This window comes from Variovorax atrisoli, from assembly GCF_014195185.1.
In the GTDB taxonomy this organism is placed as follows: Bacteria; Pseudomonadota; Gammaproteobacteria; order Burkholderiales; family Burkholderiaceae_C; genus Variovorax; species Variovorax atrisoli.
The window spans coordinates 721,791-774,811 of sequence record NZ_JACIBG010000003.1 but is presented as its reverse complement, the minus strand read 5'-3'; the positions used below and the strand labels follow the sequence as shown (position 1 = coordinate 774,811).

Below are 53,021 nucleotides of genomic sequence, written 5' to 3'. Positions count from 1 at the left end.
GCCCGCATAGAACCAGACCTGCGTCGACACCCAGCCCAGCAGCGCGAAGCCGGCCAGGCTCAGAGCGAACATCGCGACCAGCCGCTTCACGATGTGGCGATGCTTGAAGTGGCCGAGTTCGTGCGCGAGCACCGCCTCGACCTCGCCGGCATTGAGTTGGCGCAGCAGCGTGTCGTAGAACACCACGCGCTTGCTGGCGCCGAAGCCGGTGAAGTAGGCGTTGGCATGGGCGCTGCGCGTGCTGCCGTCCATCACGAAGAGGCCCTTGGCCGCGAAGCCGCAGCGCTTCATGAGGGCCGTCACGCGCTCCTTGAGCGTGGGGTCGTCCAGCGGCTGGAACTTGTTGAACAGCGGTGCGATGAAGGTCGGGTAGATCAGCATCAGCAGCAGGTTGAAGCCCATCCACGCGCCCCAGGCCCAGAGCCACCAGAACCGGCCGGCCGCGCCCATGAGCCAGAGGATCAGCGCGGCGATGGGCAGTCCGATCACCGCGCCCAGGAGCGAGGACTTGAGCGTGTCGGCCAGCCAGAGCTTCCAGGTCATCTTGTTGAAGCCGAAACGCTCCTCGAGCCTGAAGGTCTGCCAGAGCGTGAAGGGCAGCTCGAGCAGTCCGCCGATGGCCGCGAAGGCTGCCAGCAGCACCAGCTGCTGCACCATGCCGCCGCCGATCCAGCCCAGCAGCAGCTTGTTGAGCAGGTCGAGGCCGCCCAGCAGGGTCCACCCGAGCAGCAGCGCCGCGCTCCACGCCATTTCGACGAGGCCGAAACGCGCCTTGGCGATGGTGTAGTCGGCCGCCTTCTGGTGGGCGGCGAGGGTGATGGTCTGGGCGAAAGCGGGAGGGACGGTGCCGCGGTGCTGCGCCACGTGGCGAATCTGCCGCGTGGCCAGCCAGAACTTCACGAGCAGGCCAGCGACGATCGCAGCCGCGAAGGCGATGGTGAAGATGAGCGAATAGGACATGGATCGGCGAGTTTAGCCCTCGCTATCCGGTGCCGCAGCCCTTCGACGACAATCCTGCGATGCCCGAATCCCTTGACCCGACGCCCTCCGAGGCCACGCCCACCCTGAAGAAAAGCGACCAGAACCTTGTCTGGCTGGACTGCGAAATGAGCGGTCTGGACCCCGAGAAAGAGCGCCTGCTCGAAATCGCCGTGGTCGTGACCGGCCCCGACCTCACGCCCCGCATCGACGGCCCCGTGCTCGTCATCCACCAGAGCGACGCCGTGCTCGACGGCATGGACGCCTGGAACAAGGGCACCCACGGCCGCAGCGGGCTGATCGACAAGGTCAAGGCCTCCACCCTCGACGAGGCCGCCGCCGAGCAGCAACTGCTGGAATTCATCGCCAGGTACGTTCCCCGCAGCGGCTCGCCGATGTGCGGCAACACCATCGGGCAGGACCGGCGGTTCCTCGTCAAGTACATGCCCAAGCTCGAGGCGTACTTCCACTACCGCAACCTCGACGTGAGCACGCTGAAGGAACTGGCCAAGCGCTGGAAGCCGGCGGCCTACAACGCCTTCAAGAAGCAGCAGGCGCACACCGCGCTGGCGGACGTGCACGAATCCATCGAGGAACTGGCGCACTACCGAGAGACCTTCCTGCGCCCGGCAGATTGAACGGGGCACGGAATTAGGTAAAAACCCGGATCCGTGCCATAATCGCAGGCTTCGCTGGCCGGGCAGGCAAATTTGAGCCCGGTGAGCGTTTCTCGCATCTCCCTATCTTGCACACCGCGCCCGATCGCAGCTTTTGCTGATCAAAAAGGGCCGCAGCCTCGGGTACCCGCCCGGAGTTGAATGTCGTTGGATGGTTGATGTTTTTAACCACCCAACGGGGCGCCGTCCACGGCGGCGCTCGCGTTTGAGATTGAAATTCATGACCGACGCTTTTGAAGCGCAGGGCGAGTTCGCGCCTGTGCAATCCGCTACCCACAACGAATTCACCGCCGCCGCGGACACCGTGTCCGAGGCGCCCATCCTCGAGGCGCTGGACGCCGCTGCCCCCGAGGCTGCCGCCGCCGAGGAGCCCGCTGCTCCCAACGGCTTCATCAAGCTGGGCCTCGCGCCCGAACTGATCGCCGCCGTGGCCGACATGGGCTTTACCCAGCCCACCGCCGTGCAGGAAAAGGTCGTTCCCATCGCCATGGGCGACCAGGACGGCGCAGCCAAGTCGACGCGATTCGTCGACCTGATGGTCTCCAGCCAGACCGGCTCGGGCAAGACCGCGGCCTTCCTGCTGCCCGTGCTGCACACCCTCATCAAGCGCCAGGCAGAAGCCGAGGCTGCTGCCAGGGCCGAGTTCCAGCGCCTGGCCGAGGAAGCCGCCGCCCGCGGCGAAGCTCCTCCCAAGAAGCCGAAGCGCAAGGATCCGACCAACGCCCGCCATTTCAAGGCGGCCACGCCCGGCGCCCTGGTGCTGTGCCCCACGCGCGAACTCGCGCAACAGGTCGCGCACGACGCCATCGAGCTGGTTCGTCACTGCCGCGGCCTGCGCATTGCGAACGTGGTGGGCGGCATGCCCTACCAGCTCCAGATCGCCCGCCTGCAGAACGCCGACCTGGTGGTCGCCACGCCGGGCCGCCTGCTCGACCTGCAGCGCTCGATGCAGATCAAGCTCGACCAGGTCAAGTTCCTGGTGGTCGACGAAGCCGACCGCATGCTCGACCTGGGCTTTGCCGACGACCTCGCCGAGATCAACCAGCTGACCATCGAGCGCCAGCAGACCATGATGTTCAGCGCCACCTTCGCGCCGCGCATCCAGCAGCTGGCTGCCCGCGTGATGCGCGAGCCGCAGCGCGTGACCATCGACAGCCCGCAGGAAAAGCACGCCAACATCAAGCAGGTTCTGTTCTGGGCCGACAACGCCCAGCACAAGCGCAAGCTGCTCGACCACTGGCTGCGCGATACCAGCATCAACCAGGCCATCGTGTTCGCCAGCACGCAGGTCGAGTGCGATGGCCTCGCCAACGACCTGCAGCAGGACGGCTTCAGCGCCGTCGCGCTGCACGGCGCCCTGAGCCAGGGCCTGCGCAACCGCCGCCTGATGGCGCTGCGCAACGGCCAGGTGCAGATCCTGGTTGCGACCGACGTGGCCGCGCGCGGCATCGACGTGCCGACCATCACCCACGTCTTCAACTTCGGCCTGCCGATGAAGGCGGAGGACTACACCCACCGTATCGGCCGCACCGGCCGTGCGGGCCGCGACGGCATCGCCGTCACCTTCGCGGAGTTCCGCGATCGCCGCCGGATCATGGACATCGAGCACTACAGCCGCCAGCAGTTCAAGGCCGAGGTGATTCCGGGCATGGAGCCGCAGCAGCGCATGCCCCAATCGCGCCCCGACTTCGGCGGCCGCGGCCGTGAAGGCCAATCGCGCGATCGCAAGTTCGGTGGTGGCGGTAGCGGCGGCTACCGTGGCGGCAATGGCGGCGGCTACGCCGGCGCCAGCGGCTTCAACGACCGCAACTCGCGCGGCCCGGGCGCATCGGGTCCGCGCGGCGGCTATCAGGGCCAGAACGCCGGCTTCGGCGGCGGCCGTGACGAAGGTGGCAACGGTGGCGGCTACGGCCGCAAGCCGGGCTGGGGCGACAGCGCTCCGCGCGGCGGCCATGGTCACAGCGGCGGCGGCCGCGGCGACGGCGGCTTCGCGCCCCGCGGCAATGGCGCCGGCCATGGCGGCCCGGGCAAGGTGTTCGTGCCCCGCGACGCCCAGAAGCGCGCGTTCAAGCCCAGCCGCTGATCCCTTGGGGAACGCAGCCTGAGGGCCGCATCCCCCTTCATTACGAAAGCCCGCGTTCTCACGAGCGCGGGCTTTTTTCATTTCGGACGCGTTCCGGGTTTCCGAGCACGCCGATGCCGTCGAGTTTGATTGACATCTGAATCGATGAAAAGTAATGTAATGGCGCATCGCTTCCCCGGCGTCGTCTCTCGACTGCCGGTTCATCGACACCTGCTTTTCGACTTTCGACATGAAAATTGCGATTCTTGGGGGTGGTCATGGCGCCTACGCGGCTGCTGCGGACCTGTCTGAAACCGGCCATGAAGTGCGCCTGTGGCGCCGCGATGCCGCAGCGCTCCAGCCGCTGCTGCGTGCCGGCGCGATCACGCTGAAGGACGCCGACGGCTCGCGCGATGTGCCCATCGCGCTCGCCACCGCCGACATCGGCGCCGCCATGCAAGGCGTCGAGCTGATCGTCATCCCGACCCCCGCCATCGCCCAGCACGACATCGCTCTTGCCATGGCGCCGCACCTGGTCGATGGCCAGGTCGTCTTCCTGCCGCCGGGCACCTTCGGCAGCTACGTGATGGCGCGCACCGTGAAGGACGCCGGCAGCCGTGCCGACGTCGCCTGGGCCGAAACCGGCACCTTGCCCTATCTGGCGCGCAAGCACGGCGACCGCGAGGTCAACGTCACCATCCGCGCGATCCGCCTGCCGACCGGCGTCTATCCGGCCCGCAAGGAGGCGCAGGCCATCGAGGTGATCCGCAGGGCCTATCCGGCGGTGCATGGCTGCGGCGACGCGCTCTCGGGCGCGCTGATGAACGCAGGCCCCGTCATCCACCCGCCGCTGATGGTGATGAACGCCGCGCCGCTGCAGCACTTCGAGCGCTGGGACATCCACAACGAGGGCACGCAGCGCGCCGTGCGCGACGTGACCGACCGTCTCGACCAGGAGCGCATCGCAGTGCGCGAGGCCTTCGGGCAGGGCTCGCCGCACTATCCGCTGGCCGACCACTACAACAACGACCGCTGGATGTACGGCGATGCGCACAAGAAGCTCGTCAAGTCGGGAGACTGGCGCGAGAACATCGACCTGCACACGCACCGCTACATCACCGAGGACACCGAGCTCGGCCTCGCCTTCCTCGCCTCCGCCGCGCGCCATGCGGGCGTGGATGCACCCATCGCGCACGGCCTGCTGGCCATCGTCGGCGGTTTCCTCGGGCGCGACCTGCGGCGCGGCCCCCGTACCTTCGAGAGCCTGGGCTTCGCCGGCCTGAGCACCGCGCAGCTCAAGCAGAGGCTCCACGATGGCGAATGAAACCGGCTCGCTGCCTCGCTTCGCAGCCGTCGGCGCGGGGCGCATGGGTCGCGGCATCGCCATCGCGTTCGCCTATGCCGGCCACCGAATCTCGCTGATCGATCTGCGCCAACGCACCGATGAAGCGTGGCAACGGCTGCGCGGCGAAGCGAAGGCGGAGATCGACGCCAGCCTCTCCGGGCTCGCGCAGCTCGGCGTGATCGACGAGTCGCAGATCGCCGACATCGCTGCGCGCGTCGATTTCGTCGATGCCGCCGCCGCTCCGCACGCACTGGCTGCGGCAGAGCTCGTGTTCGAGGGCGTGCCTGAAACCATGGAGGCCAAGCGCGATGCCTTCGAGCAGCTCAACCGCCATTGCCGCGACGACGCGATCCTCACCTCGACCACCAGCAGCATCCTGGTGACGCAGCTGGCGTCGCTGGTGCGGCTGCCGGGGCGCTTCCTCAACATGCACTGGCTCAACCCGGCGTACGTGATTCCGTTGGTCGAGCTCAGCTGCCATCCCGCTACCGATGCCGCAGTGCTCGCACGCACCAAGGCGCTTATGGAAGAAATCGGCAAGCTGCCCGTGGTCTGCGGTGCATCGCCCGGCTACATCGTCCCCCGCCTGCAGGCGCTGGTGATGAACGAGGCCGCACGAATGATCGAGGAGGGCGCCGCCACCGCCGAGGAAATCGACAAGGCCACGCGCTACGGCCTGGGCCTGCGCTTCGCGGCACTGGGCGTGGTGGAGTTCATCGACTTCGGCGGCTGCGACATCCTGCATCACGCGAGCCGCGAGATGTCGGCGTCGCTCGACGCCGGCCGCTATACCGCGCCGGCCATCGTCGGGAAGATGGTCGAAGAGGGGCGGCTCGGCCTCAAGAGCGGCAGCGGCTTCTACGAATACGAGGGCCGCGATGTCGCGGCCTACCGGCGCGACGTGCTCTCTCGCACGCTAGGCGAGCTGCGGCATGCGGGCCTGTGGCGCGCGCCCGCCGACCGGACATTGTCATGAGCACCATCCGCCGTGCATTTGCCGACCTGTCGGTGGGGCAGGTGCATTACGCGGCATGCGGTGACCGTACGGCACCGGCCGTGCTGCTGCTGCATCAGTCGCCGCGCAGCTGGAACGAATACCGCGCGGTGCTGCCGCTGATCGGTGCGCGCCGCAGGGCCATCGCGATGGACACGGCCGGCTTCGGCGACTCCGCCGATGGTGGCGTGCCGGCAAGCATCGAGCAATGGGCGCGCGTGGCCCGCGAACTGCTCGATGCGCTGGGCATCGAGAAGGCCGACGTGGTGGGCCATCACACCGGCGGCGTCATCGCGCTCGAGCTTGCAGCGGCGTTTCCGCAGCGCGTGCGCAGCATGGTGTTGTCGTCCACGCCGTACACCGACGAGGCCTTTCGCAAGGCGCGAGCGCAGCGTCCGCCCATCGACGAAGTCGCGCCGAGCGAAGACGGCACGCATCTCGCCGCGCTCTGGCAGAAGCGCCAGGGCTTCTATCCGGCCGGCCGCCCCGAACTGCTCGAAGCCTTCGTGCTCGATGCATTGAAGGTCGCGCATGTCGAAGAAGGGCACCGTGCAGTGGCGTCGTACCGCATGGAAGAGCGCCTGGGCCGCATCGCGCAGCCCGTGCTGATCGTGCGCGCGACCGACGATCCTTTCGCTGCTCCCCATGCCGCTGAACTGCAGCACCATCTTCCGCAGGCGCGCATCGTCGACATCGAAGGCGGCATGGTGCCGCTGCCCGATCAGATGCCCGAGGCCTTTGCCCGCACGGTGCTCGACTTCCTGGAGAACCTGCCTTGAAAGCTGTGCGCATCCACGGATTCGATGCCGTGCCCGTGCTGGAGGAGATCGCCGAGCCCATCGCGCAGCCCGGGCGCACCATCGTGCGCATGGAGGCTGCGACGGTCGGGCACATCGACCGCACCGTGTGGCGCGGCAGCTTCCTGCGGCATCCGCCATTGCCCTACACGCCGGGCGTGGAGGCCGCAGGGGTCGTCGTCGCGAGCGGGCGTTTTCAGGTGGGCCAGCGCGTCTGGCTGCGCGGAAGCGGCCTGGGCACGCTCTTCGACGGCACATGGTGCGAGCTGATCGATGCGCCCGACGAAGCGCTGGGCCTGTTGCCCGACGACGTGCCGATGACCTTGGGCGCTGCCTTCTTCTCTCCGACGACATCCGCGTGGGTGGCGCTGCATGAAGTCGCGAAGCTGCAGGCAGGCGAACAGGTGCTGGTGACTGGGGCGAGCGGCGCCGTCGGCTCGCTCGTGATGCAGCTTGCGCGCGATGCCGGCTGCGTCGCGATTGCGGTCGCTGCCGATGCGCAGCCGCCGGAAGCCGGCAGCGCCGATCTGCTCGTGGATACCGTGGGTGGAGATGTGCTCGCTCGTACGCTGCCTGCGGTGCGCCCGGGTGGCCGGGCAGTGCTGGTCGGCTACACGGCGGGCCCGACGCTGTCGCTCGACATCGCGCATTTCCTGCAGCGCGACGTGTCGCTGCTGCCTCTCAACATGTTCCGGCGCGAAGCGGAAGGCCGTGCAGCGGTTCCCGAGCTGCTGGCACGGCTTGCCGATGGGCGCCTGCATCTTGAAGTGCGGCCCTTCGCGCTGGCGGATGCCGCCGTCGCACTCGACTGGATCACCCAGCGCGGCCACCGCGGCCGCGCCGTCCTCGTGCCCCGCCTCTGAGCGGCGGGGCAGGCGCGCTCAGTCTTCTTCCGGCTCGTCGGCCGGCAGGCGCATGTGCAGGTCGATCATCTGCCGCAGCGTCTGCTTGAGCTCTTCCGCGCGGCGTAGCCCGAAGGGCTCCAGCACGCGTCGCTCGTGCTCGCGTGCAAGTTCCATCAGGTGCTCGACGGCCTTGAGCCCCTTGCGCGTGATGCGCACCAGCGTGATGCGGCGATCACTCTCGTGGGGCAGGCGCTCGACCTGTCCGCGTGCTTCCATGCGGTCCAGCAGCCGCGTCACCGTGGGCTGCTTCGTCACGGTGACCTGCGCGAGCTGGCCGATGCTGACCGGCTCGCTGCCCGCGAGCGAGGCCATCACGCGCCACTCCGACACGGAGAAGCCCTGCTGGCGCGCCACTTCGTGGAACTCCGAGGAGATCAGCTGGCTGGCCTGCGCGAGCAGCGCAGGCAGGTAGTCATCGACGAAGCGATGCGATTCGGCGGGTTGATCAGCCATGAAGGCACCTCACAGTCGCCACGGGCACGCTGCTTGCATGTCTAGGGTAATTCATGATTGTGGATACATTCATTTGTCAACATTATAGAAAGCACGATGCAACCTCCTGGTCGCATCGTCCCACGACAGACAACAAGGACCCCGATGGCAGAGCGTTCATTCGTTGAAGAAGTCAAGAAACTGCGGCTTTCTGGTGGGGAAGTCTTCAGGGGTGAAGGCATTCTGGCCGTCACCAAGGCCCTTCTGGAGTCGGGAGTTTCCTATGTGGCCGGCTACCAGGGCGCACCCATCTCGCACCTGATGGACGTGCTTGCCGATGCGCAGGACATCCTCGCAGAGCAGGGCATCCGCTTCGAGAACAGCGCGAGCGAAGCCACCGCGGCCGCCACGCTCGCAGCCTCCGTCAACTACCCGCTGCGCGGTGCCGTCACCTTCAAGGCCACCGTGGGTACCAATGTGGCTTCCGACGCGCTGGCCAACCTGGCCTCGGGCGGCGTGACCGGTGGTGCGCTCATCATCGTGGGCGAGGACTATGGCGAAGGCTCGTCGATCATGCAGGAGCGCAGCCACGCCTTCGCGATGAAGTCGCAGATCTGGCTCCTCGATCCGCGGCCCAACCTGCCCAGCATCGTCGATGCGGTGAAGCAGGGCTTCGATCTCTCCGAAGCCAGCAACACGCCGGTGATGCTGCAGCTGCGCATCCGCGCCTGCCACGTGCACGGCCACTTCGTCGCGGGCGACAACAAGCGCGCGAAGTTCACGCTGAAGGACGCACTCGAGAACCCGCAGCGCGATGTCGGCCGCATTGTGCTGCCGCCCGCGAGCTTCGTGCACGAGCAGGAGAAGGTGAAGGACCGCTGGCCCGCTGCCGTGCGCTTCATCGAGGAGCGCAAGCTCAACGAGTTCTTCTCGGAAGACGCCGACGACATCGGCATCATCGTGCAGGGCGGCAGCTACAACACGCTGGTGCGCGCCCTCGAACGCCTCGGCCTCGCGGACGTCTACGGCAACACCCAGGTGCCGCTGTACGTGATGAACGTCGCCTATCCCGTCATCGAGAGCGAGGTGATCCGCTTCTGCGAAGGCAAGCGCGCGGTGCTCGTGGTGGAAGAGGGACAGCCCAACTTCGTCGAGCAGAACCTCGCGACCATCCTGCGCCAGGCCGGGTCCTCCACGGTGCTGCACGGCAAGGACATGCTGCCGGTGGCCGGTGAATACACCGCCTCCGAGCTGCTCAAGGGCGCGCGCAGCTTCTGCGAGCGCTATGAACGCCTCGCGCCATTGCCGGTGCCCGCGCCCGTGCGCAAGGTGATCCCGCTGACCGAGGTCGCGGCCGAGCCTGCGCAGCCCGTCGCGCCGCTCGGCGAAGTGGTCCACGCCCGTCCGCCGGGCTTCTGCACCGGCTGCCCGGAGCGCCCCATCTTCAGTGCGATGAAGCTGGTCGAGCGCGAGCTCGGCCCGCACCACGTAAGTGCCGACATCGGCTGCCACCTGTTCTCCATCCTGCCGCCCTTCAACATCGGCAACACCACCATGGGCTACGGCCTCGGTGGGGCGGGTGCCGCTGCGCTCAATGCGCCTGCAGGCAAGCGCGCGATCTCGATGATGGGAGACGGCGGCTTCTGGCACAACGGCCTGACCAGCGGCGTCGCCAACGCGGTCTTCAACAAGAGCGACAACCTCACCATCGTCGTCGACAACAACTACACCTCGGCCACCGGCGGGCAGGACATCCTCTCGTCGAACGCCGTCAACAAGACGCGCAGCACCGGCCACGAGATCGAGAGCGCCGTGCGCGGCGTTGGGGTGAAGTGGGTGAAGACCATGCGCCGCACCTACGACATCGCCGGCATGCGCGACGCGCTCAAGGAGGCGCTCACCACCAGGGAGAAGGGCCCGAAGGTGCTGATCGCGCAGTCGGAGTGCATGCTCAACAAGCAGCGCCGCGAGAAGCCGCTGGTGCGCAAGGCCATCGCCGACGGCAAGCGCATGGTGCGCGAGAAGTTCGGCGTCGACTCCGACACCTGCACCGGCGACCACTCCTGCATCCGCCTCTCGGGCTGCCCGTCGCTGTCGATCAAGCCCAACCCCGATCCGCTTCGCACCGACCCGGTCGCGGCCGTGCTCGACAGCTGCGTGGGCTGCGGCGTGTGCGGCGAGGTCTCGCACGCTGCCGTGCTGTGCCCCTCCTTCTACAAGGCGCAGATCGTGAGCAACCCCAGCCGCTGGGACCAGCTGCGCGAGCGCGTGCGCGCGGCCGTCATCGGCTGGATGCAGCGCGGCGAGGCTCGCCGCCGTAAAGCCTATGCCTTCTGAATGAGTCCCTCCATGCAAAGCAAAAACATGGTGTCGAAGTTCCAGGGATGCCACGGAACCGGCTTTGCCGGGCCGCAGGTATCGCCCCCGGTAGGGGGTTGGCGGCTACACGAAGTGAGCAAGCCTGGGGGGGAGCAATGAGCCCGATCAAGATCGCGATCCTCGCCATGGGCGGTGAGGGCGGCGGCGTGCTCGCCGACTGGATCGTCGACATGGGCGAGGCCAACGGCTACGTCGCCCAGACCACCTCCGTGCCGGGCGTGGCCCAGCGCACCGGCGCGACCATCTACTACGTCGAGCTCTACCCCGCGGCGCAGGCCAAGGCCGACAGCGGTACCCCGGTGCTCGCGCTGATGCCGCTGCCGGGCGACGTCGACGTGGTGCTCGCATCCGAGCTGATGGAAGCCGGCCGCGCCGTGCAGCGTGGCCTGGTCACGCGCGAGCGCACCACGCTGATCGCCTCCACGCACCGCGTGTTCTCCATCGCCGAGAAGAGCGCGATGGGCGATGGCCGCGTCGACAGCGGCCAGCTCCTGGCCCACACCGCGAACGCAGCCAAGCGCTTCATCCGCTTCGACATGGCCCAGGCCGCCGAGGCTTCGGGCAGCGTGATCAGCGCGGTGCTCTTCGGTGCGCTGGCGGGCTCGGGCGTGCTGCCGTTCAGCCGTGCGCAGTTCGAGGCGACCATCGAGCGCGGCGGCGTAGGCGTGAAGCCCAGCCTCAAGGCCTTCGGTGCGGCATTCGAACGAGCTCAGGGCGGCGACGATGGCGAGCCGGCGAAGGAGGCACCGGTCGCCGCCCCCGCGCCACAGCCGCGACACCCTGCGGTACGCGCACTGGTCGAGCGTGTGCACAACAGCTTCCCGACGGCAGCACAAGACCTGCTGCTCGAAGGCGTGCGCCGGCTCATCGACTATCAGGACCCGGCCTACGCCGGCCTCTATCTCGACCGCATGGCCGCTATCGCGGCCTTGCCCGCGGGCGATCACCGCCTGCTTCGCGAAACCGCGCGCCACCTCGCGCTCTGGATGTCCTACGAAGACACCGCGCGCGTCGCGGCGCTGAAGACCCGCGCCACTAGGTTCGAGCGCGTGCGTGGCGAGGCGCGCGTGCAGCCCGGCCAGGTGCTCGCCATCAACGAATACATGCATCCGCGCCTGCAGGAGATCTGCGAGACGCTGCCTGGCGGCATCGGCCGCTGGCTCATGAACTCCACGCTGCCGAAGAAGATCGTCGAGCGCTTCACACAGCACGGCCGCGTGATCCAGACCAGCTCGCTGCGCGGCTACCTCATGCTGCGCATGGTGGCGGCATGCAGGCGCTGGCGCCTGTCGACCATGCGCTACGCGGAGGAGAACCGCCGCATCGAGGAATGGCTGCAGCGCATCGCCGCCACGGCGCAGCGCAATCCGGACCTTGCCGTCGAGCTCGCCCAGTGCCAGCGCCTCGTCAAGGGCTACAGCGACACGCACGAGCGCGGCATCCGCAACTACGACACCGTGATGCGCGCCTTCGAGCGCGCGGGCGACAGGCTCGCACCGGCCACGCTGCGCGAACTGCGCGACGCCGCGCTGGCCGACGAACACGGCCACAAGCTGCAGGCCGCGCTGGCGCAGCACGCGCTGGCCTGAAGAGACGAGAACGACGATGAGCACAAATCCAGCCACCCTATCGCTGCGCGTTGCCGAGGCGCGCGAACTGAACCCGCTGATCCGCATGCTGCGCCTGCGCGCCGACGACGGCCGCGCGCTGCCCGGCTTCGCGGCGGGTGCCCATATCCGCGTGCAGGTGTCGCTGCCCGGCGGCAAGACCGACTGGCGCCACTACTCGCTCATCAACTTCGACACGGCGCGCAACGCCACCAACGCACCGACCGAGTACGTGATCGCGGTGCGCAAGGAGGCCGAAGGCCGCGGCGGCTCGCGCTTCATGCACGACGGTCTGAAGGAGGGCGACACCATCGCCATTGAGCCGCCGAAGAACGACTTTCCGCTGCACACCGGCCCGGGCGGCACCGTGCTCGTGGCGGGCGGCATCGGCGTCACGCCCATGGCCACCATGGCCGCGCGCCGCCGCGCCGAGGGTGCTGCCGTGCGCATGCACTACGCCGGTCGCAGCCGCGAGCTGATGGCCTTCCTGCCCGAACTGCAGGCGCTGCTGGGCGACGACCTGCACGTGCACGCCGATGCAGAGGCTGGCGCGCCGCTGGCCATCGACGCTTTGCTCGATGGCGTTCCTGCAGGCGACCGCCTGTATGTGTGCGGCCCCAAGGTCATGCTCGACGCGGTGCTCGAACGCACCCAGGCACGCGGCTGGGAGCACGACCGCGTGCACTTCGAGCTCTTCAACGAGCCCGTCGCGGAAGAGGGCGACCAGCCCTTCGAAGTGGAGCTTGCCCAGTCGGGCCAGCGCTTCACGGTGCCGGCGGACCAGAGCATCCTCGACTGCCTCATCGAGCACGGCTGCGACCCGATGTTCGACTGCAAGCGCGGCGAATGCGGCGTGTGCGCAGTGCCTGTGCTCGAGGGCGAGATCGACCATCGCGACTACGTGCTCACAGCCCGGGAGAAGGCGGAAGGCAACGTCATGCAGATCTGCATCTCGCGCGCCAAGGGGGCGCGCCTCGTGCTGGACATCTGAAGCAAGGAGCCACCAGAGCCATGACCTCCTACAGAGACAACCCCGATGCCATCCGTGCGCTGGTGCAGAACGACCGGGTGCACCGCGACCTGTACACCAGCCAGGAGGTCTTCGAGCTGGAGCAGGAGCACTTCTTCGCCAACACCTGGAACTACGTCGGCCACGAGAGCCAGCTGCCCAGGCCCGGCGACTGGATCAGCAACGAGATCGCCGGCCGCCCGCTGATCGTGGTGCGCCACTCCGACGGCAGCGTGCGCGTGATGATGAACCGCTGTGCCCACAAGGGCTCTCGCCTCGTCAACGGGCCCTGCGGCAACACCGGCAAGTTCTTCCGCTGCCCCTATCACGCCTGGACCTTCAAGACCGACGGCGCGCCGCTGGCGATTCCGCTGAAGACGGGCTACGAGAACACCCAGCTGCACGAGTGCGAGTCGGGCAAGGGCCTGACCACCGTGAAGCACGTGCGCAGCCACCGCGGCTTCATCTTCGTGAAGATCAACGATGCCGGCCCCGATTTCGACGAGTACTTCGGCGACTCGCTGAGCTCCATCGACAACATGGCCGACCGCTCGCCCGAAGGCGAACTGGAGATCGCCGGCGGCTGCCTGCGCTTCGTGCACCAGTGCAACTGGAAGATGTTCGTGGAGAACCTCAACGACACCATGCACCCGATGGTGGCGCACGAGTCGTCGGCCGGCACCGCCAAGCGCATGTGGGCCGACAAGCCCGAGAGCGAGCCCAAGCCCATGGCGGTGGAGCAGTTCGTGCCCTTCATGTCCGACTACAAGTTCTTCGAGGACATGGGCATCCGCACCTACGACAACGGCCACAGCTTCACGGGCGTGCACTTCAGCATCCACAGCAAGTACAAGGCGATCCCCGAGTACGACAACGCGATGAAGGCCCGCTACGGCGAGGAGAAGACTGCGCAGATCCTCGGCATGGCGCGGCACAACACCGTCTACTACCCGAACCTCACGATCAAGGGCGCGATCCAGGCGATCCGCGTGGTCAAGCCGATCTCCGCCGACAAGACCCTCATCGAGAGCTGGACCTTCCGCCTCAAGGGCGCGCCGCCCGAGCTGCTGCAGCGCACCGCCATGTACAACCGCCTCATCAACTCGCCTTTCTCGGTGGTGGGCCATGACGACCTGCAGGCCTATCGCGGCATGCAGGCCGGCCTGCACGCGAGCGGCAACGAGTGGGTCAGCCTGCACCGCGACTACGACCCGGCCGAACTGAAGGGCGGCGAGATCACCACCGGCGGCACCAACGAGCTGCCGATGCGCAACCAGTACCGCAGCTGGGTCCAGCGCATGACGGAGACAATGTAATGGCCAACCCCCAGGCTTCGCGCACTTCGTGTCGCTTCTCCAACCCCCTTGCAGGGGGCAACACCAGCGGCCCGGCAAAGCCGGTTCCGCGGTGTTCTTCGAATGAGGGGGTGCTCGAATGACATCGGTGACGCATCAGGACCTCATCGACTTCGTCGTGAACGAGGCGTACCTGCTCGACACCCGCCGCTACGAGGAGTGGAACGCGCTCTTCACCGACGACGCCTTCTACTGGATACCGTTGATTCCCGACCAGGAAGACGGCCTCAACCACACCTCGCACCTCTACGAGGACAAGCTGCTGCGCGACCTTCGCATCGAGCGCCTGAAGAGCCCGCGCGCCTTCTCGCAGCAGCCGCCGAGCCGCTGCCACCACCTGCTGCAGGTGCCGGTGGTCGAGCAGTTCGACGCGGATGCCAACTGCTACGTGGTGCGCACCTCGTTCCACTACACCGAGTCGCAGGGCGACGAGATCCAGTTCTACGTGGGCACTTTCTTCCACCACCTCACGGTGCAGGACGGCGCGCTGCGCATGACGCTCAAGCGCGTCAACCTGCTCAACTGCGACGCGGCCCTGCCGGCCGTGCAGCTCTTCATCTGACAGGGACGCGATGCCACACGCCACCGTCCATCAAGTCTTCGCGGCCACGGCCGCGCGTACGCCGCAGGCCGAATTCCTCTTCACCGAATCGGTGACCGCCGCCGCCTACGGCATCGAAGCGGGCGCCATCCACTGGGGCGATGCGGCGGAGCGCATCGAGCGCCTGCGCACAGCCTATGCACGGGCCGGCTACGGCCACGGCCATCGCGTCGGCCTGCTGCTGGAGAACCGGCCGGCCTTCATCTTCCACTGGCTCGCGCTGAACGCGCTGGGCGTGAGCGTGGTGCCGATCAACGCAGAGATGCGCTCGGCCGAACTGGTCTACCTGATCGGCCACAGCGAGATCGGCCTGGCCGTCACGCTGCCGGAGCGCGCGGGCGACCTGCGTGCCGCGGCTGCGAAGGCGGGCATCGCCTTCGAGACCATGGGCCCAGACGATGATGTGCCTCCCGCGAAGACAGCCGCGCCGCGCGCCCACGAGCCCGTGGGTGTCGACACCGAATGCGGCCTGCTCTACACCTCCGGCACCACGGGCCGCCCCAAGGGCTGCATCCTGAGCAATGCCTACTTCCTGCGCGCAGGCGAGTGGTATGCGGCGCTCGACGGCGTGTGCAGCATCCGGCCCGACAAGGAGCGCGTGATCACGCCGCTGCCGCTCAACCACATGAACGCGATGGCCTTCTCCACCATGGTGGTGCTGGTCGCTGGCGGCTGCCTGGTGCAGCTCGACCGCTTCCATCCGAAGACCTGGCTGGCGAGCGCGAAGGAGAGCGGCGCGACCATCGTCCACTACCTGGGCGTGATGCCCGCCATGCTGCTGTCCGCGCCTGCATCGGCAGCCGACCGCGACCATGCCATCCGCTGGGGCTTCGGCGCGGGTGTGGACCGCAAGAACCACGCGCCCTTCGAGGAGCGCTTCGGCTTCCCGCTGGTCGAGGCCTGGGCCATGACCGAGACTGGCGCGGCCGCCTGCATCATGGCCAATCGCGAGCCGCGCCTGGTGGGTACCAGCTGCTTCGGGCGGCAGGAGGACTTCGTCGAGATCCGCCTCGTGGGCGACGACGGCAGCGATGTCGGCGTCGATGCACCGGGCGAACTTCTGGTGCGCTCGGCCGGCCCCGATCCGCGGCGCCACTTCTTCTCCGGCTACCTGAAGGACGACGAAGCCACGCGCGAAGCCTGGGCCGACGGCTGGTTCCACACCGGCGACCTGGTACGCCGCGATGCCGAGGGCAACTTCTTCTTCGTCGATCGCAAGAAGAACGTGATCCGCCGCAGCGGCGAGAACATCTCGGCCGTCGAAGTCGAGAGCGTGCTCAACCAGCATCCGGCCGTGAAGGCATCGGCCGTGGCCGCCACGCCCGACGAGGTGCGCGGCGACGAGGTGCTTGCCTGCATCGTGATGCGCGAAGGCGTCGATGCCTCGAAGCCGCAGCAGACGGCGGCCAGCATCGTGGAGCACGCGCTCGCTCAGCTCGCCTACTACAAGGCGCCCGGCTACGTGGCCTTCGTCGATGCGCTGCCGCTCACGCCCTCGCAGAAGATCCAGCGCGGACAGCTGCGCGAGATGGCGCAGTCGCTGCCCGGCCAGGCCCATTGCATCGACACCCGCTCGATGAAGAAGAGGCAGGCATGACGGCGAAGCGGCGGCTTTCCTATGAGGGCGTGGCGGTCGCGGTGCCCGTGACCGTACCCTACGTGCGCTACTCCACGCGCACTGCGCACTGGTTCGTCGGGCAGGCCATCGAGGCGCTGGTGAAGGCCAGCGGCGTGCCCAAGGAACAGATCGACGGCCTGTGCCTCAGCAGCTTCTCGCTCGCGCCCGACACGGCCGTGGGCGTGACGCAGCACCTGGGCCTGTCGCCGCGCTGGCTCGACCACGTGCCCACCGGCGGTGCCTCGGGCGTGATGTGCCTGCGCCGTGCGGCGCGCGCGGTGCAGGCGGGCGATGCCGACATCGTGGCCTGCGTGGGGGCCGACACCAACCACGTCGATTCCTTCCGCCAGACCCTGGGCAGCTTCAGCAACTTCGCACGCGACGCGAGCTATCCCTACGGCTCTGGCGGCCCGAACTCGATCTTCGCGTTCATCACCGCCAACTACATGCGCACCTATGGCGCCCGGCGCGAAGACTTCGGCCGCATCTGCGTGGACCAGCGCACCAACGCGCTGGGCAACCCGAACGCGATGTTCAAGAAGGGGTTGACGCTCGACGAGTACATGGCGGCGCGGCCCATCTCCGACCCGATCCATCTCTTCGATTGCGTGATGCCCTGTGCCGGTGCCGACGCCTTCCTCGTGATGAGCGAGGAGCGCGCCCGCGACCTCGGACTGGCGCACGTGGTGATCCGCGGTGCCATCGAGCGCCACAACGCCTACGCAGAAGACCCGGTGATGGTGCAGGGCGGCTGGCGTAAGGACCGCGACGACCTCTACGCGCAAGCCGGCATCCGGCCCGCGGAACTCGACTTCGTGCAGACCTATGACGACTACCCCGTCATCGTGATGATGCAGTTCGAGGACCTGGGCTTCTGCGAGAAGGGCGAAGGGCCGGCCTTCGTGCAGGCCAACACCATGACCTTCGACGGCAGCTTCCCGAACAACACGAGCGGCGGGCAACTGTCTGCCGGGCAGGCCGGTGCGGCGGGCGGCTTCCTCGGCATGGTCGAGGCGATCCGCCAGTTGATCGGCGAAGCCGGCGCGCGCACCGTGCCCGACGCACAACTGGGCCTCGTCGCCGGCTTCGGCATGGTGACCTACGACCGCTGCCTGTGCACAGGCGCGGTGATCCTCGGGAGATCGGCATGACGATGCCCCTGATGCGCCCCCCGCGCAAGAACCCGGTGCTGCGCACCCGGCAGATGAACCTGCCGCCAGGCGCGCGCGGCCGCGTGGCGCTGGGCCTGACCGCTGCCGCGGCCGAAGGCCGCTTCGAGCTCCAGACCTGCGACGACTGCGGCACGGTGCAGTACCCGCCGCGCGAGGTCTGCCACAAGTGTCTTTCCGCCGCGCTGCGCTGGCGGCAGCAGAGCGGCGAGGGCGAACTGCTCGGCAGCACCACGCTGCATCACAGCAACGACCTGTTCTTCCGCGAGCGGCTGCCCTGGCGGCTGGGCCTGGTGCACCTGGATGCCGGCCCCACGCTCATGGTCCACCTGCACGGCGAGGTCGGCGACGCGCCGCAGCGCGTGCGCGTAGGCGCCCGGCTCGACCGCGCGGGCCAGGCCGTTCTCATTGCTTTTCCGAACGAAGGGAGTCCCCACATGGCCGACGACAAGATGCTGCGCGAAATGACCAGCGACCCCAAGTTCCGCAAGGTGCTGGTGACAGACGGCAAGACCGAGACCGGCCAGGCCATCGTGCGCGCGCTGGTCAAGGCCGGCGCCGACATCGTCTGGGTCGGACACGCCGAGCCCTGGAAGAAGATGGGCGACGGCCTCGACGACATCTCGGCGCTGCCGCAGGTCACGCTGGTGCCGCTGGACCTGACCAACGGCCGGCAGGTGACGGAGCTTGCGGGCTCCATCGGCGGCAAGGTCGACATCGTCATCAACAACGCGGAGGTGCACCGCACCTTCGGCATCGGCGCACGGCGCGGCACCGACGTGGCCAAGGCCGAGATGGACATCAATTACTTCGGACTGCTGCGCCTGGCGCAGGAGTTCGGCCCCGCGCTCAAGGGCCGCTCTGCCGACGGCGTGACGGGCGCGACGGCGTGGGTCAATCTGCTGTCGATCTACGCGCTGAGCAACTTCCCGCCGCACGGCACCTTCAGCGCCTCGAAGGCGGCGGCGCATTCGCTCGCGCAATGCCTGCGCGCGGAGATGCGGCCCGCGGGCATCCGCGTGATCAACGTGTTCCCCGGTCCCATCGACGACGAATGGAACCAGCACACGCCGCCGCCCAAGCTCGCTCCCGCCGCGCTGGCCAACGCCATCGTGAAGGCGCTGCGCGACGGCGTGGAAGACGTGTACCCCGGCGACGTGGCACAGGAGTGGCTGGAGCGCTGGCGCGACAACCCCAAGGTGCTCGAGCGCGAGCTGGCCGCAGGAGCATGAGGCACACCCCCAGGCTTCGCGCACTTCGTGTCGCTTCGCCAACCCCCTTGCAGGGGGCAACACCTGCGGCCTGGCAAAGCCGGTTGCGCGGTGTTCCTGGAATAGAGATCGGAGAATGAAATGACGAGAGCCACAGAACCGATGTCCACCGCCGAGATCCTCGGCGGTCTGGTGACTGCCATGGCCAGCGGCCGCATCCGCGTGATCGACCTCACGCAGACCCTGACGCCCGAGTTCCCGCAGATCGCGCTGCCGCCCGAGATGGGCCAGTGCTGGCCCTTCCGCATCGAGGAGGTGTCGAAGTACGACGAGCGCGGTCCCGGCTGGTACTGGAACAACTTCTCCTGCGGCGAACACACCGGCACGCACTTCGATGCGCCGATCCACTGGATATCGGGCCGCGACCTGCCGAACAACTCGGTCGACACCATCCCCGTGCAGCACTTCGTGGCGCCGGCCTGCGTGATCGACTGCTCGCCGCAGGTGAAGGACGACCCCGACTACCTGCTGACCCTGGAAGACATCGAGGCCTACGAGGCTGCCCATGGCCGCATCCCGAAGGGCGCATGGGTGCTGATGCGCACCGACTGGTCGAAGCGCACCGACCCCGAGGCCTACCAGAACTTCGACGAGACGGGCCAGCACACGCCGGGCCCGAGCACCGCGGCCGTGCGCTTCCTGGTCGAGCAGCGCGACGTACTGGGCTTCGGCTCGGAGGCAATCGGCACCGATGCAGGGCAGGGCTACCACCTGCGCCCGCCGTACCCGTGCCATTACTACATGCACGGTGCGGGCCGCTACGGGCTGCAGTGCCTGAGCAACCTCGACCTGCTGCCGCCTTCGGGTGCGGTGCTGATCTGCCCGCCGCTGAAGATCGAGAAGGGCAGTGGCAGTCCGCTGCGCGTGCTGGCGCTGGTGGGAGCGCAGGCATGAGCGCGGCTGCCCCCAGGGTCGCAGCCGTCACCGGCGGCAGCGCCGGCATCGGCAAGGCCATCTGCGAAGACCTGCTTGCACAGGGCTACGAGGTGGTGTCGCTCGCGCGCCGCAAGGCCGAGATCGACCATCCGAAGCTGCACAGCATCGAGGTCGACCTGAGCGACCGCGCCGCCACCGGCGAGGCGGTGCGCGAACTGGTCGAGCGCTTCTCGCCCACCACCATCGTGCACAACGCCGGCGTGATCCGAGCCGCGCTGCTGCCCGACGTGAAGCTCGACGACCTCGACGCGCTGGTCGACCTGCACCTGGGCTGTGCGATCCAGCTCGTGCAAGGTGCATTGCCCGCGATGCGTGCGCAGCGCTTCGGCCGCGTTGTGCTGCTGTCGTCGCGCGCTGCGCTGGGGCTGGCCACGCGCACCAGCTATTCAGCCACCAAGGCCGGCATGCTGGGCATGGCGCGCACCTGGGCGCTGGAGCTTGCGGCCGACGGCATCACGGTGAACGTGGTGGCACCGGGCCCCATTCGCACCGACATGTTCTACGACGTGGTCGAGGCCGGCAGCGAGAAGGAACGCGCGCTCGCCGCATCGGTACCCGTCAGGCGGCTAGGCGAATCGGCCGACGTGGCACGCGCCGTGCGTTTCTTCGCCGATGCCGACAACAGCTTCGTCACTGGCCAGGTGCTGTACGTGTGCGGCGGCACCAGCGTCGGCAGCCTGGCCCTCTGAACCTGTTCTTCCTTTCCTGCTTTCTCTCGTCCCTCAAAAAAACCACCTCTGGAGCTCCGCCATGAAAGTACTGAATCGAATTCGCACATTCGCGGCCATCGCCGCGGGCCTCGGCGCGCTGAGTGCCGCGGGCGCGTGGGCCGCCGATCTCAAGGTCGGCTTCATCACTTCGATGTCGGGGCCGGTGTCGTCGCTGGGCATTCCATACGACAAGGGCATGAAGGCGGCCGTGGCCTACAAGTCGGAAGTCGGCGGCCGCAAGGTCCAGGTGATCCAGCTCGACGACGCGTCCGACCCCTCCACCGCGGCGCGCAACGCGCGCAAGCTGATCGAGGAGGACAAGGTCGACGTCATCATCGGCACGGCCGGCGCACCGGGTTCGCTGGCGATCGCCGGCGTGGCGCGCGAGACGAAGACGCCGCTGATCTCCATCGCCAACGCCGACCTGCCCGGCGACGACGGCGCATGGATGGTGACGCTGCCCCAGCCCGCGCCGCTGATGATGGGCGCGATGGTCGAGAAGATGAAGCAGTCGGGCGTGAAGACGGTGGCCTACATCGGCTATTCCGACGCCTGGGGCGACCTGGTGTACGACGCGCTGACGAAGTCGGCGCCGGCTGCGGGCATCAAGGTGGTGAGCAACGAGCGCTATGCGCGCAGCGATTCGTCGGTGGCCGGCCAGGTGCTGAAGATCGTGGCGCTGCGCCCCGACGCGGTGATCACCGGCGCATCGGGCACGCCCGGCGCGCTGCCCTACCTGGCGCTGCAGGAGCGCGGCTACAAGGGAAAGATCTACGGCATGCATTCGCTGATCAACCCCGACTTCATCCGCGTCGGCGGTCCCTCGGTCGAAGGCCTGCTGGCACCCACGGGCCCGGTGGTGGTGGCCGAGCAGCTGCCCGACGCCAACCCGATGAAGAAGATCGCGATGGACTTCCGCTCCGCCTTCCAGAAGGCCAACGGCGCGCCGCCCACCGACACCTTCTCGGCCTACAGCTTCGATGCCTGGCTGATCTATCTCGACGCCGCGCAGCGCGCGCTGGCCAGCAAGGCCGAACCCGGCACGCCGCAGTTCCGCGTTGCGCTGCGCGATGCCATCGTGAGCACCAAGGAGCTGGTGGGCACGCACAGCGTCTACAACTTCAAGCCGACCGACCGCTACGGCTCGGACGACCGCTCGCGCGTCGTGGTGCGGCTCGACAAGGGCCAATGGAAGCTCGTCCCCTGAAACGCCCGACCTGAAGACCCCCATGAAAAAGATCACCCGCATCCTCGCCGCCACGGCCGCCGCTGCAGCCGCACTGGCCGCGGCGCAGGCCATGGCCGCCGACCTGAAGATCGGCTTCATCAGTTCGCTCTCCGGCCCGGTGGCCGCGCTGGGCGTGCCCTACGAGAAGGGCATCCGCGCCGCCATCGCCGAGCGCCCCGAGATCGCCGGGCGCAAGGTGCAGCTCATCGTGCTCGACGATGCCTCCGACCCCACCACCGCGGGCCGCAACGCCCGCAAGCTGGTGACCGAGGACAAGGTCGACGTGCTCATCGGCACCTCGGGCGTGCCGGGCGCGATGGCCATCGCCTCGGTGGCGCGCGAGCTCAACACGCCGCTGATCTCGCCCACGCCGGTGACCATTCCCGGCCCGGAGGGCGCGTGGACAGTGACGGTTTCGCAGCCTTTCCAGCTCATGGTGGCGGGCGTGGTCGAGCGCATGAAAGCGTCGGGCGTGAAGACGGTGGCCTTCATCGGCTTCTCCGACGCGCTGGGCGACCTGGCCTACGACTCGCTGGTCAAGAGCGCCGACGCCGCCGGCATCAAGGTGGTGGCGAACGAGCGCTATGCGCGCAGCGATTCGTCGGTGGCCGGGCAGGTGCTGAAGATCGTCGCGGCCCGGCCCGACGCGGTGTTCGCGGGCAACTCGGGCACACCCGGCGCGCTGCCCTACATCGCGCTGGCCGAGCGCGGCTACAAGGGCAGGATCTACGGCACCCACGGCCTCATCAACGCCGACTTCGTGCGCGTGGGCGGCGCCTCCATCGAGGGCCTGCAGGTGCCCAGCGGCCCGGTGCTGGTGGCCGACCAGCTGCCCGACAGCAACCCGATCAAGAAGGTGTCGATGGGCTTTCGCAATGCGTACCAGAAGCTCAACGGCGCGGTGCCGACCGATGCCTTCTCGTCGTACACCTACGACGCCTACCTGCTGCTGGCCGACGCGGCCTCGCGCACCAAGGGCGAGCCCGGCACGCCGGCCTACCGCACGGCGCTGCGCGATGCGATCGTGAGCACGAAGGAGCTGGTGGGCACGCACGGCGTCTACACCTTCAAGCCCGACGACCGCTACGGTTCCGACCAGCGCGGCGTGGTGATCGTGCAGATGACAAAGGGCCAGTGGAAGCTGGTGCCGCAATGAGCTCGCCCCCAGGCTGCGCGCACTGCATGTCGCTTCGCCAATCCCCGACCGGGGGCAACGCCGGTGTCCCGGCGAAGCCGGTTCCACGGTGTTTCGCGAAGTAGCGCAGCGCTACCCGAGTCAGGAGTAAGTCCATGAACACTTATCGCAATCGCCCCGATCTCGTCGCGGCGCTGGTGCAGGACGACCGGGTCCACCGCGACCTGTACCTCAGCGAGGAGCTTTTCGCGCTGGAGCAGGAGCACCTTTTCGCCGGCACCTGGGTCTTCCTGGGCCATGCGAGCCAGGTGCCGCAGCCCGGCGACTTCGTGACGCAGGAGATCGCCGGGCGGCCGCTGCTAATGGTGCGCCAGCCCGGTGGCGATGTGCACGTGCTCTACAACCGCTGCGCCCACAAGGGCACGCAGCTGGTGACGGACGAGTGCGGCAACACCGGTCGCTTCTTCCGCTGCCCGTACCACGCCTGGACCTACAAGCTCGACGGCGCGCCGCTCGGCCTGCCGCTGAAGAACGGCTACGAGGGCACGCAGCTCAAGGCCTGCGAGTCGGGGCAGGGGCTCTCGGTGGTGAAGAACGTCAAGGTGTACCGCGACTTCGTGTTCGTGCGGCTCTCCGACACCGGCCCTTCGTTCGACGAGTACTTCGGCGAGGTGCTGGGCGCCATCGACAACATGGTCGACCGTTCGCCCGAAGGCAAGCTCACGGTGGGCGGTGGCGTGCTGCGCAACATCGTCCACTGCAACTGGAAGATGTACCTGGAGAACATCAACGACACGGTGCACCCGATGTCCACGCACGAGTCGGCCACCAAGGCGGCCGAGGCGCTGTGGGAGGGCCATGCGCCCACCGACCCCAAGCCGATGGCGATGGAGCAGATCCTGCCCTTCGGCTCGGGCTATGAGTTCTTCGACCGGATGGGCGGACGCGTGTTCGCCAATGGGCACAGCGTGCTGGGGGTGAACTTCAGCATCCACTCCAACTACGCGCAGCTGCCCGAATACGAAGCCGCCATGCGCGCCGCGCACGGTGAGGCGCGTGCGGCCGAGATTCTTCAGCGCTCGCCGCAGAACTCGGTCTTCTTCCCGAGCCTGTCGGTCAAGGGCTCGCCGCTGGCCATCCGCGTGATCCGCCCGCTGGCGGCCGACCGCACGCTGATCGAGGCCTGGAGCTTCAGCGCCGCCGGCGCGCCTGCGCTGCTCTTCGAGCGGGCCATGAGCTACAACCGGCTGGTGTTCTCGCCGATGTCGGTGGTCGCGCACGACGACGTGCACCTGTTCGAGAGCATCCAGCAGGGCCTGCGTGCCGGCGGCAACGAATGGGTGAGCCTGCATCGCAACTTCGACCCGGCCGAGAAGCAGCAGGCCACGATCACCACCAACGGCACCAACGAGCTGCTGATGCGCAACCAGTTCCGCGCCTGGGCGAAGGCCATGGCGGCGGGCATGGAGGCCACGGCATGACGGACCCGCGCGATTTCGTGGCTCACGAGGCGGCGCTGCTCGACGAACGCCGCTTCGACGACTGGCTGGCCCTGTTCTCCGAGGACGGCCACTACTGGGTGCCGCTGCTCGGCGCGGCGCAGGCCGATCCGTTCTCGCACAACTCGCTGGCCTACGAGGACCGGCTTCTGCTGCAGCTGCGCGTGGAGCGTCTGAAGAACCCGCGCGCGCATTCGCAGCACCCCGCAAGCCACAGCCAGCATGTGCTGCAGCCCTCGCGCATCGAACGCGAGGAGGGCGACGAAGCGTGGCTGCGCACGCCGTTCCTCTATGTCGAGGCGCGCGGCGAAGGCCAGCTGCTGCTCAGCGGGACGGCGCGCCACCACCTCGTTCGCACATCCACGGGATGGCTGATCCGCGAGAAGCGCGTCGACCTGCTCAATGCGGGGCGAGCCTTGCCGGCCATCCAGCTGTTCATCTGATCGCCCGAGTTACCCACCCACCTCTGTCCATTCCAACCATCCTCACCGGAGCTACGACATGAAGAGCCTGATGCAGACCTTGACGCGCGGTGCCCTTGCCGCCGCGCTGACCGCCTGTGGCATTGCCAGCGCCATCGCCGCCGACCTCAAGGTCGGCCTGAGCGTGTCGCTGTCGGGGCCGAATTCCTCGCTGGGCGTGCCCTATGCCAAGGGCATGCAGGCCGCGCTGGCCTACAAGCCCGAGGTGAACGGCCGCAAGATCCAGCTCGTCGTGCTCGACGACGGTTCCGACCCGACCACGGCCGGGCGCAACGCGCGCAAGCTGATCGAGGAGGAGAAGGTCGACGTGCTCATGGGCACTTCCGGCGTGCCCGCCGCCATCGCGATGGCGCAGGTCGGCAAGGAAGCGAAGACGCCCCTGATCGGCCTCACGCCCATCCTGCTGGACGCCAACGACAACCCCTGGGTGATGACGGTGGCCCAGCCCACGCAGCTCATGATCGACGCGGTGGTCGAGCGCATGAAGCGCAACAACGTGAAGACCGTGGGCTACATCGGCTTCTCCGATGCCTGGGGCGACCTGGTGTACGAGGCGCTGATGAAGGCCGCGCCCGCCGCCGGAATCAAGGTGGTGAGCAACGAGCGCTATGCGCGCTCCGACGCCTCGGTGACCGGCCAGGTGCTGAAGATCGTGGCGCTGCGCCCCGACGCGGTGATGACCGGCGGCGCCGGCACGCCCGGCGCGCTGCCTTTCCTGGCGCTGCAGGAGCGCGGCTTCAAGGGCGGCGTGTACGGCCAGCACGGCCTCATCAACCCCGACTTCGTGCGCGTGGTCGGTGCTGCCGGCCAGAACGCGCTGATGCCGACGGGCCCGGTGATCGTCGCCGAGCAGCTGCCGGCCGACTACCCGACGAAGAAGATCGCGACCGACTTCCGTGCCGTCTTCCAGAAGGTCAACAACGCACCGACCAGCGATGCCTTCTCTGCCTATTCCTTCGACGGCTGGCTGGTGTTCGCCGATGCGGCATCGCGCGCGATGAAGAAGGCCGAGCCGGGCACGCCCGAGTTCCGCGTGGCGCTGCGCGACGCCATCTTCAGCACCAAGGAAGTGGTGGGCACGCACGGCGTCTACACCTTCAAGCCCGGCAGCCTCTACGGCGTGGATGAACGCGCCCGGGTGATCGTCAAGCTCGACAACGGCCAATGGAAGCTCGCACCTTGAACCTCCTGCCTTCGACTCTGCGGAGGGCCGCGCGATGACCTGGGACGTGGCCCTCATCCTCATCACCGACGGCCTCGCCAACGGTGCCATCTACCTGCTGGCCGGCCTCGGGCTGGTGCTGATCTTCTCGGTCACGCGGGTGGTGTTCGTGCCCTTCGGCGACATCGCGGCCTTCGCGGCGCTGTCGCTCGCGGCCTTCGAGACCGGCCGCGTGCCGCCGACGATCGGCATGGTCGCGGTGCTCGCTGCGCTGGCGCTTGCCACCGAGATCGGCAGCCTGGTGCGGCGTGGCGAGACCGCGCGCATTCCGAAGGCGGTGCTGACCTGGGGCGTGCTGCCCGCCATTCCCTGCGCGCTGGCGTGGCTCGCAGCCCGGCCCGGCGTGCCGGTGGCGGTGCACATCGCGGTGGCGGTTCTGCTGGTGGTGCCCATCGCGCCGCTGCTGGCGCGAGTGGTTTTCCAGCCGATCGCCGATGCCTCGGTGCTGGTGCTGCTGATCGTGTCGCTCGCGCTGCACTTCCTGCTGTCGGGCCTGGGCCTGCTGTTCTTCGGGCCCGAGGGCTCGCGCACCACGCCGCTGACCAGTGCCGTGTTCACGCTGGGCGAGGGCTTCACAGTCAGCGGCCAGGTGGTGCTGATGGTGGGGGCGGCCATCGTGCTGAGCGGGCTGTTCTTCCTGGTGTTCGAGCGCACGGTGGCCGGCAAGGCGCTGCGCGCGACGGCGGTGAACCGCGTGGGCGCGCGGCTGGTCGGCATCCGGCCGGTGCGCACGGCGCTGCTGGCGTACGGCTGCGCCTCGCTGCTGGCGGGGCTGATCGGCGTGCTGATCGCGCCGGTGACGACGATGTACTACGACTCGGGTTTCATCATCGGGCTGAAGGCCTTCGTGGCCGCGATCATCGGCGGGCTCGTGAGCTACCCGATGACGGCCGTGGGCGCGCTCGCGGTCGGCGTGGTGGAGAGCTTCGCCTCGTTCTGGAGCGGCGCATTGAAGGACGTGATCGTGTTCAGCCTGCTGATCCCGGTGCTGATGCTGCGCTCCTTCGCGGCCGCGCATGCCGAAGAGGAAGAAGACGAGGTGGAAGAATGAACGGCAATCGCAAGCGCATGGCGTGGATCGCCGCGCTGGTCGTGGTGCTGGCACTGGTGCCGGTGTTCGCGGGCAGCTTCACCGTCTCGCTGCTCAACGACATCGGCATCGGCGCGCTCGTGGCGCTGGGCCTCGTGCTGCTGACCGGCGTGGGCGGCGCCACCTCCTTCGGGCAGGCGGCCTTCGTGGGCATCGCCGCCTACGCGACCGCGTGGCTCACCACCACGCAGGGCATGTCGCCCTGGCTCGGGCTGTTGTTCGCGCTGCTGCTCACGGGGCTGTCGGCATTGGCCATCGGCATGCTCACGCTGCGGCTGGGCGGGCATTTCCTGCCGCTGAGCACCATCGCCTGGGGGCTCTCCATCGCGATGCTGTTCGGCAACGTGGATGGCCTGGGCCGGCACACGGGCCTGTCGAACATACCGGCGCTGCAGATCGCAGGCTGGTCGCTGGCCGAGCCGCGTGCGATGTACTTCCTGATCTGGACGGTGGTGGGCCTGGCCTGCCTGTTCAGCCACAACCTGCTGCAGTCTCGGCCGGGGCGTGCCATCCGCGGGCTGCGCGGCGGTGCGACGCTGCTGGCGAGCGTGGGCGCCGATGCATATCGCGTGCGGCTCTCGCTGTTCGTCACCGCGGCGCTGCTCGCGGGGCTGGCGGGCTGGCTCTACGCGCACATGAACCGCTTCGTGAGTCCGTCGCCCTTCGACGTGCGCGCCAGCATCGAGTACTTGCTGATGGCGGTGGCCGGCGGCCTGGGCCAGTTGGGTGGAGCGCTCGTGGGTGCCGCGCTGGTGCTGGTGCTGAAGAACGGCCTGCAGGACGTGCTGCCGATGCTCACGCAGCGCGCCGGCCAGCTGGAGGCGGTGGCCTTTGCCGCGCTCTTCATCCTGCTGCTGCACTTCGCGCGCGGTGGCGTGATGGGGCTGCTGCGCCGCTGGACGCGACGCCGCGCCGGCGCGCGGGGGCCTTCGCGCCACGAAGGGCCCGCGGTCGAACCGCTGCCCAACCGCACGCTGCCCGCGCGCGGCTCGCCCGTGCTGTCGGTGAACGGCGCGGTCAAGCGCTTCGGCGGCCTGGTGGCGGTGAACGACGTGAGCTTCGACGTGAAGGCCGGCGAGATCGTCGGGCTGATCGGGCCGAACGGCGCGGGCAAGTCGACCATGTTCAATCTGCTGACCTGCACGCTGCCGATGAGCTCGGGCCAGGTGCGCTTCCTCGAGCACGACATCGCCGGCATGCCGCAGCGCGAGGTGGCGCGGCTGGGGCTGGCGCGCACCTTCCAGCACGTGAAGCTGCGCCCGCACATGAGCCTGCTCGACAACGTGGCGCTGGGTGCGCATTCGCGCACGCGCTCGGGCATCCTGAAGGCGGGCCTGCGGCTCGATCGCACGGAAGAGCAGCAGATCCTGCAGGAAGCGCAGCGCCAGCTCGACCGCATCGGCCTGGGCGACCGCGCGCACGAGCAGGCGGGCAGCCTGCCGCTGGGCACGCAGCGCATCCTGGAGATCGCTCGCGCGCTGGCCGCCGACCCGGTGCTGCTGGTGCTCGACGAGCCCGCGGCCGGGCTGCGGCGCAAGGAGAAGATGGCGCTCGGCGACCTTCTGCGCAAGCTGCGCGAGGAAGGCGTGACCATCCTCATCGTGGAACACGACATGGACTTCGTGATGAAACTGGTGGATCGGCTGGTGGTGATGAATTTCGGCTCCAAGCTCGTGGAGGGCGTGCCGTCGGCGGTGCGTGCCGACGAGCGCGTTCAGGCGGCCTACCTGGGGAGCGTCGTATGAGCGCCCCACGACCGCCCGAAGGCACGGACCCCCGTCAGGGGGCGCGTGAAGTACACGAAGCGACGAGCATGGGGGTGTCGGTATGACAGCGATGCTCGAGATCGGCGACCTGCATGTCTCCTATGGACAGGTGGAGGCGGTACGCGGTGTGTCGCTCGACCTTCAGCCGGGCCAGATCATCTCGGTGATCGGCCCCAACGGCGCGGGCAAGACCACGCTGCTGGCCGCCGCCATGGGCCTGCTGCCGTGCAGGGGCACGCTGCGCTTCGAGGGCGAGGACCTGCAGGGGCTGGACGTGGAGGCGCGCGTGGAGCGCGGCCTGTGCCTCGTGCCCGAGAAGCGAGAGCTCTTCGGCGAGCTCACCGTGCTCGACAACCTGCAGCTCGGAGCATTCGCCAAGCGGCTGCGCGGCGATGCGATGAAGAAGCGGCTGCAGTCGGTGTACGACCGCTTTCCGCGTCTGGCCGAACGCCGCTCGCAGCGCGCTGACACGCTCTCGGGCGGCGAGCGCCAGATGCTGGCCGTGGGCCGCGCGCTGATGTCGGCGCCGCGCCTGCTGATGCTCGACGAGCCCAGCCTCGGCCTGGCGCCGCTGATCGTGCGCGACATCCTGGCGATCGTGCGCAAGCTGCGGGAGGACGGCGTATCGATCCTGCTGGTGGAGCAGAACGCGCGCGCCGCGCTCGAAAGCTCCGATCACGGCTATGTGCTGGAGACGGGCGAGATCGCGCTCTCCGGGGCCTCCGCCGAACTGGCGAGCGACTCGCGGGTGCAGGCGACCTACCTCGGCGGGGGCACGCACGATGACGACTGAACCCCGCGCCGTGCCGCCCGCGCAGCGCACGCTGCCGGCGATGCTGCAGCGGCAGGCCGGGCTGTTCGGCTCGCGCGCGCTGCTGAAGATCGCGGGGAGCGAGTGGACGCATCGCGATTCAGCCCGCGTCGCGGCGGCGCGGGCCGGCGCGCTGGCGGCGGCCGGCGTGGTGCGCGGCGATCGCATCGCGGTGATGTGCGGCAACCGCGTCGAGTTCCTCGAGAGCTTCCTGGGCGCGGGATGGCTGGGGGCGTCGACGGTGCCGGTCAATACGGCGTCGATGGGGCCGCAGATCGAATACTTCCTCGCGAACAGCGAGGCGAAGCTGCTGGTGATCGAAGGCGCCTTCCTGGAACGGCTCGCGGCGGCGGACCTGGGGCGCACCGCGCTGCGGGAGATCTGGGTCGTCGGCGAGATCGTCTCGGGTGCCTGGCAGGCGCCTGCGGGCGTGCGCGTCGTGGCGTATCCCGCGCATGGAGAACCCGTCGAGCCGGCATCCGTGCAGCCCGGCGACGCACTCGCGATCCTCTACACCTCGGGCACGACCGGGCCCGCCAAGGGTGTGGTCTGCCCGCACGCACAGTATTTCTGGTGGGGGGTGAACAGCGCGGAGGTGCTCGGCGTGGGCGCCGACGACGTGCTTTGCACCACGCTGCCGCTCTTCCACATCAACGCGCTCAACACCTTCGCCCAGGCCGCGCTGACGGGCTCGCAGGTCGTGTTCGAGACGCGCTTCTCGGCGTCGGGCTTCTGGCCGACGATGCGCGCGAGCGGGGCGACTGTGGTCTACCTGCTGGGCGCGATGGTGCCGATCCTGCTGGCCCAGCCCGAAGGTGCCGGGGAGCGCGACCACCGCGTGCGCATCGGACTGGGGCCCGGCGTGCCGGCCGCCGCCGGAGCCGCGTTCAAGGCGCGCACGGGCGTGTCGCTGCTGGAGGGCTATGGCTCGACCGAGACCAACTTCGCCATCGCCACCGCACCGGATTCGCCGCGCGGCGGCGTGATGGGCTGGCTGCGCCCGGGTTTTCAGGCGCGCGTGGCCGACGAGGACGACGTGGCCCTGCCGGCCGGCGAGGCGGGCGAACTGCTGCTGCGCGCCGACGAACCCCATGCCTTCGCGAGCGGCTACTTCAACATGCCGGAGAAGACGGTCGAGGCCTGGCGCAACCTCTGGTTCCACACCGGCGACCGCGTGGTACGCGATGCGGACGGGGCCTTCCGCTTCGTCGACCGCATCAAGGACGCGATCCGGCGGCGCGGGGAGAACATCTCCTCGTTCGAGGTCGAGCAGGTGCTGCTGAGCCATCCAGGCGTGGCTTCGTGCGCGGTGTATCCCGTGCGCTCCGAACTCGCCGAGGACGAGGTGATGGCCGCGCTGGTGGCCCGCGAAGGCGCGGCCATCGACCCCGCCGAGCTCGCGCGCTTCTGCGAGGGCCGGCTGCCGTACTTCGCCGTGCCGCGCTACATCGACGTGCTGGCCGACCTGCCGCGCACCGAGAACGGCAAGGTCCAGAAGTTCAAGCTGCGGGAACGCGGCGTGGGGCCGCAGACCTGGGACGGCCGGCCCGCGAAGGCCTGAGCATGACGAGCCTGGCGCCGCAGCTTCCTCTTTCCGGGCGTGTGGCGTTCGTGACGGGAGCGGGGCAGGGCCTGGGCGCGGCCATCGCGAAGGGGCTGGCACAGGCGGGCGCGCGGGTGGCGCTGGCCGACATCGAGCTGTCGTCGGCGGTGGCCGTGGCCGATGGGATCGGCGGCCTCGCGCTGCGGCTCGACGTGCGCGACGAAGCGGCATTCCGCCAGTGCTTCGACAGGGCGGTGGCGCATTTCGGCTGTGTCGACATCATGGTCAACAACGCGGCGCGTACGCCATCGACCTCGCTGTGGGACATCACGCCCGAGGAGTGGGACGACGTGCTGGCCATCAACCTGCGCGGCAGCTTCTTCGGCTGCCGCATCGCAGGGCGCCACATGCGCGAGCGCGGCGAGGGGCGCATCGTCAATCTCGGTTCGATGGCTGGGCAGCAGGCGAGCAGCGCGACGGGCGTGCACTACGCGGCGAGCAAGGCCGGGCTGCTGGCGCTGACGCGGTCGTTCGCGCAGGAGCTGGCGCCTCATGGCGTGACGGTGAATGCGCTCGCGCCGGCGGCGATCCGTAGTCCCGCGCTCGATGCCATGGAGCCGGCGAGGCAACAGGCACTGCAGGCCGGCATCCCGCTCGGCCGCTTCGGACTGGCCGAGGAAGTGGCTGCGGCCGTGGTCTACCTGGCTTCTCCTGCGGCGGCCTTCATGACCGGTGCGACGCTGGACCTCAACGGCGGCCGTTTCATGCGCTGACAAGGCTTGCCGGGCCATCCGGTTAAAATGGTTCAGAACTAAATCATTCAGGTATGCAATCAAATTCACTGACTGGCCGGCACGCCCTCGTCACGGGCGCTGCGCGCGGCATCGGGGCGGAGATCGCCCGCACCCTGGCTGCCGAAGGCGCCACGCTGACATTGCTGGGTCGTGACCGCGAGGCGCTGCAGCGGGTGGCGGATTCGCTCGCCGGCAGCGGGCACGGCGTCGTCGCCGCGGACGTGGCGAACCCGCAGGCCGTGCAGGCGGCGTTCGCTGAGGCACGCGCGGCGCGCGGGCCCGTGGCGGTGCTCGTCAACAACGCGGGGGCGGCGGAGAGCGCGCCTTTCCTCAAGACCTCGTTCGAGCTCTGGCAGCGGATGCTGTCGGTCAACCTCACTGGCAGCTTCCTCTGCGCGCAGGCGGCGCTGCCGGACATGCTCGACGCGGGCTGGGGGCGCATCGTCAACATCGCCAGCACGGCGGGGCAGAAGGGCTACGCCTACGTGGCGGCCTATACCGCGGCCAAGCACGGTGTGGTCGGGCTCACGCGCTCGCTGGCGCTGGAGGTGGCGCGCAAGGGCATCACGGTGAATGCCGTGTGCCCGGGCTATACCGACACCGACATCCTGCGCAACAGCGTCGCCAACGTGGTCGGCAAGACCGGGCGCAGCGAGGCTGATGCGCTCGCGGAGTTCTCCAGCGTCAATCCGCAGAAGCGCATCGTGCAGCCGGCCGAAGTGGCCGATGCCGTGCGCTGGCTGTGCGGCGAGGGCGCCGCATCGGTCACCGGCCAGTCGATCTCGGTTTCAGGGGGAGAAGTGACATGACCACACGCAACGACGCCTCGCATGCCGTGCTGAGCGATGCGGAAGAACTGGGCCACGAGGCCCGCGCCGGCCACGACGACCACGCGGTGCTCAAGCTGTGGCTTCGCATGCTGGCCAGCACCACGCAGATCGAGTCCGAGATCCGCCGCCGCCTGCGCGAGCGTTTCGGCATCTCGCTGGCGCGCTTCGACTACATGGCGCAGCTCTACCGCTACAAGGACGGGCTGAAGATGCGCGTGCTGTCGCGCTACCTGATGGTGACCGGCGGCAATGTCACCGGCCTGACGGACGAACTCGAGCGCGAAGGCATGGTTGCCCGCGCGCCGAGCCCCGACGACCGCCGCGCCTGGATCGTGAGCCTCACGCCCACCGGCCGCCGCACCTTCGAGACCATGGCGAGCGAGCACGAGCAGTGGATCCTCGAGATGTTCTCGGGCCTCGACATGAAGACCGTCAAGCAGCTGCACACGCAGCTCGGCCTGCTGCGCGTGCACGTAATGCGCGGCGAACCGGCAAGCGAGGAGGGCTGAGCATGGCCGAGGGCAGCGAGTTCTGCAGGCCGCGGCTGATCCGCTTCTCGGACTGCGATCCGGCGGGCATCGTCTTCTATCCGCAGTACTTCGTGATGCTCAACGGCCTCGTCGAAGACTGGGTGAACGAAGGCCTGGGCCTCAGCTACCACGGGCTGGTGGCGCAGCGGCGCATCGGCCTGCCCACGGTGAAGCTCGAGGTCGACTTCCGAGCGGTGAGCCGCATGGGCGACCAGGTGATGCTGGGGCTGGCCGTGGAGCGCCTCGGTTCCCGTTCGTTGACCTTGCAGGTGCGCTGCTTCGAGCCGGTGAGCGGAGAAGTGCGCATGCAGATGCAGCAGGTGCTGGTGACCACGTCGCTGGAGACCCATCGGGCCGTCGCCATTCCGGACGACATGCGCGCGGCCATCGTGCGCAACGCGCCTGCGCTGGGCTGAATCCTCTTCAGGCCGCGGGGTCGCCGCCGGCTGCCGCATCCTGCGCGCGCTTCTTCAGCCAGCCACTGAGCTCTTTCTTTCCCTTGGCATTGGCCGATCGCCATGCCTTACGCGCCGCTGTGATGAAGCGCTCCTCCGCCGCGTCCGGCACTTCGCTGGGCCGGTCTTCCTCGTCGAGCCAGCCGAGCTCGACGCCGCAGTGCCTTTCGATCTGCCTGGCCAGGTTGTCGCCAATGGGACGGGAGCTCTTGATCTGGCTCCACATGCTGGGGGAAATCTCGATCTTCTTCGCGAACGCCTGGTCCAGCCCCTTGGCTGGCAAGCCTGCGGCAACGGCCTCTTCGAGAAAGCGGCGGTGCAGCGCAAGCGCATTGCGGCGGCGCGCGACGGTGATATTGGGCACTGTTCAAAAACAACAACAAGACAAAAAAAGATTGTCCCGGTTGTTGACGCCGTCGTAAACACTATTTACAGTTGCCTTCAATCGCGGCCCCAAGCCGTACCTTTTTTCCAACCCCTAACGGCCGACAACGGCAATTTTTGACTCAGGAACCATCGTGAACACCGCACTGATCCTCACCAGCATTCGTCCCGCATCGGGCCGATCGCTCGTGCGCGTCTGGGCGTGCGGTGGTTTCGACGGCATGCCGTCGGTCCGATCGAACCAGCACCAGAGCCACGTGTATTCCACGAAAGCCGCAGCCAGCCTGCGTTTTGGAAAAACCGAGGATCAGGTGCTACCGGGTGGAGGTTGCGCATAGGCGCACACCTTCCAAGCTCTCTCGTTCAGAGGCCCGGAAACCGCAAGGTTCCGGGCCTTTTTGTTTTGTCGTGCGGTTTCTTGTTTTGCCATTCCGGGTGTGCCTTCACCACACCGCCAGAGCCCACCGCGTAGACGGTCTGGCGGGATGTGCAGGAATTGATCACTCCTGTGCAGCGACGTCGTACGGGACAGCGCCCAGCGTGCTGTCCGTCGCGTGAGGACACAACCGAAATGGAAAGCGGACTGCCGTTTTCTCGAACGACGACATGACCGAACCCGAGCGGGACGGGGCCATGCAGATGGCCCTCCCGTGGAAACCGGCCGCAAAGATTGAGCGGCGCCGGAACTCGTAACCGGACACTTTTTTGTCTTGCCGCCCGCGTTAGCTCAATGGATCAGAGCACTTGCCTACGAAGCAAGGGGTTGCACGTTCGAGTCGTGCACGTGGGGCCAGATTCTTTTCGTTCCTTTTCCGCTGTCACATCACCAGGGAGTAGTCACCATGCGCAAGCGCAACACCCCGATCCGGATGATCAACGTGCGCCCGGCGCAGCCGCGTGAACGCACCACCATGCTGGCACTTGCCCGGCGCTTCGGTTTCAGCGCCGGAGCACTCCGTGGCGATGAGGGCCAGCCGGGGCGCGAGCCGCAGCAGCCCGACGGACTCGATCTCGACCAGCGCGTCCGCGCAGTCGGCGAGTGGTGAGCCGACAGGCATCCGCTGCTTCTTCTTCATGGTGCGCGTAGCTCAATGGCAGAGCCGCGGGTTGTGGTCCCGCTGACGACGGTTCGATTCCGTTCGCGCACCCCATGGCTTCGTTCCTTCATTCACCAACCCTGCAACCTTCGCCGCGAAAGGAGGCGATTCATGCACCCTCACGTCCTGCAACTCGATATTCAGGGCACGCCGCAAGCCTGGATCTCGCTGGAGCAGGCGGTGTTGCACTACGCGACCGGCTCGGTCGCCTGGGAAGACGGCGACCAGCCGCTGGCCACGCTGCGCGGTGGATTCAACGTGGCGCGCGGCGTGCAGTCGCGCATCGAGGTCGCGCCGATCATTGCGCTGCGCGGCGCATCGAAGATCAACCTCTTCGAAGTGATTCCGAGCGTCACCAAGAGCAAGCTGCTGCGTCGCGACCGCTACACCTGTGCCTACTGCGCAGGCGTCTTCCACGAGCGCGACCTGCAGTGCGAGCACGTGCTGCCCGAATCGCGCGGAGGTCCGTGGACCTGGACCAACCTCGTGAGCGCATGCGCGGTCTGCAACAACCGCAAGGCTGCGCGCACGCCGGAGGAAGCAGGCATGCCTCTGGTCTACCTGCCGTATGTGCCGAGCCGCTACGAGAACTTCCTGCTGGAAGGCCGCAACATCCGCGCGGACGTGCACGAGTGGCTGGCGAAGCGGTTGCCCAAGGGCTCGCGGCTGCAATAGAGGCGGAGCAATGACGGTCGTCCTGGCTCGCGCTCATGAAAAAAGCCCGCTGTCCTTCGGACGGCGGGCTTTTCTTGTTCGTGCGAAAGACCGCTGGTCAGCGCCCGATGCCGAAGAATCGATAGGCGATCACCCCAGCGGCAGCCAGGCCACCGACGATCGCCAGGACGACTCGTGTCGTTCGATTGGAGCCGCGCTTCGAACGGGGCCAGTGGTCCGGCCCGATCAGGTCGATGGGGACGGTGGGTTTGCCTATGTCGGACGCCTTTTCCATGGGAGGCAATATAGCTTACGCCCGAAAGCATGGCTCCGAGCCGGGCACATTCGTCGGCGTTGGACGGCGCGAGTCGAAGCCGGCGTAGAGCGCGCAAAAAAATACCCGCATGAGCGGGCCGAACGAGCCTTGACGGCTTCGAAGTTGCTATCCCTGGGTCTTTCTTGTTCGATGCGTGACAGCAGGAGCAAGATGCCACGTCGCATGGAGGCCACTTGTAACTCCGGGGCAAGCGGCATGTAGCTGATGGAGTAAATCGTGAAATATTTCCTCATGAACAAAGAAATCATTCTCGAAAGCTTGAAGAGAGCGTTGGAGAGCTGGGTGCGCAATGCTTCGGCAGCGCAGCTGTGGCAGGTGCATCAGGAGGGCGGGCTTGGCGCGTCGATCGAGGCGGACGAGGACGTGGTGCAGGTGCGCATCGTCCTTGGCGGTGTGCGCGATGCGCTCTCGGATCTCGGCAGGACCGACGGGCGCCTGCCGGTCACAGAGGCCTACCTGGGCACAGCTGCCTGGGGAGCGCCCCCGCCGCAGGGAAACCCCGACCGCGAGCAATGGTTCCTGTCGAGTGAACTGGCACAGGCGCACGCGCGCCAATACTTGGCCGCCGAAGTCGTGGAGAGAGGGGATCTACTGGAGCGTTGCGTCGACGAGTGGATCGTGCGTCATCAGTAAAGCGCGCCCGGGTCTTGCTCGTGACCTAGCCGCATGTCGGCCGGGCAAAGAAAAAGCCTCCTCGGAATGATCGGAGGAGGCTTAGTCAAAAAAATAGCGCGGAGACCGCGCTATTTTTGGTGTTGGTGGTGGGCCCTGAGTGACTCGAACACTCGACCTACGGATTAAGAGTCCAAGGGAAACCTGAGAAAAATCAACAACTTACCTTCAGATTTTGTTCCGCAACCGCAAAAATGAGGGGTCTTGAAACCCAGCATCCATGCGGGTGTCTTGGAAATTGCGGAACAAATCCCGCGGCTATTTGGGTTCCTTCTTGGAGGCTGCGATCCGCACCTTCTTGCCGACTTTATGGCGGATGTACTTCGAAGTCATCGCCTCGGTCGAGTGGCCCAGCAGGGTCTGCGCATCCTTGATGCCGGCCGACTCGTCGGTATCCGTGGCCGCCTTTGCGCGCAGGTCACGAAACTGGAACGTGGTGATGTCGATGCCCGCGCTTTTCCTGGCCTTGTCGAAGCGCTTGCGCAGCATCGCGGCCGTCATCGGAGCGCCGCGCTCGTTCACCAGTAGCGGGGCCGACTGCTTAGGCCTGGCCGCCTTGAACACGCGGATCTCCTCGATCAGTTCTTCCAGCGCGTTCTCCACCACGATCCGCAGCTTCGCCTGAGTCTTGCCCTGACGCACCCGCAGGTACTCGCCGCGGATGTGGTCCTCGCTCATGCCGAGCACGTCGGCCGGCCGCTGGCCGGTGATGTGCGCAAGGCGCAGGGCGAAGCGCAGGGGCTCGCATGAGTGCTCCAGCACCCGGTTGAGCATGCCGTCATCGACGTAGGCGTCCCGGGCTGTCTCGCGGAAACCCTTGATGCCGGCGCACGGATTCGACAGCTTCGTGAAGCCGTTGGCCCGCGCGTAGTTCCACATGTGTGAGATCAGCGCCTTCTCGCGGTTGGCGCGCACCTGGCCCCACTTCGCCGGGATCGGCACGATCTTGCGGCCGTTCTTCACGCGCTCGGCGTTCTGGGCTTCGGCGATCTTCACGGCCTCCTTCACGCGCCAGTGCAGGTACTGGTTGATGTGCTTCGGCTCGATCTTGTCGAGCGGTGCCGGCGGAGTGTTGAAGAACTTCAGGATCCACTCCAGTTCCTTCTCGTTGTCGCGGCGGGTCCTGGGCGCCTTCGTGGGCAGGATGTCGCGCCGGTAGGCCTTAGCCACGGCCGCGAGCGTGCCCTCGGTGACAGGCGGCGCATAGGCGGGCTTCGGCTTGGAGGCCAACTCGCTCCAGCGCTTCACCGCAAGGGCGTAGTCGGACCCCAGCGGGATTTCCTTTCGGGGCTTGCCGCCGGTGTCGAGGTAGTAGTGGATGAGGTTGCCGCGCGGACGCGCGCGCATCCCCCGCGGCAGGTTGGCCCACCGCGATGGCTTACGACCCATGCTCAAGCTCCGATCAATCCGGGCGTCCACCCGTCGCTGTCTGGAGTGTCGTCTGCTCGGCCTTCGACGGCAGAGCGGGTGACGACCGGGTGGCCGGTAGCGCTCACGCGAAACGGCAAACCCTGGCCGCGAAGCCACTCGATCTGCTTCGACTTGATCTTGAAGCCGGTGAGCTTCGCAAGTTCAGGGTCTGTCAAGAAGAACTCCGCTGCAGTCACGCGGATGCTCCACTTCGCGAGGCCTCTGCAACCACAGCCTTCACGACGGCGTTCCGGATGCTCGCCCGTGCGCTCACGGGAACTGCGCTCCAGATGGCCGGGAAGTGCGCATCAATGTGCTCCATCACGTTGTAGGCCACCATATCGGCGTCGATCTTGATCGCCGGTTTGGACACCAGGCGGAGGGTAGGCTTCCGTGTGGTCGTCGTGCTCATACCGGCCTCCCGCAGACGATGGGGAAGGGCCACGAGCGGGCGAGTTCACGCTGTTCCTCGCGCTCGCGGTGGAGTGCTTCGAACCAGGCCTGCCGACGACGCCGATGCTCTTCATCACCGACGCCACGCTCCACGCAGATCAGCAGGCGGCTCACCTTGCGAATCCTCAGATAGCCAACCGCTCGGCACGCGCCCGGCGTTCCCTTGCGGACGCGGGTGCCATCCGCCCGGAACGACATCGTCGTAGTGCCGTTGCCTGGTTGTCCGGGCAACTGCTCCATTCGCACGAGGCCGGCGGCGACGAGATCCTCGGCCGTGCCGGTGAAGCAGTCCGCGTCAAGCTCTTGGCTGACCAGCACACCTGGGGCATGCACCTGCTTCGTCATGCTGCCACCCCCTGCGCCCCCGCTTCATCGAGGGTGTCGTGGGCGAGCTTGAGAAGGCGCAACGCGCCCCACAGCGCCACGTCGTCGTCCGCTTCAAGCGAGGCCTCCAGCACTGCTGTAGCCACGGCCAGGGGAGCGGACGCGTCTTCGCACATCTGGACATCTCGGGCCTTCACGCCAGCACTCAGGACCTCCTTGGCCTTCTCTGCGCAGGTCTTGGCGCCGTGGAGCAGGTCGGTTCCGATGTCTGAGAGTCGAGACTCAATAATCCCGATGACTTCGCTGACCATGAAGTACGGGCCCTCGTAGATGCCAAGTGCTTCGAAGGCTGCAGGCGTTACCTCGGACGACGGCTTGGCTGCTTCCCCATCAAGTTGCTGCGTACCATCTTCACCAGGAACCCCGGCGAGGGTTTCAGCGAGCGTCAGTTGCTTGAAGTAGCTGCCATCGAAGCTCTCGCCTCCGCCGATCATCTGAGACAGCACAGAAGCGAATCCAGCGCGCAGTTCGGGGTGAGCGGTGATGTCCGAGAGGTAGCCGTTGACGAAGTTGTACTGTGCGGTGCCGGGATCGCGGTGGCGGCGATAGCATTCGCGCTCACCGGTGAGTGCGCTGCCCTCGTCGATCATCTTGATCGCAATGTCGCGACCTCGCAGGAAATCGGCTTCAGTGGTGTCCACAGCTTCCGGCAGTCCCGAAATACCGGTGAGGTCCATCAGGCTGTTCGCCTCATCGAGCAGCACCCAGGCATCGCGCAACGTGGATTCGATCACGTGCCCGAGCGACAGGGCGATCACGCCGTCGATTGCGGCGAGCGACGTGAACATGCCCGTGTAGGCTGCGTCCACATCCGCCCGGGTGAGGGGTTGGCGGTACATCGGCGCGATGGCCGGCGGCAGCATGTCTTCAATGACCGCTCGCAGAAGTATCTCCGGTGCGTCGCCCGGATCCGTCAGCCCGACGGAATGGTGGGCGAGCTGCAGCTTCTCCTGTCCTAGCTTGAGGTTGTTGAAGATCTTGTCCAGCCGGGCCTGCAGCGCGCTCTTCTCGGCCTTCGGCTTGGCCTTGGCGCGGGCCCTTTCGAGTACGGCGTTCATGCTCGCACCCCGCCGGCGTTCAGGTCGTCGATGGCGCGCTGGGCGTGCTGTTCCACTGTCCAGTAGCACATCGACAAAAACTGGTCGCCCAGGCGGAAGCCACGCTGGCCGCCGTACAGCTCGTCACGAGAACTGGCCGAAAGGTGTTCGGCAATCGAGCTGGCGTGCAGGATCGCCTTTTGGGCCGTTTCAGTTGCGCCCAGGCCTGCAGCTCGTGCATTGGCCGTCGCGAGGAGACTGGTGACGCAGTCCACCATGCCGGCGAGGCCGGGTGCATCGCTCGGCTCGTCGAACGAGCCGTCGCCGCCGAAGTTGTGCGTCAGCAGTGCCGCGACGGTGGCCGCCTGGTCGAGCAGGTGGACCAATTGTTCGGGGGCGCTCGAAGGCGCTGCCACTAGGTGGAGCGGCGCAGGTGCCCTCGGGGGCCGTGGAGGCTCGGTTGCGCCCGCCGGCGCGAGCGTGGCATCATTCGTCATGATTCGTTCCTTGTTAGAGGGGTTTCGGGTCACAGAAGTCGTCATGCGGGTCCAAGCGCATGGCGACTTCGCCTTTTCTGGTGCAATTGAATTTGATTCTTCGGCTGCGCTTTGCGGGAGAGTGACGCGCGTCACGTCTTTCCCAGCGCTTCATGCGGCCTCCTTCTCGTTGAGTAACTCTGCGAGCTTGGACAGGCCTCGCGGCGTGATGCGGCACTGCTCGACCATCTTTTCGCTGCCGTCGCTGCGCTCAACCGTGGTCACCTTGTGTTCGAGCAAGCCGGACTGGATGCGGCTCTGATAGCCCAGCCAACCAGTGCCACCGGCGCGGCGGTAAATCCACTCGTGCTCGCTCAGCCAGAGAAACAGCTTTTTCGGCTGGATCTGCAGGTGCTTGGCCGCGGACTGGATGCACATAGAGCCATCAGCCAGGGCGATCCGGGTGAGGGCCTCGACCTTCGGCGTCATAGTCTCGACCTGCTCGGTCAGCACCTTGTTTTGATCGGCGAGATCGGCAGCCAGACGCAAGGCCTCCGGCATGGTCTGCGGCACGTAGAAGCGGCCACCGGCAGTCACCGTCTCCAGTTCGCTCATGCGGTCGAAGACCTTGGCCTGCAATTCGTAGCTGTAGCTCATGGCCATCAGGCATGCCTCGCGCTTGGGGAAGCGGTAGCAGGGGCGCTCTTGGCCGTTACCACCGCGATAGACGGAGGAAAAATTTCCTGCGTCTCGGCCAAGCACCTGAGGCACTTTCTTGAGCAAGTCGGAGTGCGCCAGCTTCGCGCCTGCTTCCCCGCGTTCGCTATTGATGACTTCAACCAGTTCGAGGCTGGTCATGGTGACAGCGCTGGCGGTAACCAGGGGGGCGAGGTTGCTCATTGCTGTCCCTTATGCCTTGGTTGCTGATCAAGTTCTCGAGTGCGTTCGAGGCGCATCGTGATTTCGCCGGTGAGGCTGCGAAAACCTTCCGCAGCCTTCCGCACCAAGTACGCCTGCAGATCGTCGGGCAGGCGCACGGCAATGTTTGGTTTCTGCTTTGCTCGCATCGTCATAAAATCCCATCCGTATTAATTGGTATTGAAGAGTCGATGTTCGTCATTCTGCATGGCAAATATCTACTAGTCAATACTGTTCAAGATCATTCATGACCAATTTTCCTGAGACGTTCGCGCAGCGGCTCATCAGAGCGCGATCCGGACACGGCTGGAGCCAGCAAGAACTGGCTGAGGTGAGCGGCGTTGCGGCTGCTCAGATCAGCCGATACGAGTCGGGGCGCACCTCGCCACGCCCTGAAGTGGCGGCGAAGTTGGCAAAGGCTCTCGCGGTTTCGTTTGATTGGCTCCTGCGAGGGCAAGGCGTGCCAGAAATTGGTGCTGAAATTGCCGTGTACCCGACGGGGCGCCACGTCTATGAAGTCGAAGTGGACGATGACGTGAAGCAGCAGATCGAGCAGGTCGCTGTAGCGATGGGTATGACGAATGAAATGGCGTTTCGCTGGCTCGCGCTGCAAGGACTCAAGATGAGGGCATCGAAACTTGACGTCGGCGACCCCGCGCAAGATGAATTGCGGCGCCGGATCGAGGCTTTGGAAATCGCTGTAAACGGCTCTGAAGGTCGCAACACTAAGGGCAAGCAGTAAGGTTCTCTTTGTTTGAACGGCTTCCCCTCCTCGCAAATTGCCTGCACCTGCTTGCAATATCAGGGGGAAATGTTTCGCCAAGATTTGCGAGCGGCGCCCAGCGCTCCGCCGACAGTGTCTAGCTGATGCATGAGTGCGGGTCTGTCCGAACGGCATGTCCGGACTGTCGCTTGAAGCTTGAACTCAGTCACCGCAATTGCGGTTGAGTAGCGAAACTGCGGTGAACCGCTAGTCGCTTTCTAGGCTGCGACGTGCCTCCGGAAACCGTGCGTCGAGTGTGCGAGAGGACAATCCGCTCTTTTTGGGGTGACGAAGCAGAATTGCCTCTTTGACTGCTGCTTCATCTTTGAACCCTGATCTTGATCGCCCGTCGGATCCAGGCTCAAGGAGAAGAGCAAGTAGCGCTCCTGAGAGGTTTAATAGATTTGTGCGTTCTTTGCTGCCTAACGGGCGGCCCAACTCTTCCTTCGACTCACTTTTCTTCGTTGCAAAGCTAAAGCTGTAGTGGCTTTCGAGAGAGACTGCGTTGAGCCAGGTTGCTATGTCTTCGCGCAAGAATGTCTGTCCGTTGACGGATGCCCCACCAGTGTTAAGCCAGCGCTTGAAATCCCTTGCATCCTTCCACCTGATGGCTCGACCGAGCATTTCTCTGAATTCAACCGTCAGTAGTGATTCTGCGGGGGGCAGAAATTCTTTATCGTCGGGAGGCTGAAAGAGCAGTCCGGCGGCGACTGCGCGAACATAGCTGAGGTTCATGCGCTGGGCGACTGCAACGCATCTTTTTCGGTCGTCGTCGGTCGCGATTGCTGGGTCCACGCCAATGATCAATAGCGCCACCTGCCCGAGGGTGAAACGGGTCGCGAAGTCCCAGGCCGCAAATGGGCGGTGTTGGATCGATTCCATGGTCAGATTGGCGAGGATCGTGATCGTGATCGTGATCGTGATCGTGATCGTGATCGTGATCGTGATCGTGATCGCAAGTCGAACCGAGCATCCGCTCGGGTCCCGAGATCACACCCGTGATATTGCCATCAACACGAGGGATAGCGGTGGGCAGGGGCGCGTGCTCGGCACAAACCCTCTAGTAGCCGGGAACGATCCGGAGGAGAGTGGCGCTGCCCTTGGGGGCGAGGAGGACGAAATGGCGCTATACAAGTACGCGCAGGTGCTCGTGCAATCTAACGACGCTGCATTCGACGCACTGCACAATCCCGGCGTTGCTGCACCTCATCCAGGCATCTACCGGTGCACAAACTGCGGCGATGAGATCTCGATTGCTGGAGGCCATACGTTGCCTCCTCAGAACCATCGGCAGCACACATCGGTATCACCGATCAGGTGGCAATTGATCGTCTATTCGCAAACGCAGCCTTAGCGACTGGAAGCTTGATAGCCCAGTCGGCTCAACTTGGCCGTCTGGCTCGGTGCTCGGCACAAGGTTAATGGGGTTGCGGGGCGTGACAGCGCTTGCATAAAGCAGGCAACTCTTGATACGTAGTAAGGTAGATGACCAGGCACATTCACTTGGCAGTCAAAGTTCGGAACAATCCTTGCGAATAGCGTTGGAACTGGGGAACAAGTCTTCCCCGGTCGGTTTCTGAAAGCACTCGCCGGTCGTAAATTGGCAGGCTGTCTGGTTTAGTGACTCCGCTGCTGAGCGAATGCAAGACGCTGTCAAAGCGAGCTCGATCTGCAAGATACGCCATGATCGCGTGCAGATGATTCATTTCATCTGGATTTCTGTACTCACACGCCACCTCGAACTGAGCGGCTTCTTTTCCTGCAGCGACTGGGTCAAGTGCAAGCAATTTGCTGAATCGCAATTCGTCGATTGTTTTTAGCAGAATGAGATAGGCAGAAAGACTTGACCATTGATCGTTGCTCAGAATGCCTATCTGCGCCGCTAGCTGTATTGCCTTCTGAATGTGACGAAGACTAGGATTTAAAACACCGCTCGCCTGCACCATCGCAGAACGGAATTCGTAGCTGTCTACGGCACTTGGCAGGTACATTTCCCCCATGGCCCGGATGAAGCTTTCGTATCTGCTTCCAAGATTGTTGCCCCTTACCCCTTCTAATTGGAGCGGCACACTAAATGCGACAAACTTCGAGAGGTAGTTCGTGGCGTCAGTACGACGACCATAGGTGTGCCGAATGGACTCGTGAATCGATTGAGAATTCCAGAAAAGCACGAAAACGACGTTCTCCGCACCGAAAAGATGCTTAATTCGTTCGAGTACCTCCAGCGCAAATGAGGGGCGGCATCGGTCGAGTTCATCCACAAGTACAACCAATGGATGCCCCAGCTTGCCGGTCAACTCGCTGAGCATCTGCATGAAGTTCTTCTGGATGCGTTCAGTTGCAGAATAGGATGCGAAGAGCTTCTCCACGGCCTTTTCCGAGAACGACCCTGCGCTTTCTTTGAGCGCACCTACAGCGCCTTTGGCTAGCTCGTCAGTGTCGTCCACGGAGAGTCCTATGGCTCGGACGCCGAGGGTAATCCCGGCTTTCGCCGCGACTGGAGCTGCGCTCTTGAGCACTGCTCCCGCCGCTTCCAGGAATTTCTTCTTTACGGCTGAGGTCGGCTTGAGTGCTTCATAGATCGCTGCCGCAATCACCGCGAACGGATCATCATGGTGGTCATACCGAAAGACATCGATGGAGACCACTGGCCGGGTCCCGTCGGGCCCGCGAAGTCGCCGTGCCAATTCGGTTGCGATCCAAGTCTTTCCGTCGCCCCATTGAGCATCAACCGCGATGACTCTCGGGGTAGCCAAGCGATCTGACGGCACCTTTGCGAGCACCTCGATGTTGCTCTCCATTGCAGCCAGGAAGGCTCCTCTATTGAGATGGTCGGGGGATTGCGGCTCTGCAGTGCTCGCCATTTATGGGCTCCAGGTTGATCGTGATGTTCGTAGCCGGCGGTAGCTCTATTGGTGAGGAAACGTGAAGGAGGGGCTTGAAATCCTCTTCACGCATAGCCTTCAAGTGGAGTTCGACTACCAAGTATGAAAAAGCCCGCACCATGGGGGCTCGATTCGAAGGGTAGGGCTCTCTACCAGCCGTGAGTGCGATAGCGCTCGGCGATCTCGATATAGGCGCCATGCATCTCGTCGGTGTAGCAGAGCCAGAAGCTGTAGAGGATCAAGAGCAGTGACGCCAGCGAGAAGGAAGCAAACGTCCAGAACGCGAAAGATGAATCAGTGGCAGTGGCCGGGCTCATGAGGCTGGGGACCATTAGCAGCTCGGCGATGCCCCAGCCGAAGAAGAACAGGCATAGTCCAGTAGCGAAATAGGCGGTCCAGCGCCATTTTCCAAGCTTGTGCGCAATCCGACCCGTATCGAGCAGTTCCAGCATTTCCGCCTCCAGTGGAGGTAGCCTAGCCGGATTTCGCATTTGTCGCGATAGGGATCGAGCCGCGGCCTAAAGAACAGGGGACTCAAAATCCCCCACCGCAGGACATCGGCTCACAGGGCGGTTCTCCGAGCCCCTGCTGAACGACATGAAGGGTCTCGCAGGCGCCCTGTGACCCGCAGGTACATTTAGGCCATGGGACTAGACGCACAAGTAATCGGCATCGGGCCGTTCTCGCAGGACATCGCTGAGTCGCTTGAATACGGCGCCCAGCGTTACGCGGAAGTTGAGCCTGGCGCGACAGTCGTGACCACGGTGTTTCTAGCAGCGACGAGCGGGGAGAGCCACGACCTTGCAGAGGCGTTCGGCGTTGGCGCCTTCGAAATGGGAAAGCACCATCTGGATGCCCAAAAGGTAAGCATCGAGAAGCTGCGAAGCTTGGGCGATGAGCGGGGGATCGCTGACTTCCTGAATCTCCGAGATCACGGGTTCGAGTTCTACTACCTCCCCAACGGGTAGCTCCGGGGCGCGGCTGGGGCCGTTGCGCAGACGGTTCGCGCAAACATGGCGGTTCGATTCCGGCCCCGGGAATGACAAAGCCCGCGCGAGGCGGGCTTAGAACCGTTATGCAGTTCGAGCTAGTTTCGGCTGATCCTCATGAGCACGGTGTACCTGTTCGCCGGATTGGGGTCGTCGTGAAGAGCCTGAACGAAGATGTACGGCATATCGCCTGGGATCTGACTGAATCTATCCGCGGCAATGTAGCGAAAGTTTCTCCAGCTAGATTGAGCACTGGCCACGGTGATGGCAGGGGTCGCGAAGTTTGGGTAGGAAGGTACAGTCCGCCGCAGGACATGCAGGCCCGAAAGCCGGACAGCGGGCTCTGATGCTGTTGCCTCGTCGTAGTTCACGAACCACAGCTCCAGATCGCTGCTGGAATGAACGTCCCAGATCGGCGTATCGAAGCTGTTTTGCATCGTATAGACGATGCTCGCTGATCGATTGGCTGGCGGGACCAGATTGCTGCCGGACCACAGCAGTTTGCGTATGCTGTTTCCTCGACCTCCGGGATTTGCAGTCCAATCGTCACCCACGTAGAGCGCATCTGACATTGGCGCCGAGCCCGTGAAGCCTGTGAGCAAGAATCCATCCGAGCAGCAGTTTGGGAGGAGGCTCGGTGTCGTCGCCAAATTCCCATTCCAGGTCATCGTTGCGCGCGGCGAATCGCCGGAGTTGATCACGAAGGTGCTTCTGTTCGGATCAAATCGAAGATTGTGGATATGGAGGTCTGAAGCGGCGCCTACCGGAGCAATCCATGCAGCGAAGCAATCTTGCGGCGAAGTTCCGCAGTTCGGCCAGGACCAACTGCTGGTAGTACCCGCCGTACCCGAGGGGACGCCAGATGGCTCGGCGATCTTTAGTACATACGAGACGTTGACCGGATGACCGGTGGCGCATGGAGCATCAATCCGAACGCCGTATTGAGCTGCATAGAGGTTTTGTGCACCGTCCTCGGTCCAACCCCAGGGAAGAACAGTTGCGGTGACATCGAGATTTCTGATGACGCTCAGCTGGCCACCTGTGTCCATCCGAAAGATCCGTGCCCCAGAGCAGGCCTTGGGGGCCTCGGCAACGAAAACAGACCCGCTCGAATGCACAAAAATTGATGACGGTACTTCGGTAATGTCGGTAGGGAGCGGGCTTCCGAAGTTGACCCAGGTAGCGGCGTTGTCTGTGGAGTAGACAACCCGGAATGTTGGGTCCGTAGGGGACGTTTTCTTTACAGCCCACAGACGATTTGATGGGCCAATGAAAGCGGGTGAGATGTCGGTGGCAACCTCTTCGATCGTTGCCGCAGCAGCGACACCTAGCCCTGTTTGAAGGATGACCGCGACAAGAATCCCGCGAAGCATGTTCCTCATTTGCCCTCCGATGTTGTTGAGCATCGGAGCGTAGCATTCGGGGTCATCGCGGTGGTTTCTTGTTCAGAGCCATGACTTGTCAGTTGGGGAAATCACGACAGAAAAGCCCGTGTTCAAGCTTTCCGAGGATCCGCGCTAGAAGAGCGCATGCCTGAACCTCGCGGCCGTCGCCATCCTCTATTCCTGCGGCTGCTCAAGCCGGTCGAGCCGGTCTACCCGGATGCGTTCTCCCGCGTCGCCTGGGACGAGGAGGACATGCCAGAGGACGCACAGGGAATCGTCTACATCGTCACGCGGCACTGCGCGCAAATGCGAAGGTGGGCTCAGCAACTGCGCGAACTGCATGCTGCTGACGAGACGTACAAGACGGAGGAAGGGGTCAGCCCGCTGAGTGCAGCGCCGCTGCGAGAGGTAAATCTTCGAGCGCTCGGAACAAGCCTCGATCTGTACTCGGAGGAGGGGCATGAGCTGCGCTCCGGTCGTTTCGCAGTCCGCGCCTATCTCACCACTGATCTGCTGGCCGTCATCACGGAACGCACCGGTATCAACGCGGTGGGCTTCGTGTCCTTCAGCCTGAAGTGGGCTGTCGATGCATTCGATCTAGAAGACGAGGTCGAGCTGGAACTGGAACTCGACCAGGCATGGATCGCGCCGGAGTTTCGTCGGCGTGGCTGGGGCGAGCTTTATGCGATCGCCGTCGCGCATGCCGTGAGGCAGCACATGGATCATGTTCACGCTACGACGAGGTGGCCCCGAGACTTCATTGCCCCGGTCGAGCTGACGGTGTGCGCTGACCTGTACAGCACGAGCGGTGAAGCGCTGCTCCGCAAATGCGCCGACTACGTCGCGATGGAGTTCGATCTCTGGCCGCGGCTGGCGCGGATGGAGGTGTCGAGGATCGTGTTGGATGGGCGGTGGTAGCTATGCTTGATTCCTACACGCGGAACTCGGACTAGACTGTTGCGCACAAAGGAAGGATCTGCACTTGACTGAGCTGAAGCAAAACCATCATTTCATTCCGAGGTTCTGGCTGCGAGGTTTTCGTAGCGGCACCGGGCAGTTGTTCGGCCGTCGAGATGGGATTGCCCGGCCAGTTGCGGTTGGCAATGTCATGCAATCTGACTGGCTTTATACGGTCTACGACAACGACTGGATCGCTTCGGACGAAATTGAGAATCAATTGTCCGTGCTTGAAAAAAAGCACGCTGCGGTGCTTCGAAGATTCGTTGTGCCTGCTGCACAGGTGAGCGACGCCGACCGCAAGGAACTCTGTGCTGCCTTGGCACTTCAAGCCTGCCGACATCCTGATGTCATGCGGCGTGGCTTTCGCTTGTCCAAGGAGTTGGGAGTCACGTTCATGACTGCGCCGTGGCTCTCGAAAGAGGACTTTGCGCAAAAGCTGGTGACATATGGTGTTGGCGCGTCGGAGGCGGAAAATATTCATGGACAACTAGTATCGGCGCCGATTGAGCAGTTGGCCGGAGCAGTGCTTGCACTACTTGATCTTCCTCCTTGGGATCCAGAGTTGCCGGAGCAAGAGGCGCTAAAAGCGCACCCCATCATTCAGACTCAACTTGAAGCGTTGTCTATGTTGGTCCTCGATGCTCCGCTTGGGAGCACGTTTGTGATCGGGGACACACCTATTCCACAAGACCGGCTTGGTGCGGGGTTCTCTGTGCCCTTGTCTAAGTCTGTGGCAGTTCGGTTGTTTCCAGCGAGCACGCCTAAGATAACTAGGTGCGCAGCCTCCGCATCGGAGGTCGATGCAATCAATCGGGAGCAGTGGGATCGAGCGCTGCACACTATCGTGGGTTCGAGCCTTGCGCAGCTTCAGGCTTTCTGAGATTTTGGCAATGTCTCAGACGCTGCGAGGCTTATTTTTTTGGGGCAAACCCAGTGGCCGAGTTGGAGAAGTCGCGGGGTGAGCACCCATGAAAAAGCCGCCTCAAGGGCGGCTTTGGAAATTGAATCCTCAACTTTGGACTAGTCTGATGAGGTTGGATTTACCATTGCTGCGTCCACGGTCAGATAGTTGGCCTGATCTGTCCGGCGAAGTCCAATGGACTTAACGCCCACCATCGCGCCTGGCATCTGATTGTCTGGGGTCGGACCAACGGCTCCGACGCCAATCGTTATCTCGACGGCAATCTCATACAAGCCTTCGTGAAAGCCATGGTGCTTAATCAACATCTCGGTGATCTCCTTGAGATCGTGAGAGATGAGGTTGGGTTCAATGGACTGGGACATCGATGCTCTCCCAGCGAACTGGAGAAGACGAAGTTGCGATCACTTGACTGATCTCTCCTTCAAGCACTATTCGATGAACATGCTCAACCTTGCGCGGAATGCCATTTCGCGCACTAACATACTCGTGGATTGCCTCGGCCACAACAGCATTCAATGAGCGCCCATCGTGGGCCGCGAGCATGACTGCGGCCTTGTGGCATTCGGGTTCAATCCTGACATTGAACTGTCCCGTAAAGGATTTTTGAGGTTCTTTCCCCACCTCTTTACAAGTTTGAATGTAGTCTTCTATGGCTGCCTCAAACTCAGACTGAAGCTCTCGCGCTGTGGCCGCCTCATAGGTCACCAAGTCGGTTACGAACATTAGCTTTCCACGAAGGACGCCACGCTCGACATCCACTTCAGCGGTTCCTTGGAAGTCCTTGTATTTAAGGATATTGGTCATGGTTTGCTAGATGAGCCCGTAGTCTTTGAGGTGCGCCACGATGTCAACAATGCACCCCTTGTCCACATCTGGAGACGGGTGCGGTTCATGGCAAGAGATGATGGCCCCGATCCCGGGGTGGTGGAACTTTCGGCGTGAGCCGCTGCCGTTGAGCATGACGTAGCCCAGACCTTCGAGCACGGTCCTCAGATCGTCCCACTTGAAATCTGCAGGAGGTGGTGTTCTGCACAGCTTCTCCAGCGCCTTTGCATGTTTAGACATAGCTTAGTTCAGAACGGCCAAGTATTGTAACTATTTTTTGGTTACTGTCGAGTCGCGACCGTTTGATGCAGTTTTGCATGTCTAGAACCATCTTTCCTCAATGGTTTTCCCTGTTCTGGCCCTTACGCCCGCCGGATCTCGACCGGCCCGATGCCGCTGTAAACGGTCGCTCCATCCTTCAGGGAAGTGACTGTCCAGCGCTCAGCGCTGTGGCCAGGCGTGACCTTATAGTCGCCCGGCGTCAGCGGCAGGGCACGTTCCTCGCGCGCTGTGCTGCTGTACTAGGCCGGCGTGTAGAGGCTGGTGGGCTCGCAGGGGAAGAATTCAGCTTGGCTCACGGTCGATTGTCGCGGCCTAGAAAAGGTCATCGACGGGCGGAGGTGGCGCATCAGGCTCCGTAGCCGGCGGTTCGGTCGCCTTAGTCTTCTTCGCGCGCGGCGGCAGCGGCGCCGGGACCGAGTCGAACTGGCCTATCCGCTGCTTGAAGAACGAGGCCGCCTCGGCGACGGGGCAGACTCAACTGTCTGCCGATTTTGGGCTGCGCGCAGGTTAGGCGTCGGGCAGCCTAAAGAACCGCTCAATGTCCGCAACGGTCTGCTCAATGAGTGCCGTGTCCTCCGGATGCTCAACCAGATCCACCAGCAGATTTGCCAAATTCTTTCGAAGAGTTGGTCGCTGCTGAGCGGCGATCTCGGCCAAGTACTCCACCAGCGCTCGCATTGACGGCTCGGCATCAGCTCCGACGAGCTTGAGCGGCGCTCGTTCGGTCTTCGGCCCCTTGCCAGTCTCCAGCCACTCCGGTGAGACACCCAGCGCCCTGGCGATGGATACGAGTTCCCTTGGGCGCTGCCTCAGACCAGACTCGATGTTGCCGATGGCGCTCTGCGTCACACCAGCCTCGTCTGCCAGTTGAACCTGGCTCCAACCAATCTCGCATCTTTGCTCTCGGATGCGACTGCCAATGGACATGGCCGCTACCGCTTCGCGCTCTTGAGGCCGCGTGCCATTGCGAGCATCGCTGCCTGCTGAGCCTCGCCCAGCGACCGGTAGATCTGGACCAACTCCGCTTCTTCAGCATTGGCTACCGATTGGGCGGGAATCGGGGCGGTGTCGGGCTCCATCTCCCCATCTCCCTCCACCAGCCACTCGGGGCTGATCCCGAGAACTCGAGACGCCCGTATGTGGTTCTCGACGCTCAGCGTCTTGCTGCTGCCCAGCATCACTTTGCTGACGGCCGCCGCGGAGATTCCCAGAGCTGCCGCAAGGGCGCTTGGTGACATTTTTCGCTCGGAGAGGGCCAGCCGGAGCCGGTCGCTGTAGGTGAGTGCATTAACCATGGTTGAGATTGTGCCAGACCGCCGGATAACTGTGGAAATAATTGTTGAAAACAAAAGTGGCTCATGGTTAAATGCGAACCATGAAGAAGCATCTCGCCATCGAACTTTTGGGCGGCACTGTGTCTGCTGCGGCGAAGACCCTCGGGGTGTCATACGCCGCGGTCCACAAGTGGCCTGACGAGCTTCCACGCCGTATCGCTGATCGCGTGGAGGGGGCGTATGCGCGCCGAAAGCGCCAGATAGCAGCCCAGGTGGCTGCAGCCGAGGCTGCGCTGGCTGCGAGCTTGGCAGAGGAATAACGTGCGCGCTCATCACTTGACCCTCCGCGGGCCGGATGAACGGGTGACATCGACATCCTGTGCGGCAAACCGCACGTCTACGTCGCCATCCACCCACCGAATCACCAATCTGCTGGTCCGCAGCATCACTCGCGCCGGGGCTCGTCCATCCGGATCGGCATTGGTGCTCAGCGTTGTGCGCGTGCTGTTGTGGATGAGGTCCGGGTCGTGGGCGGCTGGCAGGGCATGGGGTGTGTTCATGACTGGGCAGTCTGGGCGCGCTCACCCGCAAGCACCAGCAAGACGTGCAGCACGCTCTTGCACGCGCCGCAAGCGGCTGCATGGAGGTGCAACCTGGCGCATGCCGTCGCAAGGAGCTGCAACG

63 protein-coding genes and 2 tRNA genes (2 of these 65 cut by a window edge) are annotated in these 53,021 nt (G+C 65.4%); 42 read left to right on the top strand and 23 right to left on the bottom strand.

Annotated features, from left to right (window positions below):
* Positions 1-960, bottom strand: the 5' portion of a protein-coding gene (locus tag FHY06_RS14880; protein WP_145760413.1) for a M48 family metallopeptidase. 303 nt of this gene lie to the left of the window's left edge; the window shows 960 of its 1,263 coding nt (coding positions 1-960); the start codon lies at positions 958-960; the stop codon falls past the left edge of the window.
* A gap of 59 nt (positions 961-1,019) precedes the next feature.
* On the opposite strand from FHY06_RS14880, the gene orn reads away from it, so the two are divergent.
* Together orn and FHY06_RS14870 are read left to right on the top strand one after the other, a co-directional pair.
* Positions 1,020-1,616 (top strand): oligoribonuclease, encoded by a 597-nt coding sequence (gene orn, locus FHY06_RS14875; protein WP_184605627.1) that lies wholly within the window; start codon positions 1,020-1,022, stop codon positions 1,614-1,616.
* Between the two features lie 259 nt (positions 1,617-1,875).
* Positions 1,876-3,738 carry a DEAD/DEAH box helicase gene (locus FHY06_RS14870; RefSeq protein WP_132797248.1) on the top strand — a complete coding sequence of 621 codons (1,863 nt, stop codon included), beginning with the start codon at positions 1,876-1,878 and terminating at the stop codon, positions 3,736-3,738.
* Between the two features lie 58 nt (positions 3,739-3,796).
* Here FHY06_RS14870 and FHY06_RS14865 read toward each other — a convergent pair whose 3' ends face one another.
* Positions 3,797-3,997, bottom strand: a complete 201-nt coding sequence (locus FHY06_RS14865) for a hypothetical protein (RefSeq protein WP_184605626.1) — start codon at positions 3,995-3,997, stop codon at positions 3,797-3,799.
* Between FHY06_RS14865 and FHY06_RS14860 the strand changes: the two genes are divergently transcribed.
* The 4 genes from FHY06_RS14860 to FHY06_RS14845 are packed head-to-tail and all read left to right on the top strand — an operon-like array spanning position 3,968 to position 7,716.
* On the top strand, positions 3,968-5,041 hold the full coding sequence (locus tag FHY06_RS14860) for an NAD/NADP-dependent octopine/nopaline dehydrogenase family protein (protein WP_184605625.1): 1,074 nt from the start codon (positions 3,968-3,970) through the stop codon (positions 5,039-5,041). The two genes, FHY06_RS14865 and FHY06_RS14860, sit on opposite strands and share 30 nt — an antisense overlap.
* Complete coding sequence (locus FHY06_RS14855; RefSeq protein ID WP_184605624.1) at positions 5,031-6,038, top strand: 3-hydroxybutyryl-CoA dehydrogenase; 1,008 nt, start codon at positions 5,031-5,033, stop codon at positions 6,036-6,038. Before FHY06_RS14860 ends, FHY06_RS14855 begins: the two co-directional genes overlap by 11 nt.
* On the top strand, positions 6,035-6,835 hold the full coding sequence (locus FHY06_RS14850; RefSeq protein WP_184605623.1) for an alpha/beta fold hydrolase: 801 nt from the start codon (positions 6,035-6,037) through the stop codon (positions 6,833-6,835). The genes FHY06_RS14855 and FHY06_RS14850 overlap by 4 nt, the downstream gene beginning before the upstream one ends.
* A 5-nt stretch (positions 6,836-6,840) precedes the next feature.
* A complete protein-coding gene (locus tag FHY06_RS14845) occupies positions 6,841-7,716 on the top strand; it encodes a quinone oxidoreductase family protein (RefSeq protein WP_311733696.1) in 876 nt (291 codons plus the stop codon).
* Between the two features lie 18 nt (positions 7,717-7,734).
* On the opposite strand, the gene FHY06_RS14840 is transcribed toward FHY06_RS14845, so the two are convergent.
* A complete protein-coding gene (locus FHY06_RS14840; protein ID WP_019654659.1) occupies positions 7,735-8,211 on the bottom strand; it encodes a MarR family winged helix-turn-helix transcriptional regulator in 477 nt (158 codons plus the stop codon).
* Between the two features lie 144 nt (positions 8,212-8,355).
* Between FHY06_RS14840 and FHY06_RS14835 the strand changes: the two genes are divergently transcribed.
* The 23 genes from FHY06_RS14835 to FHY06_RS14725 all read left to right on the top strand — a co-directional run bounded on the left by FHY06_RS14835 (position 8,356) and on the right by FHY06_RS14725 (position 34,191).
* A complete protein-coding gene (locus FHY06_RS14835; RefSeq protein ID WP_184605622.1) occupies positions 8,356-10,527 on the top strand; it encodes a thiamine pyrophosphate-dependent enzyme in 2,172 nt (723 codons plus the stop codon).
* 137 nt (positions 10,528-10,664) lie between these two features.
* Positions 10,665-12,158 (top strand): indolepyruvate oxidoreductase subunit beta family protein, encoded by a 1,494-nt coding sequence (locus tag FHY06_RS14830; protein ID WP_184605621.1) that lies wholly within the window; start codon positions 10,665-10,667, stop codon positions 12,156-12,158.
* 16 nt (positions 12,159-12,174) lie between these two features.
* Positions 12,175-13,167 carry a PDR/VanB family oxidoreductase gene (locus FHY06_RS14825; RefSeq protein ID WP_019654662.1) on the top strand — a complete coding sequence of 331 codons (993 nt, stop codon included), beginning with the start codon at positions 12,175-12,177 and terminating at the stop codon, positions 13,165-13,167.
* A 20-nt stretch (positions 13,168-13,187) separates the two neighbouring features.
* The gene (locus tag FHY06_RS14820; protein WP_184605620.1) at positions 13,188-14,501 is read left to right on the top strand and encodes an aromatic ring-hydroxylating dioxygenase subunit alpha; all 1,314 of its coding nucleotides are present in this window, start codon (positions 13,188-13,190) and stop codon (positions 14,499-14,501) included.
* Positions 14,502-14,619: 118 nt separating this feature from the next.
* On the top strand, positions 14,620-15,102 hold the full coding sequence (locus tag FHY06_RS14815) for an aromatic-ring-hydroxylating dioxygenase subunit beta (RefSeq protein ID WP_184605619.1): 483 nt from the start codon (positions 14,620-14,622) through the stop codon (positions 15,100-15,102).
* A gap of 10 nt (positions 15,103-15,112) precedes the next feature.
* Positions 15,113-16,738 carry an AMP-binding protein gene (locus tag FHY06_RS14810; RefSeq protein WP_184605618.1) on the top strand — a complete coding sequence of 542 codons (1,626 nt, stop codon included), beginning with the start codon at positions 15,113-15,115 and terminating at the stop codon, positions 16,736-16,738.
* Entirely contained in the window at positions 16,735-17,910 is a 1,176-nt protein-coding gene (locus tag FHY06_RS14805) for a thiolase family protein (RefSeq protein WP_132754688.1), read from the top strand. Before FHY06_RS14810 ends, FHY06_RS14805 begins: the two co-directional genes overlap by 4 nt.
* Positions 17,907-19,160, top strand: coding sequence for an SDR family NAD(P)-dependent oxidoreductase (locus tag FHY06_RS14800; protein WP_126185405.1), 1,254 nt, complete (start codon positions 17,907-17,909; stop codon positions 19,158-19,160). The genes FHY06_RS14805 and FHY06_RS14800 overlap by 4 nt, the downstream gene beginning before the upstream one ends.
* A gap of 120 nt (positions 19,161-19,280) precedes the next feature.
* Positions 19,281-20,093, top strand: coding sequence for a cyclase family protein (locus FHY06_RS14795; protein ID WP_019654668.1), 813 nt, complete (start codon positions 19,281-19,283; stop codon positions 20,091-20,093).
* Positions 20,090-20,824, top strand: coding sequence for an SDR family oxidoreductase (locus tag FHY06_RS14790; RefSeq protein ID WP_019654669.1), 735 nt, complete (start codon positions 20,090-20,092; stop codon positions 20,822-20,824). Before FHY06_RS14795 ends, FHY06_RS14790 begins: the two co-directional genes overlap by 4 nt.
* A 61-nt stretch (positions 20,825-20,885) precedes the next feature.
* Entirely contained in the window at positions 20,886-22,052 is a 1,167-nt protein-coding gene (locus tag FHY06_RS14785) for an ABC transporter substrate-binding protein (protein ID WP_126185406.1), read from the top strand.
* 22 nt (positions 22,053-22,074) lie between these two features.
* On the top strand, positions 22,075-23,229 hold the full coding sequence (locus FHY06_RS14780) for an ABC transporter substrate-binding protein (protein ID WP_019654671.1): 1,155 nt from the start codon (positions 22,075-22,077) through the stop codon (positions 23,227-23,229).
* Positions 23,230-23,363: 134 nt separating this feature from the next.
* A complete protein-coding gene (locus FHY06_RS14775; protein WP_184605617.1) occupies positions 23,364-24,689 on the top strand; it encodes an aromatic ring-hydroxylating dioxygenase subunit alpha in 1,326 nt (441 codons plus the stop codon).
* Complete coding sequence (locus FHY06_RS14770; RefSeq protein WP_019654673.1) at positions 24,686-25,150, top strand: aromatic-ring-hydroxylating dioxygenase subunit beta; 465 nt, start codon at positions 24,686-24,688, stop codon at positions 25,148-25,150. The genes FHY06_RS14775 and FHY06_RS14770 overlap by 4 nt, the downstream gene beginning before the upstream one ends.
* A gap of 58 nt (positions 25,151-25,208) precedes the next feature.
* Complete coding sequence (locus FHY06_RS14765) at positions 25,209-26,372, top strand: ABC transporter substrate-binding protein (protein WP_019654674.1); 1,164 nt, start codon at positions 25,209-25,211, stop codon at positions 26,370-26,372.
* Between the two features lie 34 nt (positions 26,373-26,406).
* Positions 26,407-27,462, top strand: a complete 1,056-nt coding sequence (locus tag FHY06_RS14760; RefSeq protein WP_019654675.1) for a branched-chain amino acid ABC transporter permease — start codon at positions 26,407-26,409, stop codon at positions 27,460-27,462.
* Entirely contained in the window at positions 27,459-29,246 is a 1,788-nt protein-coding gene (locus FHY06_RS14755) for a branched-chain amino acid ABC transporter ATP-binding protein/permease (protein WP_184605616.1), read from the top strand. The genes FHY06_RS14760 and FHY06_RS14755 overlap by 4 nt, the downstream gene beginning before the upstream one ends.
* A gap of 82 nt (positions 29,247-29,328) precedes the next feature.
* On the top strand, positions 29,329-30,060 hold the full coding sequence (locus FHY06_RS14750) for an ABC transporter ATP-binding protein (protein WP_019654677.1): 732 nt from the start codon (positions 29,329-29,331) through the stop codon (positions 30,058-30,060).
* Positions 30,050-31,639 (top strand): ATP-dependent acyl-CoA ligase, encoded by a 1,590-nt coding sequence (locus FHY06_RS14745; RefSeq protein WP_184605615.1) that lies wholly within the window; start codon positions 30,050-30,052, stop codon positions 31,637-31,639. Before FHY06_RS14750 ends, FHY06_RS14745 begins: the two co-directional genes overlap by 11 nt.
* Positions 31,640-31,641: 2 nt before the next feature.
* Positions 31,642-32,394 (top strand): SDR family NAD(P)-dependent oxidoreductase, encoded by a 753-nt coding sequence (locus FHY06_RS14740; RefSeq protein ID WP_184605614.1) that lies wholly within the window; start codon positions 31,642-31,644, stop codon positions 32,392-32,394.
* A 53-nt stretch (positions 32,395-32,447) separates the two neighbouring features.
* The gene (locus FHY06_RS14735; RefSeq protein WP_184605613.1) at positions 32,448-33,224 is read left to right on the top strand and encodes an SDR family NAD(P)-dependent oxidoreductase; all 777 of its coding nucleotides are present in this window, start codon (positions 32,448-32,450) and stop codon (positions 33,222-33,224) included.
* A complete protein-coding gene (locus FHY06_RS14730) occupies positions 33,221-33,754 on the top strand; it encodes a MarR family winged helix-turn-helix transcriptional regulator (RefSeq protein ID WP_132754666.1) in 534 nt (177 codons plus the stop codon). Before FHY06_RS14735 ends, FHY06_RS14730 begins: the two co-directional genes overlap by 4 nt.
* Before the next feature lie 2 nt (positions 33,755-33,756).
* Positions 33,757-34,191, top strand: coding sequence for an acyl-CoA thioesterase (locus FHY06_RS14725; protein WP_184605612.1), 435 nt, complete (start codon positions 33,757-33,759; stop codon positions 34,189-34,191).
* A 7-nt stretch (positions 34,192-34,198) separates the two neighbouring features.
* Here the strand turns inward: FHY06_RS14725 and FHY06_RS14720 are convergent, their stop codons facing one another.
* Entirely contained in the window at positions 34,199-34,594 is a 396-nt protein-coding gene (locus tag FHY06_RS14720; RefSeq protein WP_184605611.1) for a hypothetical protein, read from the bottom strand.
* Between the two features lie 154 nt (positions 34,595-34,748).
* Here FHY06_RS14720 and FHY06_RS14715 point away from each other — a divergent pair, with 154 nt between their 5' ends.
* Both FHY06_RS14715 and FHY06_RS14710 read left to right on the top strand, forming a co-directional pair.
* Positions 34,749-34,952 carry a hypothetical protein gene (locus FHY06_RS14715; protein ID WP_126185418.1) on the top strand — a complete coding sequence of 68 codons (204 nt, stop codon included), beginning with the start codon at positions 34,749-34,751 and terminating at the stop codon, positions 34,950-34,952.
* Positions 34,953-35,330: 378 nt separating this feature from the next.
* Positions 35,331-35,407 (top strand) — tRNA-Arg (locus FHY06_RS14710).
* A gap of 25 nt (positions 35,408-35,432) precedes the next feature.
* Here FHY06_RS14710 and FHY06_RS14705 read toward each other — a convergent pair.
* Positions 35,433-35,690, bottom strand: a complete 258-nt coding sequence (locus FHY06_RS14705) for a hypothetical protein (RefSeq protein ID WP_184605610.1) — start codon at positions 35,688-35,690, stop codon at positions 35,433-35,435.
* 1 nt (position 35,691) lies between these two features.
* Between FHY06_RS14705 and FHY06_RS14700 the strand changes: the two genes are divergently transcribed.
* Both FHY06_RS14700 and FHY06_RS14695 read left to right on the top strand, forming a co-directional pair.
* A tRNA-His gene (locus tag FHY06_RS14700) sits at positions 35,692-35,765 on the top strand.
* Positions 35,766-35,822: 57 nt separating this feature from the next.
* Positions 35,823-36,386, top strand: coding sequence for an HNH endonuclease (locus FHY06_RS14695; RefSeq protein ID WP_019654685.1), 564 nt, complete (start codon positions 35,823-35,825; stop codon positions 36,384-36,386).
* Between the two features lie 97 nt (positions 36,387-36,483).
* On the opposite strand, the gene FHY06_RS14690 is transcribed toward FHY06_RS14695, so the two are convergent.
* Positions 36,484-36,660, bottom strand: coding sequence for a hypothetical protein (locus FHY06_RS14690; protein ID WP_019654686.1), 177 nt, complete (start codon positions 36,658-36,660; stop codon positions 36,484-36,486).
* 258 nt (positions 36,661-36,918) lie between these two features.
* Between FHY06_RS14690 and FHY06_RS14685 the strand changes: the two genes are divergently transcribed.
* Positions 36,919-37,335, top strand: a complete 417-nt coding sequence (locus tag FHY06_RS14685) for a hypothetical protein (RefSeq protein WP_311733691.1) — start codon at positions 36,919-36,921, stop codon at positions 37,333-37,335.
* A gap of 297 nt (positions 37,336-37,632) precedes the next feature.
* Here the strand turns inward: FHY06_RS14685 and FHY06_RS14680 are convergent, their stop codons facing one another.
* The 7 genes from FHY06_RS14680 to FHY06_RS14650 form a co-directional block, all read right to left on the bottom strand.
* Positions 37,633-38,763, bottom strand: a complete 1,131-nt coding sequence (locus tag FHY06_RS14680) for a tyrosine-type recombinase/integrase (RefSeq protein ID WP_184605609.1) — start codon at positions 38,761-38,763, stop codon at positions 37,633-37,635.
* A gap of 2 nt (positions 38,764-38,765) precedes the next feature.
* A complete protein-coding gene (locus FHY06_RS34835; protein ID WP_184605608.1) occupies positions 38,766-38,981 on the bottom strand; it encodes a DUF4224 domain-containing protein in 216 nt (71 codons plus the stop codon).
* On the bottom strand, positions 38,978-39,196 hold the full coding sequence (locus tag FHY06_RS14670; RefSeq protein ID WP_184605607.1) for a hypothetical protein: 219 nt from the start codon (positions 39,194-39,196) through the stop codon (positions 38,978-38,980). The genes FHY06_RS34835 and FHY06_RS14670 overlap by 4 nt, the downstream gene beginning before the upstream one ends.
* On the bottom strand, positions 39,193-39,582 hold the full coding sequence (locus FHY06_RS14665; RefSeq protein ID WP_184605606.1) for a hypothetical protein: 390 nt from the start codon (positions 39,580-39,582) through the stop codon (positions 39,193-39,195). Before FHY06_RS14665 ends, FHY06_RS14670 begins: the two co-directional genes overlap by 4 nt.
* A complete protein-coding gene (locus FHY06_RS14660) occupies positions 39,579-40,679 on the bottom strand; it encodes a hypothetical protein (RefSeq protein ID WP_184605605.1) in 1,101 nt (366 codons plus the stop codon). The genes FHY06_RS14665 and FHY06_RS14660 overlap by 4 nt, the downstream gene beginning before the upstream one ends.
* Positions 40,676-41,155: a hypothetical protein gene (locus FHY06_RS14655; RefSeq protein ID WP_184605604.1), complete on the bottom strand. Its 480-nt coding sequence runs from the start codon at positions 41,153-41,155 to the stop codon at positions 40,676-40,678. The genes FHY06_RS14660 and FHY06_RS14655 overlap by 4 nt, the downstream gene beginning before the upstream one ends.
* A gap of 150 nt (positions 41,156-41,305) precedes the next feature.
* Positions 41,306-42,034 (bottom strand): phage antirepressor KilAC domain-containing protein, encoded by a 729-nt coding sequence (locus FHY06_RS14650; RefSeq protein ID WP_184605603.1) that lies wholly within the window; start codon positions 42,032-42,034, stop codon positions 41,306-41,308.
* A gap of 11 nt (positions 42,035-42,045) precedes the next feature.
* Between FHY06_RS14650 and FHY06_RS14645 the strand changes: the two genes are divergently transcribed.
* Both FHY06_RS14645 and FHY06_RS14640 read left to right on the top strand, forming a co-directional pair.
* Complete coding sequence (locus FHY06_RS14645) at positions 42,046-42,303, top strand: hypothetical protein (protein WP_184605602.1); 258 nt, start codon at positions 42,046-42,048, stop codon at positions 42,301-42,303.
* Positions 42,300-42,794 carry a helix-turn-helix transcriptional regulator gene (locus FHY06_RS14640; RefSeq protein ID WP_184605601.1) on the top strand — a complete coding sequence of 165 codons (495 nt, stop codon included), beginning with the start codon at positions 42,300-42,302 and terminating at the stop codon, positions 42,792-42,794. Before FHY06_RS14645 ends, FHY06_RS14640 begins: the two co-directional genes overlap by 4 nt.
* Positions 42,795-43,022: 228 nt before the next feature.
* Here the strand turns inward: FHY06_RS14640 and FHY06_RS14635 are convergent, their stop codons facing one another.
* Positions 43,023-43,697: a hypothetical protein gene (locus FHY06_RS14635; RefSeq protein ID WP_184605600.1), complete on the bottom strand. Its 675-nt coding sequence runs from the start codon at positions 43,695-43,697 to the stop codon at positions 43,023-43,025.
* A 25-nt stretch (positions 43,698-43,722) separates the two neighbouring features.
* On the opposite strand from FHY06_RS14635, the gene FHY06_RS34735 reads away from it, so the two are divergent.
* A complete protein-coding gene (locus tag FHY06_RS34735; protein ID WP_221404246.1) occupies positions 43,723-44,169 on the top strand; it encodes a hypothetical protein in 447 nt (148 codons plus the stop codon).
* Positions 44,170-44,314: 145 nt separating this feature from the next.
* Here the strand turns inward: FHY06_RS34735 and FHY06_RS14625 are convergent, their stop codons facing one another.
* Together FHY06_RS14625 and FHY06_RS14620 are read right to left on the bottom strand one after the other, a co-directional pair.
* Positions 44,315-45,679 (bottom strand): KAP family P-loop NTPase fold protein, encoded by a 1,365-nt coding sequence (locus FHY06_RS14625; RefSeq protein ID WP_184605599.1) that lies wholly within the window; start codon positions 45,677-45,679, stop codon positions 44,315-44,317.
* Positions 45,680-45,849: 170 nt separating this feature from the next.
* A complete protein-coding gene (locus FHY06_RS14620) occupies positions 45,850-46,152 on the bottom strand; it encodes a hypothetical protein (RefSeq protein WP_184605598.1) in 303 nt (100 codons plus the stop codon).
* A 192-nt stretch (positions 46,153-46,344) separates the two neighbouring features.
* Between FHY06_RS14620 and FHY06_RS14615 the strand changes: the two genes are divergently transcribed.
* Entirely contained in the window at positions 46,345-46,668 is a 324-nt protein-coding gene (locus tag FHY06_RS14615) for a hypothetical protein (protein ID WP_184605597.1), read from the top strand.
* Between the two features lie 119 nt (positions 46,669-46,787).
* Here the strand turns inward: FHY06_RS14615 and FHY06_RS14610 are convergent, their stop codons facing one another.
* A complete protein-coding gene (locus FHY06_RS14610; RefSeq protein ID WP_184605596.1) occupies positions 46,788-48,095 on the bottom strand; it encodes a hypothetical protein in 1,308 nt (435 codons plus the stop codon).
* A gap of 123 nt (positions 48,096-48,218) precedes the next feature.
* Here FHY06_RS14610 and FHY06_RS14605 point away from each other — a divergent pair, with 123 nt between their 5' ends.
* Together FHY06_RS14605 and FHY06_RS14600 are read left to right on the top strand one after the other, a co-directional pair.
* Positions 48,219-48,992 carry a hypothetical protein gene (locus tag FHY06_RS14605; protein WP_184605595.1) on the top strand — a complete coding sequence of 258 codons (774 nt, stop codon included), beginning with the start codon at positions 48,219-48,221 and terminating at the stop codon, positions 48,990-48,992.
* A gap of 64 nt (positions 48,993-49,056) precedes the next feature.
* On the top strand, positions 49,057-49,914 hold the full coding sequence (locus FHY06_RS14600) for a DUF4238 domain-containing protein (RefSeq protein ID WP_184605594.1): 858 nt from the start codon (positions 49,057-49,059) through the stop codon (positions 49,912-49,914).
* A gap of 140 nt (positions 49,915-50,054) precedes the next feature.
* Here FHY06_RS14600 and FHY06_RS14595 read toward each other — a convergent pair whose 3' ends face one another.
* From FHY06_RS14595 to FHY06_RS14575, 5 genes are all read right to left on the bottom strand, one after another.
* Complete coding sequence (locus FHY06_RS14595) at positions 50,055-50,318, bottom strand: hypothetical protein (protein ID WP_184605593.1); 264 nt, start codon at positions 50,316-50,318, stop codon at positions 50,055-50,057.
* Positions 50,302-50,760, bottom strand: a complete 459-nt coding sequence (locus FHY06_RS14590; RefSeq protein WP_184605592.1) for a type II toxin-antitoxin system HicB family antitoxin — start codon at positions 50,758-50,760, stop codon at positions 50,302-50,304. Before FHY06_RS14590 ends, FHY06_RS14595 begins: the two co-directional genes overlap by 17 nt.
* Before the next feature lie 6 nt (positions 50,761-50,766).
* The gene (locus FHY06_RS14585) at positions 50,767-51,021 is read right to left on the bottom strand and encodes a type II toxin-antitoxin system HicA family toxin (RefSeq protein ID WP_184605591.1); all 255 of its coding nucleotides are present in this window, start codon (positions 51,019-51,021) and stop codon (positions 50,767-50,769) included.
* 549 nt (positions 51,022-51,570) lie between these two features.
* The gene (locus FHY06_RS14580; protein WP_184605590.1) at positions 51,571-51,990 is read right to left on the bottom strand and encodes a helix-turn-helix domain-containing protein; all 420 of its coding nucleotides are present in this window, start codon (positions 51,988-51,990) and stop codon (positions 51,571-51,573) included.
* Positions 51,991-51,995: 5 nt separating this feature from the next.
* A complete protein-coding gene (locus tag FHY06_RS14575) occupies positions 51,996-52,358 on the bottom strand; it encodes a helix-turn-helix domain-containing protein (RefSeq protein WP_184605589.1) in 363 nt (120 codons plus the stop codon).
* 80 nt (positions 52,359-52,438) lie between these two features.
* Between FHY06_RS14575 and FHY06_RS14570 the strand changes: the two genes are divergently transcribed.
* Positions 52,439-52,657: a Cro/CI family transcriptional regulator gene (locus tag FHY06_RS14570; protein ID WP_184605588.1), complete on the top strand. Its 219-nt coding sequence runs from the start codon at positions 52,439-52,441 to the stop codon at positions 52,655-52,657.
* A gap of 12 nt (positions 52,658-52,669) precedes the next feature.
* On the opposite strand, the gene FHY06_RS14565 is transcribed toward FHY06_RS14570, so the two are convergent.
* Positions 52,670-52,897 (bottom strand): hypothetical protein, encoded by a 228-nt coding sequence (locus FHY06_RS14565; protein ID WP_184605587.1) that lies wholly within the window; start codon positions 52,895-52,897, stop codon positions 52,670-52,672.
* Positions 52,898-53,020: 123 nt separating this feature from the next.
* Here FHY06_RS14565 and FHY06_RS14560 point away from each other — a divergent pair, with 123 nt between their 5' ends.
* Position 53,021, top strand: a 1-nt sliver of a protein-coding gene (locus tag FHY06_RS14560; RefSeq protein ID WP_184605586.1) for a helix-turn-helix domain-containing protein. The gene runs 299 nt beyond the window's last position; just 1 of its 300 coding nucleotides falls inside the window; the start codon is cut by the window's right edge — 1 of its three bases falls inside, at position 53,021; its stop codon lies beyond the right edge, outside the window.

Coding starts and splice junctions, on each gene's coding strand:
- FHY06_RS14660 (WP_184605605.1), bottom strand. CDS start 40,679: ATGAACGCCGTACTCGAAAGGGCCCGCGCCAAGGCCAAGCCGAAGGCC.
- FHY06_RS14620 (WP_184605598.1), bottom strand. CDS start 46,152: ATGCTGGAACTGCTCGATACGGGTCGGATTGCGCACAAGCTTGGAAAA.
- FHY06_RS14725 (WP_184605612.1), top strand. CDS start 33,757: ATGGCCGAGGGCAGCGAGTTCTGCAGGCCGCGGCTGATCCGCTTCTCG.
- FHY06_RS14860 (WP_184605625.1), top strand. CDS start 3,968: ATGAAAATTGCGATTCTTGGGGGTGGTCATGGCGCCTACGCGGCTGCT.
- FHY06_RS14645 (WP_184605602.1), top strand. CDS start 42,046: ATGCCTTGGTTGCTGATCAAGTTCTCGAGTGCGTTCGAGGCGCATCGT.
- FHY06_RS14810 (WP_184605618.1), top strand. CDS start 15,113: ATGCCACACGCCACCGTCCATCAAGTCTTCGCGGCCACGGCCGCGCGT.
- FHY06_RS14835 (WP_184605622.1), top strand. CDS start 8,356: ATGGCAGAGCGTTCATTCGTTGAAGAAGTCAAGAAACTGCGGCTTTCT.
- FHY06_RS14840 (WP_019654659.1), bottom strand. CDS start 8,211: ATGGCTGATCAACCCGCCGAATCGCATCGCTTCGTCGATGACTACCTG.
- FHY06_RS14610 (WP_184605596.1), bottom strand. CDS start 48,095: ATGCTCAACAACATCGGAGGGCAAATGAGGAACATGCTTCGCGGGATT.
- FHY06_RS14745 (WP_184605615.1), top strand. CDS start 30,050: ATGACGACTGAACCCCGCGCCGTGCCGCCCGCGCAGCGCACGCTGCCG.
- FHY06_RS14695 (WP_019654685.1), top strand. CDS start 35,823: ATGCACCCTCACGTCCTGCAACTCGATATTCAGGGCACGCCGCAAGCC.
- FHY06_RS14850 (WP_184605623.1), top strand. CDS start 6,035: ATGAGCACCATCCGCCGTGCATTTGCCGACCTGTCGGTGGGGCAGGTG.
- FHY06_RS14750 (WP_019654677.1), top strand. CDS start 29,329: ATGACAGCGATGCTCGAGATCGGCGACCTGCATGTCTCCTATGGACAG.
- FHY06_RS14665 (WP_184605606.1), bottom strand. CDS start 39,582: ATGACGAAGCAGGTGCATGCCCCAGGTGTGCTGGTCAGCCAAGAGCTT.
- FHY06_RS14805 (WP_132754688.1), top strand. CDS start 16,735: ATGACGGCGAAGCGGCGGCTTTCCTATGAGGGCGTGGCGGTCGCGGTG.
- FHY06_RS14830 (WP_184605621.1), top strand. CDS start 10,665: ATGAGCCCGATCAAGATCGCGATCCTCGCCATGGGCGGTGAGGGCGGC.
- FHY06_RS14595 (WP_184605593.1), bottom strand. CDS start 50,318: ATGTCCCAGTCCATTGAACCCAACCTCATCTCTCACGATCTCAAGGAG.
- FHY06_RS14765 (WP_019654674.1), top strand. CDS start 25,209: ATGAAGAGCCTGATGCAGACCTTGACGCGCGGTGCCCTTGCCGCCGCG.
- FHY06_RS14815 (WP_184605619.1), top strand. CDS start 14,620: ATGACATCGGTGACGCATCAGGACCTCATCGACTTCGTCGTGAACGAG.
- FHY06_RS14635 (WP_184605600.1), bottom strand. CDS start 43,697: ATGGAATCGATCCAACACCGCCCATTTGCGGCCTGGGACTTCGCGACC.
- FHY06_RS14795 (WP_019654668.1), top strand. CDS start 19,281: ATGACGAGAGCCACAGAACCGATGTCCACCGCCGAGATCCTCGGCGGT.
- orn (WP_184605627.1), top strand. CDS start 1,020: ATGCCCGAATCCCTTGACCCGACGCCCTCCGAGGCCACGCCCACCCTG.
- FHY06_RS14775 (WP_184605617.1), top strand. CDS start 23,364: ATGAACACTTATCGCAATCGCCCCGATCTCGTCGCGGCGCTGGTGCAG.
- FHY06_RS14825 (WP_019654662.1), top strand. CDS start 12,175: ATGAGCACAAATCCAGCCACCCTATCGCTGCGCGTTGCCGAGGCGCGC.
- FHY06_RS14760 (WP_019654675.1), top strand. CDS start 26,407: ATGACCTGGGACGTGGCCCTCATCCTCATCACCGACGGCCTCGCCAAC.
- FHY06_RS14855 (WP_184605624.1), top strand. CDS start 5,031: ATGGCGAATGAAACCGGCTCGCTGCCTCGCTTCGCAGCCGTCGGCGCG.
- FHY06_RS14735 (WP_184605613.1), top strand. CDS start 32,448: ATGCAATCAAATTCACTGACTGGCCGGCACGCCCTCGTCACGGGCGCT.
- FHY06_RS14655 (WP_184605604.1), bottom strand. CDS start 41,155: ATGACGAATGATGCCACGCTCGCGCCGGCGGGCGCAACCGAGCCTCCA.
- FHY06_RS14870 (WP_132797248.1), top strand. CDS start 1,876: ATGACCGACGCTTTTGAAGCGCAGGGCGAGTTCGCGCCTGTGCAATCC.
- FHY06_RS14680 (WP_184605609.1), bottom strand. CDS start 38,763: ATGGGTCGTAAGCCATCGCGGTGGGCCAACCTGCCGCGGGGGATGCGC.
- FHY06_RS14570 (WP_184605588.1), top strand. CDS start 52,439: ATGAAGAAGCATCTCGCCATCGAACTTTTGGGCGGCACTGTGTCTGCT.
- FHY06_RS14650 (WP_184605603.1), bottom strand. CDS start 42,034: ATGAGCAACCTCGCCCCCCTGGTTACCGCCAGCGCTGTCACCATGACC.
- FHY06_RS14730 (WP_132754666.1), top strand. CDS start 33,221: ATGACCACACGCAACGACGCCTCGCATGCCGTGCTGAGCGATGCGGAA.
- FHY06_RS14785 (WP_126185406.1), top strand. CDS start 20,886: ATGAAAGTACTGAATCGAATTCGCACATTCGCGGCCATCGCCGCGGGC.
- FHY06_RS14705 (WP_184605610.1), bottom strand. CDS start 35,690: ATGAAGAAGAAGCAGCGGATGCCTGTCGGCTCACCACTCGCCGACTGC.
- FHY06_RS14590 (WP_184605592.1), bottom strand. CDS start 50,760: ATGACCAATATCCTTAAATACAAGGACTTCCAAGGAACCGCTGAAGTG.
- FHY06_RS14625 (WP_184605599.1), bottom strand. CDS start 45,679: ATGGCGAGCACTGCAGAGCCGCAATCCCCCGACCATCTCAATAGAGGA.
- FHY06_RS14670 (WP_184605607.1), bottom strand. CDS start 39,196: ATGAGCACGACGACCACACGGAAGCCTACCCTCCGCCTGGTGTCCAAA.
- FHY06_RS14575 (WP_184605589.1), bottom strand. CDS start 52,358: ATGGTTAATGCACTCACCTACAGCGACCGGCTCCGGCTGGCCCTCTCC.
- FHY06_RS14580 (WP_184605590.1), bottom strand. CDS start 51,990: ATGTCCATTGGCAGTCGCATCCGAGAGCAAAGATGCGAGATTGGTTGG.
- FHY06_RS14755 (WP_184605616.1), top strand. CDS start 27,459: ATGAACGGCAATCGCAAGCGCATGGCGTGGATCGCCGCGCTGGTCGTG.
- FHY06_RS14780 (WP_019654671.1), top strand. CDS start 22,075: ATGAAAAAGATCACCCGCATCCTCGCCGCCACGGCCGCCGCTGCAGCC.
- FHY06_RS14605 (WP_184605595.1), top strand. CDS start 48,219: ATGCCTGAACCTCGCGGCCGTCGCCATCCTCTATTCCTGCGGCTGCTC.
- FHY06_RS14565 (WP_184605587.1), bottom strand. CDS start 52,897: ATGAACACACCCCATGCCCTGCCAGCCGCCCACGACCCGGACCTCATC.
- FHY06_RS14740 (WP_184605614.1), top strand. CDS start 31,642: ATGACGAGCCTGGCGCCGCAGCTTCCTCTTTCCGGGCGTGTGGCGTTC.
- FHY06_RS14800 (WP_126185405.1), top strand. CDS start 17,907: ATGACGATGCCCCTGATGCGCCCCCCGCGCAAGAACCCGGTGCTGCGC.
- FHY06_RS14690 (WP_019654686.1), bottom strand. CDS start 36,660: ATGGAAAAGGCGTCCGACATAGGCAAACCCACCGTCCCCATCGACCTG.
- FHY06_RS14640 (WP_184605601.1), top strand. CDS start 42,300: ATGACCAATTTTCCTGAGACGTTCGCGCAGCGGCTCATCAGAGCGCGA.
- FHY06_RS14820 (WP_184605620.1), top strand. CDS start 13,188: ATGACCTCCTACAGAGACAACCCCGATGCCATCCGTGCGCTGGTGCAG.
- FHY06_RS14790 (WP_019654669.1), top strand. CDS start 20,090: ATGAGCGCGGCTGCCCCCAGGGTCGCAGCCGTCACCGGCGGCAGCGCC.
- FHY06_RS14615 (WP_184605597.1), top strand. CDS start 46,345: ATGGGACTAGACGCACAAGTAATCGGCATCGGGCCGTTCTCGCAGGAC.
- FHY06_RS14865 (WP_184605626.1), bottom strand. CDS start 3,997: ATGACCACCCCCAAGAATCGCAATTTTCATGTCGAAAGTCGAAAAGCA.
- FHY06_RS14770 (WP_019654673.1), top strand. CDS start 24,686: ATGACGGACCCGCGCGATTTCGTGGCTCACGAGGCGGCGCTGCTCGAC.
- FHY06_RS14585 (WP_184605591.1), bottom strand. CDS start 51,021: ATGTCTAAACATGCAAAGGCGCTGGAGAAGCTGTGCAGAACACCACCT.